Source organism: Rhizobium sp. KNZ2-6A (genome assembly GCF_056755475.1).
The window spans coordinates 1-57,671 of record NZ_JBNDIC010000002.1 but is presented as its reverse complement, the minus strand read 5'-3'; the positions used below and the strand labels follow the sequence as shown (position 1 = coordinate 57,671).

At 59.9% G+C, this 57,671-nt stretch carries 50 protein-coding genes (1 of these 50 running past the window's edge); 23 read left to right on the top strand and 27 right to left on the bottom strand.

The features are described from left to right. From ACPYOP_RS01750 to ACPYOP_RS01735, 4 genes are all read left to right on the top strand, one after another. Positions 1–552 carry the 3' portion of a TfuA-like protein gene (locus ACPYOP_RS01750; RefSeq protein ID WP_481408668.1) on the top strand. 153 nt of this gene lie to the left of the window's left edge, so the window shows 552 of its 705 coding nt (coding positions 154–705); its start codon lies off the left edge, out of view; its stop codon occupies positions 550–552. 19 nt (positions 553–571) lie between these two features. Next, complete coding sequence (locus ACPYOP_RS01745; RefSeq protein WP_481408667.1) at positions 572–880, top strand: hypothetical protein; 309 nt, start codon at positions 572–574, stop codon at positions 878–880. Between the two features lie 557 nt (positions 881–1,437). Next, positions 1,438–1,743 (top strand): hypothetical protein, encoded by a 306-nt coding sequence (locus ACPYOP_RS01740; RefSeq protein ID WP_481408666.1) that lies wholly within the window; start codon positions 1,438–1,440, stop codon positions 1,741–1,743. Positions 1,744–1,907: 164 nt separating this feature from the next. Beyond that, positions 1,908–2,174, top strand: a complete 267-nt coding sequence (locus tag ACPYOP_RS01735; protein ID WP_481408665.1) for a type II toxin-antitoxin system prevent-host-death family antitoxin — start codon at positions 1,908–1,910, stop codon at positions 2,172–2,174. Positions 2,175–2,208: 34 nt separating this feature from the next. Here the strand turns inward: ACPYOP_RS01735 and ACPYOP_RS01730 are convergent, their stop codons facing one another. From ACPYOP_RS01730 to ACPYOP_RS01690, 9 genes are all read right to left on the bottom strand, one after another. Continuing rightward, entirely contained in the window at positions 2,209–2,514 is a 306-nt protein-coding gene (locus ACPYOP_RS01730) for a hypothetical protein (RefSeq protein ID WP_481408664.1), read from the bottom strand. 196 nt (positions 2,515–2,710) lie between these two features. Further along, positions 2,711–4,882: a bifunctional diguanylate cyclase/phosphodiesterase gene (locus ACPYOP_RS01725; RefSeq protein WP_481408663.1), complete on the bottom strand. Its 2,172-nt coding sequence runs from the start codon at positions 4,880–4,882 to the stop codon at positions 2,711–2,713. 243 nt (positions 4,883–5,125) lie between these two features. Further along, complete coding sequence (locus tag ACPYOP_RS01720) at positions 5,126–5,761, bottom strand: flavin reductase family protein (RefSeq protein WP_481408856.1); 636 nt, start codon at positions 5,759–5,761, stop codon at positions 5,126–5,128. A gap of 2 nt (positions 5,762–5,763) precedes the next feature. Continuing rightward, entirely contained in the window at positions 5,764–6,471 is a 708-nt protein-coding gene (locus tag ACPYOP_RS01715) for a GntR family transcriptional regulator (RefSeq protein ID WP_481408855.1), read from the bottom strand. 85 nt (positions 6,472–6,556) lie between these two features. Next, the gene (locus tag ACPYOP_RS01710; protein WP_481408662.1) at positions 6,557–7,054 is read right to left on the bottom strand and encodes a nucleoside deaminase; all 498 of its coding nucleotides are present in this window, start codon (positions 7,052–7,054) and stop codon (positions 6,557–6,559) included. Positions 7,055–7,075: 21 nt separating this feature from the next. Then, complete coding sequence (locus ACPYOP_RS01705) at positions 7,076–8,158, bottom strand: ABC transporter ATP-binding protein (RefSeq protein WP_481408661.1); 1,083 nt, start codon at positions 8,156–8,158, stop codon at positions 7,076–7,078. 4 nt (positions 8,159–8,162) lie between these two features. Continuing rightward, positions 8,163–8,978 carry an ABC transporter permease gene (locus ACPYOP_RS01700; protein WP_481408660.1) on the bottom strand — a complete coding sequence of 272 codons (816 nt, stop codon included), beginning with the start codon at positions 8,976–8,978 and terminating at the stop codon, positions 8,163–8,165. After that, positions 8,978–9,904 (bottom strand): ABC transporter permease, encoded by a 927-nt coding sequence (locus ACPYOP_RS01695; RefSeq protein ID WP_481408659.1) that lies wholly within the window; start codon positions 9,902–9,904, stop codon positions 8,978–8,980. The genes ACPYOP_RS01700 and ACPYOP_RS01695 overlap by 1 nt, the downstream gene beginning before the upstream one ends. Positions 9,905–9,926: 22 nt before the next feature. After that, positions 9,927–11,060: an ABC transporter substrate-binding protein gene (locus ACPYOP_RS01690; RefSeq protein WP_481408658.1), complete on the bottom strand. Its 1,134-nt coding sequence runs from the start codon at positions 11,058–11,060 to the stop codon at positions 9,927–9,929. Between the two features lie 414 nt (positions 11,061–11,474). Between ACPYOP_RS01690 and ACPYOP_RS01685 the strand changes: the two genes are divergently transcribed. Beyond that, on the top strand, positions 11,475–13,682 hold the full coding sequence (locus ACPYOP_RS01685; RefSeq protein ID WP_481408657.1) for an adenylate/guanylate cyclase domain-containing protein: 2,208 nt from the start codon (positions 11,475–11,477) through the stop codon (positions 13,680–13,682). Positions 13,683–13,684: 2 nt separating this feature from the next. Here the strand turns inward: ACPYOP_RS01685 and ACPYOP_RS01680 are convergent, their stop codons facing one another. Continuing rightward, a complete protein-coding gene (locus ACPYOP_RS01680; protein ID WP_481408656.1) occupies positions 13,685–14,194 on the bottom strand; it encodes a YHS domain-containing (seleno)protein in 510 nt (169 codons plus the stop codon). A gap of 36 nt (positions 14,195–14,230) precedes the next feature. Further along, complete coding sequence (locus ACPYOP_RS01675) at positions 14,231–14,821, bottom strand: ankyrin repeat domain-containing protein (RefSeq protein WP_481408655.1); 591 nt, start codon at positions 14,819–14,821, stop codon at positions 14,231–14,233. A 603-nt stretch (positions 14,822–15,424) separates the two neighbouring features. Here ACPYOP_RS01675 and ACPYOP_RS01670 point away from each other — a divergent pair. From ACPYOP_RS01670 to ACPYOP_RS01655, 4 genes are all read left to right on the top strand, one after another. Beyond that, on the top strand, positions 15,425–15,784 hold the full coding sequence (locus ACPYOP_RS01670) for a hypothetical protein (RefSeq protein WP_481408654.1): 360 nt from the start codon (positions 15,425–15,427) through the stop codon (positions 15,782–15,784). Between the two features lie 126 nt (positions 15,785–15,910). Then, positions 15,911–16,318 (top strand): FixH family protein, encoded by a 408-nt coding sequence (locus tag ACPYOP_RS01665; protein WP_481408653.1) that lies wholly within the window; start codon positions 15,911–15,913, stop codon positions 16,316–16,318. Continuing rightward, positions 16,315–17,769 carry an efflux RND transporter periplasmic adaptor subunit gene (locus ACPYOP_RS01660; RefSeq protein ID WP_481408652.1) on the top strand — a complete coding sequence of 485 codons (1,455 nt, stop codon included), beginning with the start codon at positions 16,315–16,317 and terminating at the stop codon, positions 17,767–17,769. Before ACPYOP_RS01665 ends, ACPYOP_RS01660 begins: the two co-directional genes overlap by 4 nt. Next, entirely contained in the window at positions 17,766–20,936 is a 3,171-nt protein-coding gene (locus ACPYOP_RS01655; RefSeq protein ID WP_481408651.1) for an efflux RND transporter permease subunit, read from the top strand. The genes ACPYOP_RS01660 and ACPYOP_RS01655 overlap by 4 nt, the downstream gene beginning before the upstream one ends. A 222-nt stretch (positions 20,937–21,158) precedes the next feature. On the opposite strand, the gene ACPYOP_RS01650 is transcribed toward ACPYOP_RS01655, so the two are convergent. The 7 genes from ACPYOP_RS01650 to melA (ACPYOP_RS01620) form a co-directional block, all read right to left on the bottom strand. Further along, positions 21,159–22,301: a fumarylacetoacetate hydrolase family protein gene (locus ACPYOP_RS01650; protein WP_481408650.1), complete on the bottom strand. Its 1,143-nt coding sequence runs from the start codon at positions 22,299–22,301 to the stop codon at positions 21,159–21,161. A 180-nt stretch (positions 22,302–22,481) separates the two neighbouring features. Further along, the gene (melA, locus tag ACPYOP_RS01645) at positions 22,482–23,852 is read right to left on the bottom strand and encodes an alpha-galactosidase (protein ID WP_481408649.1); all 1,371 of its coding nucleotides are present in this window, start codon (positions 23,850–23,852) and stop codon (positions 22,482–22,484) included. An 18-nt stretch (positions 23,853–23,870) separates the two neighbouring features. After that, positions 23,871–25,541 (bottom strand): ABC transporter ATP-binding protein, encoded by a 1,671-nt coding sequence (locus ACPYOP_RS01640; RefSeq protein WP_481408648.1) that lies wholly within the window; start codon positions 25,539–25,541, stop codon positions 23,871–23,873. Positions 25,542–25,554: 13 nt separating this feature from the next. Beyond that, the gene (locus ACPYOP_RS01635; protein WP_481408647.1) at positions 25,555–26,682 is read right to left on the bottom strand and encodes an ABC transporter permease; all 1,128 of its coding nucleotides are present in this window, start codon (positions 26,680–26,682) and stop codon (positions 25,555–25,557) included. Next, on the bottom strand, positions 26,682–27,692 hold the full coding sequence (locus tag ACPYOP_RS01630; RefSeq protein ID WP_481408646.1) for an ABC transporter permease: 1,011 nt from the start codon (positions 27,690–27,692) through the stop codon (positions 26,682–26,684). The genes ACPYOP_RS01635 and ACPYOP_RS01630 overlap by 1 nt, the downstream gene beginning before the upstream one ends. A gap of 158 nt (positions 27,693–27,850) precedes the next feature. Then, entirely contained in the window at positions 27,851–29,938 is a 2,088-nt protein-coding gene (locus tag ACPYOP_RS01625) for an ABC transporter substrate-binding protein (RefSeq protein ID WP_481408645.1), read from the bottom strand. A 133-nt stretch (positions 29,939–30,071) separates the two neighbouring features. Then, on the bottom strand, positions 30,072–31,538 hold the full coding sequence (melA, locus tag ACPYOP_RS01620; RefSeq protein WP_481408644.1) for an alpha-galactosidase: 1,467 nt from the start codon (positions 31,536–31,538) through the stop codon (positions 30,072–30,074). A gap of 244 nt (positions 31,539–31,782) precedes the next feature. On the opposite strand from melA (ACPYOP_RS01620), the gene ACPYOP_RS01615 reads away from it, so the two are divergent. Both ACPYOP_RS01615 and ACPYOP_RS01610 read left to right on the top strand, forming a co-directional pair. Further along, a complete protein-coding gene (locus ACPYOP_RS01615) occupies positions 31,783–32,652 on the top strand; it encodes an AraC family transcriptional regulator (protein WP_481408643.1) in 870 nt (289 codons plus the stop codon). 214 nt (positions 32,653–32,866) lie between these two features. Beyond that, positions 32,867–35,110, top strand: coding sequence for a glycoside hydrolase family 2 protein (locus ACPYOP_RS01610; protein WP_481408642.1), 2,244 nt, complete (start codon positions 32,867–32,869; stop codon positions 35,108–35,110). Between the two features lie 21 nt (positions 35,111–35,131). Here the strand turns inward: ACPYOP_RS01610 and ACPYOP_RS01605 are convergent, their stop codons facing one another. Beyond that, on the bottom strand, positions 35,132–36,043 hold the full coding sequence (locus tag ACPYOP_RS01605) for a GntR family transcriptional regulator (RefSeq protein WP_481408641.1): 912 nt from the start codon (positions 36,041–36,043) through the stop codon (positions 35,132–35,134). Between the two features lie 246 nt (positions 36,044–36,289). Here ACPYOP_RS01605 and ACPYOP_RS01600 point away from each other — a divergent pair, with 246 nt between their 5' ends. The 4 genes from ACPYOP_RS01600 to ACPYOP_RS01585 all read left to right on the top strand — a co-directional run bounded on the left by ACPYOP_RS01600 (position 36,290) and on the right by ACPYOP_RS01585 (position 41,125). Continuing rightward, entirely contained in the window at positions 36,290–37,309 is a 1,020-nt protein-coding gene (locus tag ACPYOP_RS01600) for an aldo/keto reductase (protein WP_481408640.1), read from the top strand. Between the two features lie 175 nt (positions 37,310–37,484). Then, the gene (locus ACPYOP_RS01595; RefSeq protein WP_481408639.1) at positions 37,485–38,474 is read left to right on the top strand and encodes a substrate-binding domain-containing protein; all 990 of its coding nucleotides are present in this window, start codon (positions 37,485–37,487) and stop codon (positions 38,472–38,474) included. Between the two features lie 94 nt (positions 38,475–38,568). Next, the gene (locus ACPYOP_RS01590) at positions 38,569–40,119 is read left to right on the top strand and encodes a sugar ABC transporter ATP-binding protein (protein WP_481408638.1); all 1,551 of its coding nucleotides are present in this window, start codon (positions 38,569–38,571) and stop codon (positions 40,117–40,119) included. Between the two features lie 34 nt (positions 40,120–40,153). Further along, the gene (locus ACPYOP_RS01585) at positions 40,154–41,125 is read left to right on the top strand and encodes an ABC transporter permease (RefSeq protein ID WP_481408637.1); all 972 of its coding nucleotides are present in this window, start codon (positions 40,154–40,156) and stop codon (positions 41,123–41,125) included. Positions 41,126–41,307: 182 nt separating this feature from the next. On the opposite strand, the gene ACPYOP_RS01580 is transcribed toward ACPYOP_RS01585, so the two are convergent. From ACPYOP_RS01580 to ACPYOP_RS01555, 6 genes are all read right to left on the bottom strand, one after another. Then, complete coding sequence (locus tag ACPYOP_RS01580; protein WP_481408636.1) at positions 41,308–41,652, bottom strand: BP74-related protein; 345 nt, start codon at positions 41,650–41,652, stop codon at positions 41,308–41,310. Between the two features lie 156 nt (positions 41,653–41,808). After that, positions 41,809–41,979, bottom strand: coding sequence for a hypothetical protein (locus ACPYOP_RS01575; protein ID WP_481408635.1), 171 nt, complete (start codon positions 41,977–41,979; stop codon positions 41,809–41,811). Positions 41,980–42,222: 243 nt separating this feature from the next. Continuing rightward, positions 42,223–43,233, bottom strand: coding sequence for an acyltransferase family protein (locus ACPYOP_RS01570; RefSeq protein ID WP_481408634.1), 1,011 nt, complete (start codon positions 43,231–43,233; stop codon positions 42,223–42,225). Beyond that, positions 43,230–44,519, bottom strand: a complete 1,290-nt coding sequence (locus ACPYOP_RS01565; RefSeq protein ID WP_481408633.1) for an O-antigen ligase family protein — start codon at positions 44,517–44,519, stop codon at positions 43,230–43,232. The genes ACPYOP_RS01570 and ACPYOP_RS01565 overlap by 4 nt, the downstream gene beginning before the upstream one ends. Before the next feature lie 9 nt (positions 44,520–44,528). Further along, positions 44,529–45,803: a polysaccharide biosynthesis/export family protein gene (locus ACPYOP_RS01560; protein WP_481408632.1), complete on the bottom strand. Its 1,275-nt coding sequence runs from the start codon at positions 45,801–45,803 to the stop codon at positions 44,529–44,531. Between the two features lie 87 nt (positions 45,804–45,890). Beyond that, complete coding sequence (locus ACPYOP_RS01555; protein WP_481408631.1) at positions 45,891–46,571, bottom strand: sugar transferase; 681 nt, start codon at positions 46,569–46,571, stop codon at positions 45,891–45,893. Between the two features lie 741 nt (positions 46,572–47,312). On the opposite strand from ACPYOP_RS01555, the gene ACPYOP_RS01550 reads away from it, so the two are divergent. Together ACPYOP_RS01550 and ACPYOP_RS01545 are read left to right on the top strand one after the other, a co-directional pair. Continuing rightward, positions 47,313–47,603: an exopolysaccharide production repressor protein gene (locus ACPYOP_RS01550; protein WP_481408630.1), complete on the top strand. Its 291-nt coding sequence runs from the start codon at positions 47,313–47,315 to the stop codon at positions 47,601–47,603. Positions 47,604–47,704: 101 nt separating this feature from the next. Further along, positions 47,705–48,715 carry a glycosyltransferase family 2 protein gene (locus ACPYOP_RS01545; RefSeq protein ID WP_481408629.1) on the top strand — a complete coding sequence of 337 codons (1,011 nt, stop codon included), beginning with the start codon at positions 47,705–47,707 and terminating at the stop codon, positions 48,713–48,715. Positions 48,716–48,785: 70 nt separating this feature from the next. On the opposite strand, the gene ACPYOP_RS01540 is transcribed toward ACPYOP_RS01545, so the two are convergent. Then, on the bottom strand, positions 48,786–49,730 hold the full coding sequence (locus ACPYOP_RS01540) for a polysaccharide pyruvyl transferase family protein (protein WP_481408628.1): 945 nt from the start codon (positions 49,728–49,730) through the stop codon (positions 48,786–48,788). A gap of 86 nt (positions 49,731–49,816) precedes the next feature. Further along, entirely contained in the window at positions 49,817–50,776 is a 960-nt protein-coding gene (locus ACPYOP_RS01535) for a glycosyltransferase family 2 protein (protein WP_481408627.1), read from the bottom strand. A gap of 721 nt (positions 50,777–51,497) precedes the next feature. Here ACPYOP_RS01535 and ACPYOP_RS01530 point away from each other — a divergent pair. The 6 genes from ACPYOP_RS01530 to ACPYOP_RS01505 all read left to right on the top strand — a co-directional run. Further along, entirely contained in the window at positions 51,498–52,583 is a 1,086-nt protein-coding gene (locus ACPYOP_RS01530) for an acyltransferase family protein (RefSeq protein ID WP_481408626.1), read from the top strand. A 4-nt stretch (positions 52,584–52,587) separates the two neighbouring features. Next, on the top strand, positions 52,588–53,391 hold the full coding sequence (gene exoK / locus ACPYOP_RS01525; protein WP_481408625.1) for an endo-1,3-1,4-beta-glycanase ExoK: 804 nt from the start codon (positions 52,588–52,590) through the stop codon (positions 53,389–53,391). 106 nt (positions 53,392–53,497) lie between these two features. Continuing rightward, positions 53,498–54,706 (top strand): glycosyl transferase family 1, encoded by a 1,209-nt coding sequence (locus tag ACPYOP_RS01520; RefSeq protein ID WP_481408624.1) that lies wholly within the window; start codon positions 53,498–53,500, stop codon positions 54,704–54,706. Beyond that, entirely contained in the window at positions 54,703–55,701 is a 999-nt protein-coding gene (locus ACPYOP_RS01515; protein WP_481408623.1) for a glycosyltransferase family 2 protein, read from the top strand. The genes ACPYOP_RS01520 and ACPYOP_RS01515 overlap by 4 nt, the downstream gene beginning before the upstream one ends. Then, positions 55,698–56,636: a glycosyltransferase family 2 protein gene (locus ACPYOP_RS01510; protein ID WP_481408622.1), complete on the top strand. Its 939-nt coding sequence runs from the start codon at positions 55,698–55,700 to the stop codon at positions 56,634–56,636. The genes ACPYOP_RS01515 and ACPYOP_RS01510 overlap by 4 nt, the downstream gene beginning before the upstream one ends. Next, positions 56,633–57,671, top strand: a 1,039-nt coding sequence (locus ACPYOP_RS01505) for a glycosyltransferase family 2 protein (RefSeq protein ID WP_481408621.1), incomplete at its 3' end; no start/stop codon positions are given. The genes ACPYOP_RS01510 and ACPYOP_RS01505, both read left to right, overlap by 4 nt.

Sequence of the window (57,671 nt, the reverse complement as noted above, 5' to 3'; positions counted from 1 at the left end):
TTCGTCGCGCCGGTCTGGCACAAGGAGTTGCTCTTCGCCCTATCGCGAGGTGTTCCGGTGTTTGGGGCAGCCAGCATGGGAGCGCTTCGCGCGGTGGAGTGCCAGGCTTACGGCATGGTCGGTGTTGGCCGGATTTTCGAAGACTATGCTTCCGGGCGCCGTGAGGAGGATGCGGACGTTGCTCTCCTCCATGGCCCAGCGGAATTGGGCTATCCCGCCTTGTCGGTGCCATTGGTCAATGTCGATGCGACAATCGAGACCGCAATTGACCAAGCTATTATCGGCAGACAAGAGGCTCTGCAGCTCTCCCAGGCTGCCCAAAGTGTATTTTTCAAGGATCGGACCTGGAAGCGCGTTGCCGAAGCCGCCGATATGGACACAGAACAGGTAAGGGCACTTGCCGCAAAAGCGTGGACCGACCAGAAACGTCAGGATGCGATCGAGCTTATGCGCGCGCTTGCCGAAGCGCCGTTGCAGGCACACACGGGGGATTGGTCTTTCAACGCGACACCGCTGTGGCGCGAGCTCTTCCCACAATTTTACCGCATGTAGTTTCTTGTAGATACAGTCTTTGCGTGTGCAACGCTTTTGCAACGCCCCTCGTCAATCGAAATATGCCAATCTCGCTCCATCAGATCATTTTGGCGGGGCTTTGACAGTGAGTGATTTTGGGGAACAGGAACGTCCGGGCGAGATCTTGGCGCTTGTAAAAATGATGCAGTATGCCAGCGGGGTCGCGAGTGATCTCAATGCGCCGCAGGCCGTGTTCCTTATAAAGGCAGCGCAAGCCTCCCTTCTTTCGATTTTAGAGGCCGAGTTCCCGATGCTCGCCAGCGCGCATCTGAACGGGCTTGTCGGCGATACGCATGGTCATTGCTAGACAACAAAGAGATAGAGCGGTTCGGGGACTCCGTGAAAAACGGAATTGCTCCAGCAAGCTCTCGTCTTTCCAATGTCTTTGATTGATACCGCGCTGACACACGAAAACGTCAAGAGAGCCGGCTTGCTTAGAAGAATACTGACCAGGGTGGGATGGCCCGCGAGAAAAATAAGCTCTGCCGACCTGGGGGGCATCGCTGCGGATTTCAAGGAACCTCAGGGGAATATGAGGGTCGCGTTTATGATGTTTGGAGCAATTATTGTTGCATGGCTCGCGATTGCCTGCGGTATCTGCCGTTCGTTGAACTGGCTCTGATTTTGGCTGTGAACAGGCATCGTGAAATGACCCCGATCATGCCTGCAAAGACAATCATCTATCGGGCCTGTCGGCGCAGAAACCCAACTGCTTCACACCGCCGAGTGCGCTGGCCCATTCCGTAAATTCTGGGGGCACGCTCAACGGCGGAGAAAACTTAGGAGAACTCAGCCGGCATTTAGCAGTCTCTGCTCATGCCAAGCTTACGTGAGGTTGCCAGCAGTCTCGCGGTGGAGAGGATCATGGAAAGCTTGAAACGTCTCGCACAAGGCGATTTGTCGCAAAGCGAGCTTGAAGTCATAAAGCGAGTATTTGACTTGGTGACGCGGCAGAGCTGGTTCGACGACACTCAATACAGCCGCGAGGGTTTTGCCGCCGCGCTGGTCAGCTTGTTTCGATGCGGAATGATTAACCCGACGCAGCTGGAACGGATCGCTATGTTTTGGGCATTGAGCGATTTTTCCCAGAGCATGTCGAATGCCCAACGGACCAAACTGAGGTCACTCTACGGCCGATGCGAGGCAGAGCGGCAAGTTTGTATTAGTTAGATCTGAATTTCGACGCTTGTTTTGCAAGCTGTAGGTAGAGATCGACAACCGTTCGGCGATGCGGCGTCTTTTTACAGCAATTACAGCATTGCTGTAATTGCTGGATTTCCTCCTCACGAGAGATCATATTTGCGGTCACCCAACACGATCGCGGAGAACATCCCTTGGCACGTCAAATCAGTTCTTATACGACGAGCGATCTGTCGCGCAAATCCGGCGACATCATCGCCGAGGCGCTTCGTCATCCCGTCACGATCACACAGCGCAATAAGCCTCGGCTCGTGCTGCTCAACATCAAGGATTATGAACGCCTCATGCGCCAGTCCGATGCCCGGGCAGTCGGCACGATCGAGACCATGTCCGACGCTTTGCTTGCCGAATTCGAGTCCGCCGTCGAAGCTTATGCGGATAGCGACGAGGCGAGCCGGTGAGCGGTTACAACGCATGACTTGCTGTAGCGAGTTCCTAAATCCCTGACCCGTCGAGCTGCTGGGCGTCATCACCTTCCCAGGGTGAGGGCATCGAGGTGCGGTTGAGATTGGCCGAGGGCATCGGCATCCAGCACTTCAATTCCGGCTCGGCATATTCGACGATGCGGCCGGGCGAGGAATCAGAGGCGCGCCAGCCTTCCGCACCGAACTGATCGCCGTTCGACCAATATGCGAGGTCAACTTCTGCCGGCCCCTGTTCGGACGAGCGGATCGTGACAAGAATCCGACTGCCGTCTTTCGGCGCGCTTGCCATATGGCGCCAGCGGTCTGGCTCGTCCATCGCTTTTCCTCCTGCCTTGCCGTGGGTTGCAAGTGTCGCCTCGCCATCAAAGATGGTCAACTCAAACTTTGCGCAACCAGGGACCTCAATCGATTGCTTTGATTGCTTCGCTTTCGAATGGAGAGCCTTGTGTCCCTCTGGCGATGGAAGGAGATGGCTCGGTTGTCTGGGCGTCCGCGCGTTGGAACTCTTATCATCACCCGCGCGCGACAGATCGGTTAGGTTCGACGCTCGCATGTTCCCATGACTGATCCTTGCGAAACAGTCTTCGTGAGATTTCATCTGCTGGGACTGGCTTGCCGACCATATATCCTTGAAGCTGATCGCAGCCGGCGGCGCGTAGTATCGCTGCTTGATTGGCGGTTTCGATACCTTCCGCAGTCACCGGAATCCCGAGCGCCGTTGCAAGGGAGATTGTTGCACGAAGAACGTCAACGCCATTTCCCCCGTCTTCCACGCTGGATACCAGCGAGCGGTCAATCTTCATGCGGTCGAACCCAAATTGCCGCAATGCGCCGATGCTGGCATAACCACATCCGAAGTCGTCAAGCGCAAAGCGGATGCCGATGCTCTTGAGCTGATTGATCGAGCGCCGCGCCTGATCCGGATTGGTAATGAGGACACTCTCCGTGATCTCCAAGGTGAGACGGGCCGGGTCGAAAGCAAAGTCCTGCAGGACAGCGATCACCTGGGTACCGAAATCCGGATTACATAGCTGAATTGGCGATACGTTGACCGAAAGCGTCAGGCCGCTCCAGTTTTTGGCGCAAGCGATGGAGGTTCGGAGCATATGGATGCCAAGGGCATCGATCAGGCCGGATTTTTCCGCAAGCGGGATGAATATTTCGGGGCTGACGCTTCCAGCCGGACTACGCCAGCGCGCGAGAGCTTCGAGACCGGTGGTCATGCCTGTTGCCGCCGAGACCAAAGGCTGGAAGACGGGTTCGATTGCGCCGCTGTCGATGGCCTGCCTCAACATGCCTTCCATTTCGGCGATCCGCTGACGATCCTGATCGAGCCCGAGATTGTATTCGACCGCATGACCCTTGCCGTTTTCCTTGGCGCGATAAAGTGCCATGTCGGCTCTGCGCAGAAGCTCAAGGGATGCTACGTTTCCCGCACGGATCGCCGCTCCGATACTGGCGTCCGCCTCGATTGTCCGCCCATCGATCTTGAAGGGTTCCGCAAACAGCGCGAGGATGGCTTTTTCCACCTCGCCGCACGTTGCATGCCCAACCTGCACCAGCGCGAATTCATCGCCACCAAGCCTTGCGGCGGCGAGAATTTCGGGATGGCAGGTCGGTAGCGCCTGCGCGATCATGCGGATCAAATCGTCCCCGACGGCATGCCCCCAGGCATCGTTGACCGCTTTGAAGCCATCGAGATCGATCAGATAGAGCGACAGCGGCGCTGCGACCGATGCGTTCATGCTATCCAGCGCGTTAAGAAGCCCGTGTCTGTTAAGCAAGCCGCTCAGACTATCATGGCTGGCTTCGAAGTGGGCAGTTTGCGCGAGCTGACGCAGGCGCCGGGCTTCAGACGTGCCGGCCAAAAGAACGCCGCCGAGGAAAAGGACAAGAATGATGAGTGCCATCACGATGTAAGGAGAAACCTTGGACAGCGCCGCAGTTCCCGGCGCCTTGCCGGGCCAAACGAGATAAGCGATCGCCGCGCCATTGATATCCTTGATCGCCCAGTTGAGGAGGCCTTGTTCGGGCGCGAACGCAAGGCGCAATCCTTCGAGCTCGTGTTCGTCCGATAGCGTGTCCAGGACGTCAGACGTCAGGTCCTTGGTGAAGCTCAGCACGCTTAGCTTCGGAAGCACGGCGCCGGGCGTGTACGGTTGGATGGCCTGTGATGCCACGAGCGTAATGCCGTTTTCCGTCTTCACGAAATTGACGATCGGATCCTGGCCCGGGCCGGCGGCGATTTCGATTTGACGGTCGAACGCGTGGCCGAAAAGATCTCCGGGCTGGATCGGCTTGCCTTTGATATAGGCGGAAAGCGACGCGCCGTCCGGGCCGATTACGATCGCGCCATCATACAGCGGATAGTTCGCGCTGACCTTACCCCAGTTTGCATAAGCCCAGTCAGCAGCAGTCTCGGCGCCGATGGCCTTGTAGGCATCGTCCCATACGGCGTTATCTCTGATGGTCGCGCTCAGACGCGACACCAACGCTGAAATGCCGGCTTCGGCCGCGCGGCCGGCCCGGGCATCATCGATATCATTCATCGAGCGCGTCATGGTGGCAACAACATGCGCCACCAGGCTTGTCAGCAAGAGGGCAACGGCAAGAAAGCAGGCAGTTACCGCAAATACGGAAGAGGTCTGAGCGCGCACATGCCCAGCCGCGAGATGGAGCGACATGAGAGGTCCGAGATGTGAATGTGAAAGACCATGTCGGAGGGGACTGCAGGAGACATCATGTCCGCAAGGCGCTGCATCACATGAATTATCACGTGATCGTGTAAGCGCGATTAAGGGGCGTGGTTAAAAACCTCCTGCCGTCCCCGCCGACATGGTCTTTCCCAATTTGCAGCCAAGACCTCACCTCTTCCCGGGCGCAACAGGTCTACCGAGTCCGGGAACTCGGTAGAATGTTCAACATCGTCAGAGCTTCGGGGTCAGCATCTCGAAGCGATCGCGAATGGTAGAGCAGGTATCGCCTCCGAGCCTGGCGATTGCGTCAATCCCGGCCGGATCGATATGCAGCCTCTCATCCACAATGCCTTCGGCATAATGCGCGAACAAGATTTCACCCAGGATGATCTGCCGGGATTTTCCCAGTTCCAGCGTCACGTGCCGCCGGCACTCGAAGGCGGCCGGAGCCTCCAGAATGTAAGGGGAGGCAACTTTGCTGCCTGGCATCGCTGTCAGGCCCGCTTCCTTCAATTCGTCCACCCCCCGCGGAAATTTCGCGCCGCAGACATGCATCGCCTCGGCGATTGCAACGGAGACGATGTTGACGGTGAAGACCTCGGTCATGCGGATGTTGTGACCGGTGTCTTTGAACGACATGTCGGGATTGTTTTCGACGCCGATCGCAAGAATTGGCGGGTCGGCCGACAGGCAGTTGAAGAAGCTGAAGGGCGCGGCGTTGAACCGGCCCTCTTCGTCGACCGTCGTCACGAGCGCGATCGGACGCGGGATGATCGAGCCGATCATCAGCTTGTACCGCTCGCGCGCGGACAGCATGGTGAAGTCGAAGCTTGTGCGGGCCGCGTCGTCCGGCGCCCGTGCATTCATATTCATTCCGTCATTCCTTTGACGCGCGCGGCGTAGGGTGCCAGGAGCTCGCGGATATCGTGCTCCGCCCGAGCTTCGAGCATGGCACGGCCCGCGACAGATTCGAGATGATGGTCCATCAGCTGCGATGCTTTCGGCGCATCGCCACACTCCAGCGCCGCGATGATCTCGGCGTGTTCGTCAACGCCGCAATCGGCCGAATGCGGCCGTCCATACATGGCTAGGATGAGCGAACAACGCGAGACGACCTCGGTGACGTAGCGGATCAGAAGCTGATTGCCGGTCATCCGTGCCAGCAGGAGGTGGAATTCGCCCGCGAGACGGATCGACTCCCTCTCGTCTACGCCTGAAACGCTGCGCTCCTTCTCGTTGAAGGCTTTCAGCTGCGTGATCTGCTCGGCTTTCAGTCTGCCGGCCAGAAGGCCGGTGACCGTTTGCTCCAGCCCTCGGCGGACCATAAATATATCCCGCCCTTCCTCGAGCGTCGGGTTGGCGACGAATGCGCCCTTATTCGGTTTCAAATCGACCAGTCCTTCCACCGCGAGGCGGCCGAGCGCCTCCCTTGCAATGGTGCGGCTGGTGCCGAAGGTTTCCCCGAGCGCGTCTTCCGGAAGTCTTGCGCCGGGCCTCAGCTTCTGCTCGATGATCGCCTGCCTGAGCGCCTCCTGAACGGCTTCCGTCCGTGACGCGGGCGCGGGCTTCATCGTCATGTCCTCAATGGTCGGCGGGCCTTTGCCTTTTGCGGTCGGGTCGTTGACCGACCGCGACGTTGCACCGCTCTGCGCATGCTTCATTTCACTGACCCTTCTTCATTCTTGCCCAGGCTTGGAGGATGCCTGTGGCTTCTTCCTCGAGATGCTGTTCGGACGGCATGTCGCGATCGTCGATCAGGGCACCCGAGGCGGCACGTACCTTGTCGACGTCGATCGGATGGCGCTCGGTCTTCGTGAGCTTCTCGAATGCCTTTCCGGCCTGCGCCATGGACGATGCGTAGAACAACCGCGAAATGCCTGCAACTTCCATCGTTGCTACGCACATTGCGCACGGCTCGCAGGAGGTGTACATGTCCGCGCCGGTCAGATCGACGGATTTCAGCGTCCGGCATGCATCCTTGATCGCTTCGATCTCGCCATGGGAGGTCGGGTCGAAATGAGCGAGCGAGTGGTTGAGACCTTCGCCGACGATTTTGCCATCTTTGACGACAACTGCGCCGAAGGGTTCGGTTCCCGGTTCACTCAGGGCGCGGCGCGATATGTCCACCGCCCGTTTCATGAATTCCTCGCGATAACTCATCAGGCATTTCCTCCTTGCTGTTCATGCATGCTGCGGCAAAACCCAGGCATGGCCGGGTTGCCAGGTAAGAAAAACTTCGCGACCGGGAGCGAGGTCGAGGGCATCGAGTTCGTGCTGCTGTTTCTGCACGCGGAATTCCGAGCCCTCCGCTTCGACGAAGACGGTCTGGGTGGAGCCGAAGAACTCGATGCCGATGACATTGCCCCTAATCTGATTGACGATGTCCGGGAGCGCCTTGTTTTGCAGCGCGATCCGGTCTGCTGCGATAACAAAACTTGCCGGGCCGGCGGCGGGCAGCGCCACGGCGGGCACTTCGAAACACCCCGCGCCCGTCTCGATTGCGCCGCGATCGCCGCTGCGGCTCGCGACGGTCCCGGTTAGAATATTGTTCATTCCCATGAACTCGGCAACGAAGGCATTGGCCGGCTCACGATAGACGTCCTGCGGCCGGCCCGACTGCTGGATCAGGCCGTCGCTCATCAGCACGATGCGGTCGGCGAGCGCAAAAGCCTCCGATTGCGCGTGCGTGACGTAGATGAAGGTGATGCCGAGTTCTTTGTGCAGCCGCGAAAGTTCCGTCTGCATTCTGACCCTGAGATGTGCATCGAGCGCCGAGAGCGGCTCGTCGAGCAGAAGGACCGGCGGCTGGGTTACCAGTGCACGAGCGATCGCCACGCGCTGGCGCTGGCCACCGGAAAGCTGACTGATATCGCGCTCGGCCATGGCCGAAAGCCCCATGCGATCCAGCCATTCCATAGCGCGCTTGCGCCGCTCGATCGGGCCGAGCTTCTTCATGCGCAGCGGAAACTCGACATTCTCGACGACGTTCAGGAACGGAAAAAGCGCGAGGCTCTGCCAGACCATCGGTGTCTCGCGCTGGAAGGCCGGAACCCCGTTCATCGGCCTGCCGCCGATGGAGATTTCGCCTGAGGTCGGCTCTTCGAGGCCGGCGATCAGCCGCAGTGTCGTGGACTTGCCGCAGCCGGAGGGTCCCATCAGGGCGATGAACTCGCCAGACCGGATATCGAGGTCGATGCCCCGCACGGCATGATGGCCGGGATACCGCATGTCGAGCTTTTTCAGGGATACGAAGGCATCCGTCATGGCATCATCCTTCATTATTGGCGCGGCGACCCGGACGGACACCGACGAAGCGTTGGGCGATCAGCACCAGCGTGATGCTGATGAGGAGAACGATCGTGCCGATGGCATTGATCTTGGGATTAACTTGACCCTGCAGGAGATTGAGGATGCGCACGGGCAAGGTCTCGACCGTCCCACCCACGAACCAGGCGATCAGGAATTCGTCGAACGAAACGGCGGCCGTCAGAAAGAAAGATGCGATCAGCGCCGGCTTGCAGAACGGCACGACGACGCGAAACAGCGTTACAAAGGGCGAGGCGCCGAGGTTCCAGGCCGCGGGCTCCAGATCGCGTGGAAAGTCCTGAAGCTTCAGCCGCACGATCGCCATCGAGAACGACGTGGCAATCGCCACATGGCACGCGACGATCGCCGTCGTGCTGCCGAACAGGCCGAGGCGCGACAGAAAAGCAAGCATGGCCATGCCGAGGATGCTGGCCGGCACGGCCGGCGGTATTGCGACCAGCAGGCCGAACAACGCCTTGCCGCGAAAGACGTAGCGATAATCGAGATAGGCGGCTGCGAAGCCGAGAAGCGTGGACAGCATGGCGGTCGATACGGCAACCGTCAGGCTGTTGAAAAAGGCCGACCGGATCATTCCGTCTTCTAAAGCCGCGCGATGCCATTCGAGGCTGAAGCCACCCCAGGGAATGGTCGGGAAACGGTTGTGGTCGAACGAGAAGATGATGATCACCAGCATCGGCGTGGCGATGAAAGCGAAGAACACAGCCAGGAAAACATACTGCGCGCCGCGCGATAGCAGGGTCGTGGATCTGGCCGGCATCAGCGGGCTCCTTTCCGGTTGCGCCGTTCTCGTCCGAACCAGTTGAGGGTAAGGAGAACGACAACGAGGATCGCCAGCATGCTGACGCCGATCACCGAGGCGCGCGGCCATTGCGATCCGGATTTGACGGTATCGACGATCAGGATCGAAAGGGTCGGTGGCTTGCTGCCTGTCAGAAAGACCGGGCTGATGTAATCGCCAAAGGACATGAGAAAGGCTGTCGAGGCCGCCATGAGCACGGCATTGCGGATCGCTGGCAGCAGGACATGCCAGATGACCCGGACACGGCGACATCCAAGATTGGCGGCCGCCTCGATCAGGGTCCGGTCGACACCGGAAAAGGCGAGGACGAGGATGAGAACCGCAACCGGCAGGGTCGCGGTGAGGAGGCCGATCTGCAGCGAGAACTGTCCGCCGAGCAGAGGCAGCTCGATGCCGAAAACAAGCCGAGTCAGGCTGTTGACGATGCCTCCGGGGCTGAGCACGATCTGCCAGGCATAGATGCGCAGCAGATAGCTCGAGAAAACCGGGACGACGAGCGCCGCGACCGCAAGGTCCCTGAGCCGGCGGGACAAGCGATAGGCGATCGTATAGGCGACGGGCAGCGCGACCACCAGCGTCAGCACGGCGCAAAGCGCCGATACCTCGGCCGTATAGACCAGAGCTCTCTGGAAGGGTGTGGACGAAAGCACCTTCTGCCAGTTGTCGAAGGAAAAGGCCGGCTGCAGCTTGAACGATCGCACCGTCCAGAAGGTGACGACTACAAGGAAAGCGAGCGGGGCCGCGAAGAACACGGCCTGCCAGGCGATGACGGGAACGCCCAGGATGACGGGCACCGCCGCAGGCGAACCGGCCGTGCGCCGGGCAAGGCTTGCATCCCCGCCTGACACCGCGACCACCTTCGCTTGGGTTGGATTTGAATGCATCTTGAAGCGTTCCCTTCTCCGATCAGGCGGATTTGAACTCGCTCCAGACATCGTTCCAGTCCTCAATGGACTGCTGTGTCGGAAGCTGGCGAAGGGCGATCTTCTTGGCCTTGTACTCGTCCATGACGTTCGGCCTGTTCAGTTCAAGGCGCAGAATTTCTGCTTCCTTTGGCATGGTCTTGGCGAGCAGTTCCCAGCCTTTGATCGAGGGGATCGATTTCTTGTTGTCGACCTTCGTCGCCATCTTGACCTGGCCTTCCGGCGAGGTCGTGTACTGGATGAACTTGCGCGCCAGATCCTTCTTCGGCGTGCCCTTGACGATCGACAGCGATTCCGTCCACTGCAGTCCGCCTTCGTCCGGAATGATCGTGTCGACCGGTACGCCGTTCTGACGGAGACCGAGCGTGATCCATTCGCCGATACCGGGGATGAGCTGAGCGCGGCCATTGGTGAGCGAGGAGAATATGTCGGCGATCGTGTAGAAGCCGGATGCCTGTGGCTTCAGCGAGAACAGCTTTTCCTTGAGCTTGCCGAAATGGTCCTCGGCAATGTCGAAAGGCGGGCGGTTGCCGTTCGAAAGGCTGATCGCGCCCATCGAGGTCAGGTACCAGTCGAAGAAGCCGACTTTGCCCTTTGCCTTTTCCGTCCACATCGCCGCGTAGGACTTGACCTCGTCGGCGGTAAATTCCTTGGTGTTGTAGGAAAGGCCGAGATAGCCGAAGTCGGTCATCACGCCGTAGAGCTTGCCGTCGAACCAGTGCAGCGGGAACTTCTGGAATTCCGGCCAATAGTCCTTGAACGGATAATCGTCCGGGTCCATTTCCTCGATGAAATCCGCCTCATGCAAAAGGTGCATGTATTCCGCGTCGGCCAGCACGACGTCGAACGAGCCGGGCGGCGACTGGTTGATGACGGCGAGCATCTGGTCGCCGCCGACATATTCCTTGATCTGGACTTTGACGTTGTTCTCCTTCTCGAAGTCGGCGATCAGATAGGGATCGGCATTGCCGGGCCAGGACAGGTAATTCAGGACCTGCGGATCGCTCGCACGCGCCGGCGACCAGGAGCCGCTAGCTGCGAAAGCAGCACCTGCGGCACCAGCCTTGAGGAAACCGCGGCGGCTGATGTCGCGGGACATAAATGAAAAATTGCGCATTTCTGTCTCTCCTTATTGCATGCGATAATCGCATGCAATAACAGAAGCAAGTGCCATGCCAAAATATCAAAGTGAAAAATATGCAGCGATTGGAATGGTATAAGGCTGTTAGCAGGCTGAGCGAAGATTCGGAACTTCCTAGCTCGCCTGATTATGCGGCATACTGCAATCAAAATATGCATACAATAACTGCATGCAATAAGCGTAATCCAGCTGGCAGTGTAGCGATCGGCGGTGAATGGAAGCTCGAGGCGCTAAATCAGCGGGTGAGAATAGCGGTGTCGGCGGTCCAGATCCCTCCAAGAGCAAAACCATGGAATGTCTCTCATGCGGGATAGTCCTCGACCAATGGCTTCGCCTGTCGACCTGCGGTAAGATGCGGCGGAGGGGCCATCGCTGTCAGCGGGGAGGGGCATGGAGCGCCGTCTTGCAGCAATTCTGATCGCTGACGTCGCAGGCTACAGCCGCCTGAGCCAGATCGACGAGGAAGCGACGCGCCGTAGCTTTAAGGCCGACCTGGATGATCTCATCGAGCCCAGGATCGCCGAACATCACGGCCGGCTGGTCAAGACGATGGGCGACGGCCTGCTCGTAGAGTTTCATAGCGTCGTCGACGCCTTGCAATGCGCGATCGCGATCCAGCGGGAGAAAGCCAGGCAGAACCCGGCCTCCGGCGACGCCATGACGCTGCGGTTCCGCATCGGGGTTAATCTCGGCGACATCATCGTCGAGGACGAGGATATTCACGGCGATGGGGTAAACATTGCCGATCGCATGCAGACGCTGGCCGAACCCGGCGGCATCGCCATCTCCGGCACGACCTATGATCAGGTGAAGACGAAGATCGATGCCGGTTTCGTTTCGCTTGGGCGGCAGAAAGTCAAGAGCATTGCCGAGCCGATCCGGGTCTACAGAGTCGCTTTCGATCCGGTTGCGGCCCGCCGGCTGCCGCGATTATCCAAGCGTGCACACCGCGGCGCGGTCCTGGTCATCGCACTATCTCTGCTCGCCGGCGGCGGTGTTTATCTCTGGCACCGACTGGACATCGCTGAGGCGCCGGCGTTCGTCCGCCGCTTCGCCTATCCTCTGCCAGATAAGCCTTCGGTCGCCGTCCTTCCTTTCATCAACGTCAGCGGCGATTCAGAACAGGATCATCTGGCCGAAGGGCTGACGGACGATCTGATTACCGAACTTTCCAAAGTGTCGGGGCTTTTTGTCATTGCCAGGCATTCGGTCTTTGCGTTGAAGGGCGATACGGGCAAGACTGAGGATGTGGCGGCGGAACTCGGTGTGCACTATCTGCTCGAAGGCACGCTGCAGCGGGCGGGGCTGCAGTTGCGGATCAATGTGAAACTGATCGACGCGCTGACAGGGCTCTCCATGTGGGGGGAACGCTATGACCGGCAGTATGCTGATCTCTTTGCAATTCAAGACGACGTGACCGGCAAGATCATTTCGGCGCTGAAGGTGGAGCTCAACGAAGGCGAACGCACGCAGATCGAGAAGATCCCGAGCGATAACCTCGAGGCCTACGACTATTACATGCGCGCGGAGCATGAAGGGCTGCTCTACAGCGACGTGGAGACCTATCGCCGGACGCTTTCCTATTACCAGAAGGCGATCGACCTCGATCCGAATTTTGCCGACGCGCATGCCGGGATCGCACGGGTCGCAGTCGATGTTTGGCGCAACGATTACAATTTTCTCTGGTCGGCGGCGGTGGCGCGCAAGATCGCCTATGACGCGGCGGGGCAGGCGCTGAAGCTTGACCCGAACAATGCGCGCGCTCATACCGTGCTCGCCTTGCTGCAACTGGTCGATGGGAGGGAGGCGGAAGCCCGAGAGTCGGCGAACCGGGCCGTGGCGGCTCAGCCGAACAGCGCTGAAGCCGCAGGTAACCTGGCGCTGATCCTGTCCCAAACGGGAAACTATCACGAGGCCATTGCCGAAATCGACCGGGCACTCAGGCTCGATCCGTCGCCATCGCCGAGCTTCCAGCTACTGGCGGGCATCGTTCTCTACACGGTGCGAGACAATAAGCGTGCCGTCCCCCTTATAGAAGCGGCGCGCGACGCATTGCCGAACGCCGAACCGGCGCGTGAATATCTGACGGCGGCTTATGGCTTTGATGGCGACCGGGTGCGAAGCGCGGCGGAGAAGACCAAGCTTCTGGAACTCTTTCCGGAAAGCAATCTCGCCTATTATGGGTATCTCTACGACTACTGGCGTCCAGCCGAACTGGAACATCACCTGACCGGGCTGAAGGCTGCGGGCATTCCGGCCTGGCCTTTCGGATTTGTCGGGAACGACGCCGATCAGCTCGACGAGAAGGCGCTGCGCGATCTAATCGACGGAAAGACCTGGGCCGGAAAACACAAGAATGGAACGACCTTCGTCCAATATTTTGATAAGGCAGGCAACACCGCCTACAGGAGCGCCAATACCAATATTACCGGTACGGTTGACGTGAAGGGAAACAGGCTGTGCGAGAGGTTCAGCGGCTATTTCCTGGACCGCATGGTCTGCGGGCAGGTCTATAGGAACAGGGACGCCGGACAGCTCGACGCCCAATATGTCCATGTGACCCCTCAGGCATTGATGTTCTTTTCGCCGGCGCCATAAGGTCAGTCTGCCGGCGTGTGCTGCCAGTCCTTTTGCATTTTTTCCGAAATTAACGTGTTCTGGACTTCCGACCAGTGTTTCTTGGAGTCGACGATCTTTGTCGGCTTTTTCTCGAAGCCGTCGGCGGCGCCCGGATCGTAGCTCAGGTAGAGTTTGCCATCGATGATGCGCCAGGCATTCGGATCGATATTGGTGGTCACCGTGCCGAAGGAAACGCCGTCTGCGCAATAGCCGCCATATTGCGGCGCGTATTTGCCGGGATCGGCGATGAACAGGTCACGATTCTCGGCGCTGGCGAAATGCCACTCGGCACCCAGCCAGCGATACGAATAAGCCGCGGATCCCTTTGCTGCCCTATTTTCGGTGAAATATGCCACCGGATCGTATCCCTTGATCGCGACATCACCGAAATAGCCGGTGTTGACCGGCTCCTCGGCGCAGACCGGCGCGGCAAAGGCGATTGCCAGGCCTGCAAGGATCAGTGCGACGGGTCCTGTCTGTTTGCGAGACATGTATCGGTCCTCCCTTTTCGGGTAGTGAAAGTGGTGCTATCGGCGCTTGGTGCATTCGGTAAAGAGCCAGTCGCCAACGAGATCAGCCTTCTGGCAGACCGCTCCAGCTTTCAGCAGCAGTGTGACGGTATCCCAATGGGATCGCCATCCGGCCTGGCTCAACGGCGTGTAGCCGTTACGCTCCTTAGCTTCCAGGTCGGCCTTGTGCGCCACCAGGAAGGCTACCACATCGGCTTGTCCTTCCTCTGCGGCAGCATGCAGCGGCGACATGTGATAGAAGTTCTTATCGTCATTGACTTTCGCACCTTTCGATACGAGCAGCTCGACCACGTCGAGATGTCCGCCGTAGGCGGCGGCGTGCAGCGCGGTAAGGCCGCCTTTGTTGCGGCATTCGATATCGGCGCCGTTTGCCAGCAGCAGTTCGACTATATCCTTCTGCCCGGCGAGCGCAGCAATGAGCAGGGGCGGTTCACCGGATTCGTTCGGGGCGCCGATATCGATGCCGGTCGCGATCAATTGGGCGACCCGCTCCCGATCGCCGGTCCGGGCGGCGTCATGCAGCGGCCCTGCATAGACGAGCGGCGTCCAGAGTAGAAGGCATGCTATAAATCCGCTGACGACCCTCATCGCATACCTCGTCCAACAGGACGACCTCACCGGTGCGAAAGAATAGTCAACGTATCACGAATACGTCACCATAATCAAGAAATCGCGCTAAATCGAGTTTAGGCAGTCGCAATGTAAAGATGTCGCGAGCATCTATACTCAACGTATGGTAAGAATAACTGAAATGGAGACACGCTCAAGCGCGGGCTCATTTCTGAACTACAATGGCGCTGGTCGATATTACAATGCTGAAACGGCCGCACGGAAAAATGCTGGATGTTTAGACTGATTTTGATCAACTTTCTCCGGCTCTCCGGCTCTCCGGCTCTCCGGCTCTCCGGCTCTCCGGCTCTCCGGCTCTCCGGCTCTTGGGTCCGATAAACCTGTTATCTTGGGAAATCGAGAGGACGGGCCGTCGGTTCGGTCCCGTCAAGAGCGGCCGTTCCCGTTCCCATGAAAACGCGCTCTCTTACTTCGTCTCGTGCATGCCATGTCGCTGGTCTTTCGACAGCGGCAGACGAGGAGGATGGACTAAAGTCCGCCGTCCTTTGTTGCGGCATTTTGCCGAAAACGTGAACTGGGCCGCCTTTCCCTGCGCCGCACAATGTGCGATGCCTTGATACTATGAGACTCTGGTCCCTCATCGCCCGTCTGCTCTCGATCCTTGCGATCCTGGGTTTTCTGACCGCTCCGATGGCTGTGCCGTCGGCGGCGGCGATGGCGGCTGGGGCGATGATGCAGACAATGGACATGGGGGCGATGCCGGACGACATGCCCTGTTGCCCGGATCAGAAACAGTCTCTGCCCGACTGCCAGAAGTCCTGTCCGCTCGCGACTCTCTGCATGGCCAAATGCGTGCCGGGACTTGCGCATGGGGAGTTTGCCTTGTTGCGTCTTGATCGTGGCGCCACTGTCGATCCGTACCGGGACCGGATGCGCGATCCGACGATCGGCGCGCCGCCGGACCGACCTCCAAGAGCCTGAATTCATCGTGTCCCTTTGGGACTTTGATGCCGTTTAGCTGAAAGCCGAACGGTGGATACGTGGCTTTGCGCCATAGCCATTTCGTGCATCCGCACGAAGCAACGATGAATTTTGGGAAAATCAACAATGACGCTTTTCACTTTGAAGCCCGCAGTCGCCGCGGCGCTGATCGGCCTGACTTTCGTGGGCCTTTCCCCCAACGCCTGGGCTCAAATCCGGGACTATGAATTCCAGCTCGTCAAAAACGAGATCAAGCCAGGCAATGCGGCCGAGATCGCCGTGCGCCTCGTCGATAAACGCACAGGCAAGGTGGTGCCAGACGCGGTGATCTTCACACAACGCGTCGACATGGCGCCCGACGGCATGGAGATGATGGCCGAGCCGATCGAGGCGCTGCCATCGGTCGAGCCCGGCATCTACCGTTTCAAGGCGCAGATCCCGATGGCCGGCGGCTGGCGCCTGTCGCTCGGCGCCAAGGTCCAGGGCGAGACGGACACGCTCGAAAACAAGCTCGAGTTCAAGGCTATCCCATGAGAACCGCCGGTCGCACCGGCCTCACCCTCGTCGCCATCGTGGCGGCGGGGGCTGGGGGCCTTTGGGTCGGCCAGCGTGGTATCGCGCTGCCTAACCTTGCATGGCTTCGCTCGATCGTCGGTGTTGAAAGCGTCGCGGCTGCCGCGACGGCAACGGCGGCGGGATCGGGGCCGATCATCTATTACCGCGATCCGGATGGTCGCCCCGCTTATTCGGCGGTGCCGAAGCAAACGCAGGATGGCCGGGATTTCCTGCCCGTGCACGCCAGCGAGGATCTGTCCTTTGAGGCAAATCCGGCTGTCACGCCTGCCGCTGTTGTGGCGGACGACAAGCCGGTGGCCGTGCCGGCAAAAGGCAAGATCCTCTACTACCGCAATCCGATGGGCCTGCCGGACACCTCGAAGGTGCCGAAGAAGGACTCGATGGGGATGGACTATATCCCTGTCTACGAGGGCGAGCAGCCGGACGCCTCCACCGTCAAGGTTTCGCTCGGCAAACTGCAGCGCACAGGCGTGAAGACAGCCACCGCCGAGATGGCCAGCATTAGCCGCAAGGTGGAGGTCCCAGGTACCGTCGCGCTGGACGAACGGCTCGTCAGCGTCATCTCGATGCGCACCGATTCCTTCGTCGATGACGTCGCGAACGTCACGACGGGAGACCATATCGCCAAGGGCGAGACGCTCTTCCGCTTCTATTCCAGGGAGATCGCCACCGCCGCTTCCGAATATGCCGCAGGCCTGAACGGCTCGCGTAGCAACGACGAAACCGGCTCGGCGCTGCGCTTGAAGAACCTCGGCGTTCCGCAGGAGGTGATCGACAATATTGCGCAGAAAAGACAGGTGCCGACGAGCATGGCCTATACGGCCCCGCGCGATGGTATCGTCCTCGAGCGTGCGGCTGTTGCCGGCATGATGGCAAAGTCGGGGGACACCCTGTTTCGTATCGCTGACACCTCGGACATGTGGGTGACAGCCGACGTTCCCGAATACGATCTGGCTTCCGTCAGCATAGGCGCGAAGGCCGAGGTTACCATCCGCAGCCTGCCCGGCCGGACTTTCCACGGCACTGTAGACCTCGTCTATCCCGAGGTAGACACGCAGACGCGCACGACCAAGATCCGCATCGAGCTTCCCAATCCGGACGGTGTCCTGCTTTCCAATATGTATGCGGATGTCGAGATCGAAGCAGGCGCTCCAAGCCCCGTCGTCTCGGTTCCAAACAGCGCCGTCATCGACACCGGCGACCGCCAGGTCGTGTTCCTCGACAAGGGAGACGGACGGTTCGAACCGAAGGACGTCAGGCTCGGCGTCCGCGGCGACGACAGCACGGAGATCCGGCAGGGTGTTGCCGCCGGCGACAAGGTGGTCGTCTCGGCCAACTTCCTGCTCGACGCCGAAAGCAATCTGAACTCGGCGCTCAGCGCCATGACTCCTAAGGAGGCCAAGCCATGATCTCGCGCGTCATCTCCTGGTCCGCCCACAATCTCGTCCTGATCTTCGTTGGCGCGGCACTTGCCGTGGCCGGCGGCATCTACGCGCTGCGCTCCCTGCCGCTCGATGCCATTCCCGACCTCTCCGACGTTCAGGTGATCGTCTACACGGAATATCCTGGTCAGGCCCCGCAGGTGGTCGAGGACCAGGTCACCTATCCGTTAACGACGTCGATGCTGACCGTTCCCAAGTCGAAGGTCGTGCGTGGCTTCTCCTTCTTCGGCGTCTCCTTCGTCTATGTGATCTTCGACGATGGCACCGATCCCTACTGGGCACGCAGCCGTGTACTGGAATATCTAAACGCGGCTTCGAGCCGCCTACCGCAGGGCGTCACGCCGACCCTCGGCCCCGACGCGACGGGGGTCGGCTGGGTCTACGAATATGCGCTCGTCGCCAAGGAACTTTCGCTCGCCGAGCTGCGCTCCCTGCAGGATTGGGTCGTGCGTTTCGGCGTGTCGAAGTCCGAAGGCGTCGCCGAGGTCGCCAGCGTCGGCGGCTTCGTCAAGCAGTATTCGATCGTCGTCGATCCGGCCCGGCTGAAGGCACAGGGCGTTACGCTAAACGATGTCGCCAGCGCCGTGCGTGCCAGCAACACCGACATCGGCGGACGAACGATCGAGCTGTCCGAGTTCGAGTTCGCGGTGCGCGGCCGTGGTTATCTCAAGGGTATCCCCGACATCGAGAACATCGTGCTGAAGAGCCAGAACGGTGTGCCGCTACGGCTTGCCGACGTCGCCAGGGTCGAGCTCGTGCCAGACGAACGGCGCGGCGTCACCGAACTCAATGGCGAGGGCGAAGTAGCGGGCGGTATCGTGCTCCAACGGTTCGGCGCAAACGCGCTCACCGTGATCGACAATGCCAAGACGAGTATGGAGAACGTCAAGGGCAGCCTGCCGCCAGGCACCGAGATTGTGCCGGTCTACGACCGCTCGACCCTGATCGAGGCGGCCATCGAGACCCTCAAGGGCACGCTGATGGAGGAATCCATCGTCGTCGCCCTGGTGACGATCGCCTTCCTCCTGCATGTCCGAAGTGCGCTCGTCGCTATCGTCATGCTGCCGGTCGGCATCCTGATCGCCTTCATCGCTATGCGGATGCTCGGTCTCGGCGCCAACATCATGAGCCTCGGCGGCATCGCGATTGCCATCGGTGCAATGATCGACGCGGCGATCGTCATGATCGAGAACGCCCACAAGCATCTGGAGCGCGCGCCGCCGGACAAGCCGCGCGTCGAGATCCTCGTCGAGGCGGCAAGCGAGGTCGGACCGGCGCTGTTCTTCAGCCTGCTGATCATCACCGTGTCGTTCCTGCCGATCTTCACGCTGGAATCGCAGGAGGGCCGCCTGTTTGGGCCGCTCGCCTTCACCAAGACGTTCTCGATGGCCGCCGCCGCACTGCTGTCGGTTACACTGGTACCGGCTTTGATGGTGGTCTTCGTGCGCGGGCATATCGTGCCCGAACAGAAGAATCCGGTGAACCGCATCTTGATCTGGCTCTACCGTCCGGTCATTTCCGGCGTGCTGAAGGTGAAGACGTTGACGATCGCCATCGCGGTCCTGATCCTAGCCGCGACCGTCTGGCCTGCGCAGCATATCGGCAGCGAGTTCATGCCCAATCTGGACGAGGGCACGCTGATGTACATGCCGACGACGCTACCCGGCATCTCCGTCACCAAGGCGGCGGAGCTGATGCAGACGCAGGACCGCATCATCAAGTCCTTCCCCGAGGTGCAGAGCGTCTTCGGCAAGGCCGGCCGCGCGCTGACCGCGACCGACCCTGCTCCTACCGAGATGTTCGAGACGATCATCACGCTAAAGCCGAAATCGCAATGGCGGCCAGGCGTGACCGTCGACAGCCTCAAGCAGGAGATGGATGCAGCCCTGCAATTCCCCGGCGTCTCCAACGCCTGGACGATGCCGATCCGCGCCCGCATCGACATGCTATCGACCGGGATCAGGACGCCTGTCGGGGTCAAGGTCTACGGCACCGATCTCGGCGAGATGGAGAAGATCGCCCGCCAGATCGAGACCGTGCTGAAGACGATCCCCGGAACCTCGAGTGCCTATGCCGAGCGCGTGATCGGCGGCTACTATCTCGACATCGTTCCCGATCGAACGGCGCTTGGTCGCTACGGGCTGACGATCAAGGATGTCCAGGATGTGATCGGCATGGCGCTTGGCTCCGAGGTCGTGACCTCGACGGTCGAAGGCCGGGAACGCTATGGGGTTGCGGTCCGCTATCCGAGAGCCTCCCGCAGCGATCCGCAGGCCATCGCCCGCGATGTGCAGATATCGCTTCCCGGCGGCGGAACGGTGCCTCTCGGCGAAGTGGCCGATGTCAAGCTCACGCGCGGAGCGACGACCATCCGTACCGAGAACGGCCAGCTCGCCGTCTACATCTATGTCGACATCGCCAATCGCGATCTCGGCGGCTACGTCGCCGAAGCCCAGCAGGCGGTCGCCAAAAGCGTGCAGATGCCGCCCGGCTATTCCGTCGCCTGGAGCGGCCAGTTCGAATATCTGCAACGGGCCGAGGCGCGGCTTGCCGTCGTCGTTCCCCTGACGCTGGCGCTGATCTTCCTGCTGCTCTACCTGAACTTCAAGTCGCTGACGGAAACGATGATCGTCATGCTGTCGCTGCCCTTCGCGCTGGTCGGCGGGATCTGGCTGATGTGGTGGATGGGCTTCAACGCCTCGGTCGCGGTCGCCGTCGGCTTCATCGCCCTTGCCGGCGTTGCGGCTGAAACCGGGGTGATCATGCTGATCTATCTCGACCACGCGATGAAAGAACAACGCGAGGCCTGCAGGAAGGAAGGCCGTTCCTTCTCGAAGTTCGATCTCAACCGGGCCATCATGGTCGGCGCGGTCGAGCGCGTCCGGCCGAAGATGATGACTGTCGTTGCCATCATGGCCGGTCTGGTGCCGATCCTGTGGCGGACCGGGACCGGCTCGGAGATCATGCAGCGCATCGCCGTGCCGATGATCGGCGGCATGATATCCTCGACGCTGCTGACGCTGATCGTCATCCCGGCCGTCTACGGCCTCGTCAAGGGATGGAGGCTGCCGGCGGCATCCGCGGAGAGCGGGTTCATCGAGGACGACGAGCGCAGCCTCGAGGCGGCCGAATGAAAGGAGGATACGATCATGAATGATATGATGGGCAGCGGCATGATGTGGGGCATGGGCCTCGCGGGCCTGCTCGGCATCGTCGTCGTCGTTTTGGCGATAGCGGCGCTGATCAAGTATCTGTTCTACCGCTGAAGTCTTTGCCCATGCCGTGGGCTGATCCACGGCATGGGCCGGATTTGCGAGAAGAGCCGAACCGCTGCAAATCCGGATTTATTCGAGGCCTCAGATAAATCCTCGCTTGGCGAGGTTGCGCATCAGATGCGAGGTTCCGAACGTCCATGGCGCGCATTCGGTCGACAGCAGCACGCGGTTGCTAAGCGATCCGAGCTTGTTGTTGGAGATGGTGACGATGTCGCCGACCTTGTGGGTGAAGCCTTGCCCGGGCGTATCGCGGTCTTCGACGGGGGCAAAAAGCGTTCCCATGAACAGCACGAAGCCGTCCGGATATTGATGATGGCGGCCGATGGTCTGGGAGACGAGGTCGAGGGGATCGCGGCTGATTTCCTTCATCGATGAGCGCCCATGCAGCACGTAGCCGTCTTCGCCTTCGACCTTCAGGTCGAGATCGGCGCTGCGCACGTCGTCCAGGCCGTAGGTCTCGTCGAACAGGCGGATGAAGGGGCCGATCGAGCAGGAAGCATTGTTGTCCTTCGCCTTGCCGAGCAATAGCGCAGACCGGCCCTCGACATCGCGCAGATTGACGTCGTTGCCGAGGGTGGCGCCCTTCACACGGCCCCGGCTGTCGACGGCAAGCACGATTTCCGGCTCGGGATTGTTCCATTTGGAGATCGGATGCAGGCCGACATCCGCGCCTTGCCCGACCGAGGACATGACCTGCGATTTCGAAAAGACCTCCGCGTCCGGCCCGATACCGACTTCGAGATATTGCGACCACACACCTTCCTCGATCAGCGCCGCCTTGACCTTGGCCGCCTCGGGAGATCCGGCTTTCAGGTTGCGCAGGCTGTCGCCGATCAGCGCGGTCACCTTGCCGCGGATCGATTCGGCAAGGTCTGGATTGCCGGCCGCGCGCTCCTCGATGACGCGCTCCAGCATCGAGCGGGCAAAGGTGACGCCGCAGGCCTTGATCGCCTGCAGATCGATGGGCGCGAGAAGATGGACGGACGAAAGATCGGCCTTGACGGCCAGCAAGTCGCTGAGCTCGGCGATGGCTTCGCCTTTCTGCGCGCGAACGAAGGCAACCGGATCGTCCCTTTCCAGTAGGTCGCGCATGGTCGGTGCATCCTTCGACGTGATGTCGTAGAGCGTGCCGTTCCGAACGGTGACGAGGGCAGGGCCTTGCACATCCGGGCGCCAGATGCGGCCGACGAATGTTCCGGTTGTGAATGTATCTGAGCTCGTCATATCGTTCGTCTCCTCCAAACTGCGAGTGTTTTCTAACCCAGGCGAATTTGCTTTGCCATCGGTTATCGATGCGACATTCGCCAGCGTTTTGGATTTTCATTTTCTCCGGCGCGGTAAAAATGCAAGGCCCCACGGCAGTGCCGCGGGGCCTTTTGGGCCGCAAGCCGGGAGAGAAAGGCTTTAGGCGGCCTGAACCTTGCGATTGCCGCGCGCCCATTCGGGCAGCCAATCGCCATGAGCGACGAGCAGTTCGTCAACCAGCGACCAGATCTGGTCGAGATCGAGCTCGGCTGCCGTGTGCGGGTCCATCATCGCGGCGTGATAGATGTGCTCGCGGTTCTCGGTCATCAGCGCTTTGACAGTCAACTCCTGCACGTTGATGTTCGTGCGGATGAGGGCCGTCAGCTGCGGCGGCAGGTCGCCGACATAGGTCGGCTGGATGCCGGAGGCGTCGACGAGGCAGGCGACTTCCGCCGCGCAATTGAACGGCAGCGATGTGATGCAGCCATTGTTGCGGACGTTGCCGTAAATGACGGAAGGTTCGCCGGTCCAGACCGAATTGATGATCGAGGAAGCATATTCCTTCGATTGCTTGACCTCGATCTTCTCGGCCGTGCGATATTCCTCCGCCTGGCTTTTCCAGCGCGCTACCTGCTCGATGCAGCGCTTCGGATATTCGTCGAGCGGAATACCGAATTTCTCGATCAGGTCCTCACGGCCTTCCTTGATGAAGTAGGGTGTGTATTCGGCGAAGTGCTCGGAGCTTTCGGTGACGAAATAGCCGAGCCGGGTCAGCATCTCATAGCGCACCTTGTTCGGGCAGCGCGCATTCCAGCCGGGCTTCGGCGCACGCCCCTCGCGATAGGCACGGACGAGATCTGGATAGAGATTGCGGTAGGAACCATCTGGCTGGCGGTGCTCGAATTCGAGATAGAAGGCCATGTGGTTGATGCCGGCCGAGCGATAGCGGATTTCCTCATAGGGAATATCGAGATCGTGCGCCAGTTCCATCGCCGTGCCCTGCACGGAGTGGCAAAGGCCGACCTGCTTGATCGTGGGGTATTTCTCGCCGATCGCCCAGGTATTGATCGCCATCGGGTTTACATATTGCAGCATGATCGCGTTCGGGCAGACGGCGAGCATGTCCTCGCAGATCTTCCACAGATGCGGAACCGTGCGCAGGCCGCGCATGATGCCGCCCACGCCGAGCGTGTCGGCGATCGTCTGGCGCAGACCATATTTCTTCGGCACTTCGAAATCGGTGACGGTGCAAGGCTCGTAGCCGCCGATCTGGAAGGCGACGACGACGAAGTGTGCGCCGTCAAGCGCCTTGCGCTGGTCCGTAAAGGTTTCGACCGTGGCCGGAGCGCCAAGCGTCGAGGCGAGCTTGCGGGCAACGATGGCGCTCTCGTCCAGCCGTTGCGGATTGATGTCCATCAGCGCGATCCTGGCGCCGGCAAGTGCCGGACGCTGCAAGACGTCGCCGATGATATTCTTCATGAAGACGGTCGAACCGGCTCCGATGAATGTGATCTTGGGAGTGCCTGTCATTTCAAAATCTCCTGGATGCTATGAAGCCACCTCGAACGCCGCTCTGACAAGGCGTTCGGTGTAAGCGGTCTTGGGATGCGACAGAACCTCTTCGACCGGCCCTTCCTCCATGATCTTGCCGTGCTGCATGACGATGACGCGATGGCAAAGGGCGCGGACGACCTTGAGGTCGTGGGAAATGAATAGGTAGCTCAGACCTTTCTCGTCCTGCAGTTTGCGCAGGAGGTCGATGATCTGGGCCTGAACAGAAAGATCGAGCGCGGAGGTCGGCTCGTCGAGAAGGATGAATTCCGGTTCGAGCGCGATGGCGCGGGCAATCGCAATGCGCTGGCGCTGGCCGCCGGAAAACTCATGCGGGAAGCGCGAGAGAATGTTGGCCGGCATGCCGGCGCTGACGAGCGCCTCCTTGACGCGCTCCAGCCGCTCGGCCCTGTTTGCGCCGAGATTGTTGACCACCAGCCCCTCGGAAATGATCTGGCCGATGGTCATGCGCGGATTGAGCGACGAGAACGGGTCCTGAAAGACGATCTGCATGCGCGAGCGCAATGGCCGCATTTCAGCGCGCGAGCACCCATGGATCGGCTGCCCGTCGAAGAAAATCTCGCCGCCATCGGCATCGATCAGGCGCAGCAGCGCCTGCCCGAAAGTGGTCTTGCCGGAGCCGGATTCACCGACCAGACCGAGCGTTTCGTGTCGGCGCAGCTCGATATTGAGGCTGTCGACGGCGACGAGCTCGCGCATGTCGGGCTTAAAGAAGCTGCCGTGGCGCAGCATGAACGCCACCTTGACGGATTTGCCTTCGAGGACGGTATCGCAGTTCGGCGGCAGCGGCTTTGCCTGCCCGCGCGGCTCCGATGTCAACAGATGCTGCGTGTAGGGATGCTGCGGATTTGCGAAGAGCGCTTCGGTCGTGTTGTGCTCGCGCATTTCGCCATTCTGCATCACATAGACATAGTCGGAGAACTGGCGCACGACCGTCAGGTCATGGGTGATCAGGATCACCGCCATGCCGAGCTGTTTCTGCAGGTTGCGAATGAGGTTCAGGATCTGCGCCTGCACGGTGACGTCCAGCGCGGTCGTCGGTTCGTCGGCGATCAGCACGTCCGGATCGTTGGCAAGCGCCATGGCGATCATGACGCGCTGGCGCTGACCACCGGAGAGCTGATGCGGATATTGCTTCAGCCGCGCTTCGGGATCGGGAATCTGCACCTGCTTCAACAGGTCGAGAGCTCGCTTCTCGGCATCGCGGCGGCTCACCCTGCGATGGACACGGATCGCTTCGACGATCTGGCTGCCGATGGTGTAGATCGGATTGAGCGAGCTCATCGGCTCCTGGAAGATCATCGAGATGCGGTCACCGCGCAGCTGCCGGCGCGCGCGCTCGGAGAATTTCAGCACGTTCTTGCCGTCGTAATGGACGGCGGACTTGTCGGAGACGACGGCGCGTTTGGTCAGCAGGCCCATAACGGTGCGGGCCGTTACCGATTTTCCCGAGCCGGATTCGCCGACGATGGCAATGGTCTCCCCGCGATAAAGCTGGAAGGTGATGTCCTTGACGGCATCGACCATGCCGTCCTCGACCTTGAACTTGACGGCAATGTTGCGGGCGTCGATGACGGGCGAAGCTGTCTTGTTCGCGGCATCGAGCCGCGTGTCGGGAGCGAAGGAATTGACGAGTGCAAGAGCCATATCCGTTCTCCTCTCAATAGGGATCGATCGCGTCGCGCAGGCCGTCACCAAGGGCATTGAAGGCGAAGACGGTGACGAGAACGAAGGCGACGGGGGTGAGTATCCAGGGGTAGGAGCCGATGACCGAATAGGTCGACGTATCCTGCAGCATCAGGCCCCAGGAGATCAGCGGCGGTTTGACGGCAAAGCCTAAGAAGCCGAGGAAAGATTCCAGCAGCACCACGCTCGGGATCGCAAGCGTCACGGTCACGATCACATGGCTCATGACGTTCGGGAAAATATGCTGCAGGATGATGCGCCAGTCACTCGCGCCGACCGCCATGGCCGCACGGACGTAATCGATCCGTGCCAGCGCCAGCGTCTTGCCGCGAACCTCCCGCGACATCTGCGCCCAGCCGAGCGCCGACATGACGATGATGACGAAGGCGAGGAATACGTTGGTCGGTGCCGTCACGGGGATCAGCGAGGTCAGCGCCAGGTAGAGCGGCAGCTGCGGAAAGGCCAGTACCACTTCGACGAAACGCTGGATCCAGGCATCGAGCGTGCCGCCGAAATAGCCCGATATCATGCCGACCGCCGTACCGACGACGGTGACGATGGCAACGACCGTCAACGCGATCATCAAAGAGATGCGCGAGCCGTAAATGGCGCGCGAGAGCACATCCCGGCCGAATTTATCCGTGCCGAGGAAATGGACGAGGCCGCCGTCGGTGGCGCCGAAGAGATGCCGGTTGCCGGGTATCAGCCCGAAAAGACGGTAGGGGTCGCCCTTGACAAAAAAGCCGAGCAGGCGGGGATGGTCGTAATCCGGGCCGACGATCGGCTGGAAGGTTACGGGATCGAGGTCGCTGGTCTCGGCGAGGGCGTAGACCCGAGGCTGGAAGACGAAATTGCCGTCCTTGTCGTGAAAGCTGATGATCTGCGGCGGCGCGAAGCCGGTATCGGTCGCCTTCGGATCGAGCGGTGCGACGAATTCGGCAAAGACCGCCATCAACAGGAGCAGAACAACGAGGGTGAGGCCGCCCATACCCGTCCAGGAACGCTTCAGGCGACGCCAGACCAGCGCGATGTAGCTCTCGTTGCCGCTCTTCTGCTTGATCTTTTCTTCGGGCAGGGGCGGGGAGTTGCTGAAGGCCAGCATCAGTGGATCCCTCCTTGTTGACGCACGCGCGGATCGAGCAGGGCAAGCAACATATCGGCGATGATGTTGCCGATGATGAGGGTTGCCGAAAGCACCATCATGAAGGTTGCGGTCACATAGACGTCGCCGACCGCCATCGAGCCGACGATCGCCGGTCCAACGGTCGGCAGCGTGAAGATGATCGCGGTCTCGATTTCGCCGGTCAGCATATAGGGCAGGACCACGCCCTGATACATGATCAAGGGATGCAGCGCATTCGGCACGGCATGGCGCATGACGACGGCGCCGCCGGAAAGGCCCTTGGCGCGCGCCGTTTCCACATATTGGGCATTCAGCGTGTCGAGCAGGTTGCCGCGCATGATGCGCATATTGTAGGCGAGGCCGCCAAACGTGGCGATCGCGACGACCGGCCAGACATGCTTGACCAGATCGGCGAATTTGGCCCAGGACCAGGGCGCACCGCCATATTGCGGCGAGAAGAAGCTGCCGATCTCCGAAACGTTGAGCTGGAAGACGAGAAGATAGACGATGATCAGCGCCATCAGGAAGCGCGGCACGGTCATGCCGAGGAAGGAGATGCCGGCGAGCAGATTGTCGATCCAGCTATATTGCCGCGTTGCGGCCCAGATGCCGAAACCGATGCCGAGAATGGATGCCAGGATGTGGCACACCAGCGCCAATGCGAGGGTGCGCGGCAGGCGCTCGCCGACGACGTCGGCCACCGGCTTGTTGTAGACCATGCTGTAGCCGAAATCGCCCTTGGTGACGATGCCGCCGATCCAGTTGAAATACTGGACGACCATCGGCTTATCCAAGCCATGTTCGCGGCGGTAGGCCTGCGCCTGCGCATCGGCCTGTTCGAAAGACGCGCCGCCTTGGTTTATCAGCTGCGAGCGGATGTAATCGGCATAGTCGCCCGGCGGTGCCTGTATGATGGCGAAAGTCACCACGCTCAGGATCAGGAGCACGGGAATAGCGGACGCTATGCGAACGAGCAGGAATCGTAACATCGGACGGTTCGCTTCTCTTGATGCTGTCGACAATCTCGATCCGGTGAGGACGATATGCGCCAGCGGTTCATGTTTGCCCGGCGATGCTGATCGCTGGAATGCTTCAGGTTTCCATGGCAGCCGGCGTCATGCCGGCTGCCATGGGGTCGGTTGGAACCTTATTTGATCGGGCCGGCGCTGCCCGGGGCGCCCGGCAGTTCCTGGGGGAACAGCTCGTATTTGCCCTGCTTGTCCGCCGCCACCCAAAGCCGTTCGCGGATGATGGAATCTTCGGCCCAGTTGAACAGGAAGATCGGCGTACCCGGAGGAACGTTGGAAAAGCGCTTGTTGATGATGAGCGCGCCCGGATACTCGGTCAGGCCGATATTGTAGAGATGCCCGGTCGAGATCTTCTGGAACTGCTTCATCAGAGCCACGCGCTCGTCATTGTCCTTCGAGGTGATGAACTTGCCGATGATATCGACCATATCCTTTTCGAAGGGCATCAGATCCAGTTGGCCGCTTTCCGGGGCACGGTGGTTCCAGCTCGTGCGCGGGCCGACCGGCGCGAGCTGCTCGGTGTTCTGCACGACCGAGGCAAGCTCGGTGGTGTTGCGTCGCACCATCCAGTCGAAGCGGCCGCTGTAGTTAGCATCGTCGCGCTTGGGACCGACCAGCGCGTTGATGATGACCCGCAGTCCGAGCTTTTCCATCTGGCTGACGACGCCCTCGGCAAGGCTCTTGTCGGTGGTATAGTCGCTGCTGACGAGAAGGGTGATTTCCACATCCTTGCCGCCGTTGACGCCGGCCGGGAAGTTGACGATGCCGTCGCCGTCGGTGTCCTTCAGCCCAGCCTTTGCGAGTTCGGCCTTCGCAGCAGTCAAATCGAACGGGTAATAGACGGTGGAGTTGCGATCATAAAAGCTGCTGCCGGAAGACAGGCCGCCCGGATAGATCGCCGTGAACGGTCCCTTGACCAGCGATTCCCCGAGCGCCTTGCGATCGAGCGCCATGGTCACGGCCTTGCGGAAATCCTCGTTGCGGTTCAGGTCGCGCACTGCCTGCGCACGGTCGTCCGGATTGCCCCAGCCATTGCCGGAGAAGTTCATCTGCAGGTTATAGCCGATGAGGCGGGGACCGAAGGCGAGGCGAGCCGGGGCATCCGGCTGTGCGGCGCGCTTCAGCGAGGCAACGAAGTTTTCCGGCTGCTCGAGGTTCGACAGGTCGCCCGAGCCGGCAACCGCCTGCACATCGCGGTCTGCCCAGGTCGAGAGTTTGTAATGCAGCTCATTGAGGTAAGGCAGCTGATTGCCCTTCTCGTCGACCTTCCAGTAATAGGGATTGCGGCGCATGACGATGATATCGTCGGAACGATATTCGACCGGCACCCAGCCACCCATAACCGGCATGTTCATATATTCCGGCGGGAAGGCGTTCTTGAACTGATCGTAGGTATTCTTGGAATATTTCGGGTGCTGCGGCTTCAGGATATGCGACGGCCCCGGGCAGAAGCTGGGATAGGCCATCGTGTAGAGATATTGCTTCGGGAATGCGTCCTTGAAGGTCCATTCGACCGTGTAATCGTCGATCTTCTTCAGCGTCGTTCCCTCGCCGAACGCCTCCGGCGATGCACCGCCGCCAAGCGGCGAGACATTCGGGTCGATGACCTCGTCATCCCAGTAGAACATGATGTCGTCGGCGTTGAAGGGCACGCCATCGGACCATTTCGCGCCTTCGATCAGGTGCATGGTAAGCTTGTGGCCGTCCGGCGACCATTCCCAGCTCTTGGCGAGGTTCGGCAGCGGTTCGGTATCCTTGGCTTCCACCTGGAAGAGAGGAGCCGTGCGCGTCAGGCATTCCGAAAGGGCGATATCAATGCCGCCCCAGCCCTGGGTCTGACCGGCGCCATAGTTCCAGCCCTCAGGGCGGCCGCCGATGACATGACGCAGCGTGTCGCCATAGACGCCGATGCCGTCAGGCATATTGCCGGTCTTGAAAACAAGCGGCTCCTTCGGCAGGCGATCCTTGACATCAGGCAGCTTGCCGGTCTTGACGAACTTCTCCGTCACCCAGGCGGGCTCGTGATATTCCGGCAGCGCCTTGAATTCCAGAATGGAGTTGCGCTCGACATATTTGATCTTTCCTTCCGCCGGGAAGACCGGTGGAACGGGCGGCACTGTCGGTTCGGCCGCGTAGGCGCTTATGGCGATCGCGGATGTGGCAATCGTCAATGCGGCCAGAAGGCCGATCGGTCGAAAATGTCTCATCTTGTTCTCTCTCCCAAATCGCGAGTGTTCCGTTTGAGGCCTCGCGTTCCTCCATTGAAACGGAAGAGGGTTGCCATGGCGGGATCTCCCCTGAAATCTCGCCATGGTCCTTATCTTCCGATCTGCGTGTTCGTCAGCCGGCCTGCTTCAGCGCGGCTTTCTCTACCCGCAACTCCTCGATCGAACGGACATTGCGGCTTGCCGCACCCTTCCAATCGCGCGTCTTGACCTTTCCGCGCGACAGGCGCTCCTTCGCCTCATCCACGGCATGTGCGTATTGCGGCAGCCAGCGTGCCTCGGCGACGACCATTTCGTCGACCATCTGCCAGACCTCCTCCGGTGTGGCGATCGCACCGACCAGCGGGTCGTGCAGAACGGCAAGCTTCAAGAGGTCGATATCGCCGCTGATGGCGGCATGGACCGACATGCGCTGGACGTTGATGGAGGAAATGCAGGTGGCCGCACACGCCTCCGGCAGCGTGATGCCCGCCACCATGTTGATGCCGAAGCGATCGACGAAGCCTGGCGACTCGATGATGGCGTCGCTTGGCAGGTTGGTGATGACGCCATTGTTCTTGACGTTGAAATGGCCGCGATAGACGCGGTTGGTTTCCAGCGCTTCGAGAATATGACTGGCGTGTTCGTTGGAGCGACGGGCAGGGTCGATGGGCTGCGAGGCGCCGTCGAGGATCTGTTGGAATTCGGTCTCGAACCAGTTGCGCGTCTCGGTGGAGTGGCGCAGGTAGCCGCCGGTCTCGCCATGGATCCAGTCCGACATATCGATCCACTTGTTGATCTCGTCGGGACGCTTGCGATACCAGGGCAGATATTCGGACAGGTGACCGTTGCTCTCGGTCGAATAGACGCCGAAACGCTTCAGCACGTCGATGCGCAGCTTTTCCTGCTGCGAATAGACCGGATGTGCCTCGAAGGCCGCGATCAGCTCGTCCTTGCCGATCTTGCGGCCGTTGAGACGCAGGTCGACGAACCATGTCTGGTGGTTGATGCCCGAGCAGATATAGTCGAGTTCGCGCTTGTCCTTGGCGCCGAGCACTTCGGCGATCTGTTCGGCGCCGTGCTGGACACCGTGGCAGAGCCCGATCGTGTCGACCTTGCCGTATTCGATGGCCGCCCAAGTGTTCATCGCCATCGGGTTGGCATAGTTCAGGAACTTGGCACCGCTCTCGGCGACCTCGCGGATATCCTTGCAGAAATCGAGAATGACCGGGATGTTGCGCTGGCCATAGAGAATGCCGCCGGCACAGATGGTATCGCCGACGCACTGGTCGATGCCGTATTTCAGCGGAATGCGGATATCCTCGGCATAGGCCTCCAGTCCGCCGACGCGCACACAGCTGATGACGTAGCGCGCGCCTTCCAGCGCCTTGCGGCGATCCGTTGTGGCGGTGACGCGCGTCGGCAGCTTGTTGGCCTCGACGATCCGGTCGAGGATCGCCTTGATCATCGTCAGATTGTGCTCACTCAGATCCGTCAGCGCGAACTCGACGTCGCGGAATTCCGGCACGCAGAGAATGTCGGTAAACAGCTTTTTCGTGAAGCCGACGCTGCCGGCGCCGATAATAGCGATTTTGAAACTCATGATCCTCACCTTCAAGTCGGTAGAACGAGCAGCCGCAGGGAAGAAAACGACATTTCGCCCTATGATCGCAACAGTTGCGAAACAGGCCGAAATTGTGGCTTTTTCTCCAATCGCCGATCCTCAACGGCGGTCAAGCGCTGTTTTCTGAGCGGGATTATGCCTATAATCACCCAGCCGAACAGAGAACTATTATGCTTTCAAGGGTAATTTTGTGCTGCACAAATTGATCGATAACGGACAGGTTATGCGGACGGTTTCGCTGCCGCGCGGCCGCCACCGGCTGCATGCCATGCCGACCAGCGCCGGATACGAAATCCGACACGACGAACCCTATGATTGGGACGGCCGCCGGCGCGGCCAGACGCCGTTCACCGTACTTCAGCACACGATCAGCGGCACCGGTCGATTGCGCTATGAAAACCGCAACTATCGTGTGAATGCAGGCGATACGCTGCTGGTGCTCGTGCCGCACAATCATCGCTACTGGCTGGAGAAGGGGGAACGCTGGGAATATTTCTGGATCTCGATGAATGGCGAGGAGGCATTGCGCATCCATCGGCTGATCTTGGCCGCCGCCGGCCCCGTGTTGAAGCTGCAGCAGGCGACCATCGATCAACTGGCCGATTGCGGCCTGCGGCTCGTCAATGGCGCCACGACGCCCGCCTCGGCTTCCGCCATCGCCTATGAGGCGGCCATGGTGCTTTATGACGACGTCTTCGGCTCGCACGCCTTTGCCGCCGACCGCTCCGTCATGCAGATCGTCATCGACCATATCGATGCCAATCTCGACAAGCCGCTTCCCGTCGATGAGTTGGCGAAGGTGAGCGGCCTCAGCCGCGCGCATTTCTCGCGGGTCTTTGCCGAAAGCGAAGGCCTGCCGCCGGCGGAATTCGTGCTGCAGCAGCGCATGCAGCGGGCGGCGAAACTGCTGACGAAGGCCGCGTTCATTCCCGTCAAGGAGGTGGCGATCATGACGGGCTTCGATGATGCCAATTATTTTTCCAAGGTGTTTCGCCGCATCTACGGCATCAATCCAACGGAGTTCCGCACTACCGGCATGTATGCCGCGGTGCGCAGCCCGGTCGAGGAGGCGAAGAACGGGCGAAACCGATAGGTCATTGCGAGGCGGCTGACGCCGCCTTCGTTTGCCTGCCGGGGAATATCGACCTCAGGAAAATCGAAATCCGCCAACCGGTCGCATTGCGCCTCGGTGGCGAGCCTGTATACATATCGCCCCGCGGCGCTTGTGCCTTCCTCGCCGCGCGCCTGATTTCCAAGCAATATCTGTTCGTCCCCCGATGCGACGGGCTTAATCGATAGGATTGAATATGCGTTCTGTTGTCGCCTTCAACGAATCCTGGACGTTTCATGAGGGATTTTCGCCCGCAGATGTCGGCCGCCCGCAGGAAGGGGAAAGCGTCACGCTGCCGCATACGGCTGTCGAACTGCCCTTCAACTATTTCGACGAGAAATCCTATCAGCGCGCCTTCACCTATCAGAAGATAGTGAATTGGGAGGAGGCATTCGCCGGGCGCGAGGTATCGCTGATCTTCGATGCGGCCATGGCCGATGCCGTCGTTTATCTGAACGGTGAGGAGATTATTGCCCACAAGGATGGCTATACGCCCTTCGCGGCGCGCCTGACCGGCCGCCTGCGTCAGGGCGAGAACCTGATCACGGTCAAGATCGACGGCAGCGAGAACCCGCAGATCCCGCCTTTCGGCGGCCGGATCGATTACCTGACCTATGCCGGCATCTATCGCGATGTCTGGTTGAAGCTGACCGATCCCGTCTCGGTTTCCAACATCAAGGTCGAGACTGGCAATGCCCTTTCCGATCTCAAATCCGCGACCGTACGCTGCGATATCTCCAATCCGCAAAATCTCGTTTTAAAGGGCACGGTGACCGTTACCCTGCGGTCCGCCGATGGCGCGGCCATCGCTTCGGGGCAGGCTGGCACCTCCGGCGAGAGCGTGATGCTCAGCTTTGATGGCCTTGCAGGAATCTCGCTTTGGGATCTCGATAATCCCGCTCTCTATTCCGCCGAGGTGGAGCTTGTAAGTGATCACGGGACGGATCGTCACGCCACGGCGTTCGGCTTCCGCACAGCGAGCTTTACCGCCGAAGGTTTTCTGCTGAACGGCAGGAAGTTGAAGCTGCGCGGCCTCAACCGTCATCAGGCCTTTCCCTATGTCGGTTACGCGATGGGCCGTTCAGCCCAGGAGCGTGACGCCGAAATCATGAAGCGCACGCTGAAATGCAACATCGTGCGCACCTCGCATTATCCCCAGTCGAAGTGGTTCCTCGACCATTGCGACCGCATCGGCCTTCTGGTCTTCGAAGAAATTCCCGGCTGGCAGCATATCGGCGATGAGGAATGGCAGCAGGAATCGATCCGCAACGTGCGCCGCATGATCGAGCGCGATTGGAACCATCCCTCGATCGTCATCTGGGGCGTGCGCATCAACGAATCCCAGGATTCGCATGATTTCTACGCCGAAACGAACCGGTTGGCGCGCGAACTCGATCCGACCCGCCAGACCGGCGGCGTTCGCTATATTACCGAGAGCGAGCTGCTCGAGGACGTCTACACGATGAATGATTTCATCCTCGGCAACGAGGAGCTGCCGGGCGCCAACCGGCCGCGCACGCCGCTGAGGCCGCAGCAGGAAAACACCGGTCTTTCCAAGGACGTGCCTTATCTGATCACCGAATTCGGCGGCCATATGTATCCGACGAAAATCTACGATCAGGAGCAGCGCCAGGCTGAGCATGTGCGCCGGCATCTGGAGGTCCTGAATGCCGCCTACGGCGATCCGTCGATATCCGGCGCCATCGGATGGTGCATGTTCGATTACAATACGCACAGCGATTTCGGCTCGGGCGACCGGATCTGCTACCATGGCGTCATGGACATGTTCCGCGAGCCGAAATTCGCCGCTTACGTCTATGCCAGCCAGTGCGAACCGTCCGAAGAGATCGTCGTGAAGCCGGTGACGATCTGGGCACGCGGCGAGCGCAATATCGGCGGTGCCCTGCCGCTGATCGTGCTTACCAATTGCGACGAGGTCGAGCTGCGTTACGGCTCGCTGACCAAGCGCCTCGGCCCGGACCGTGAGACATTCCCGCACCTGCCGCATCCTCCCGTCGTCTTCGATCACCGTTCCTTCACGCCGGACGAGCTCGGCGTATGGGGGATGGAATGGGAAGACGTGTATTTCACCGGCTATATCGGCGGCAGAAAGGTCGTCGAGCAGCATATGGTCGCCAATCCGCTTCCGACGTCGCTTCAGGTGGAGGCCGATGCCGATACCTTGCGCGCAGGCGAGCGCGACACGGTGCGTGTCATCGTGCGTGCGCTCGATCAGGCCGGCTCGCGTCTGTCTTTCCTCAATGAGGCCATCACGATCAAGGTCGAAGGCCCGGCGAGGGTTATCGGGCCGGAAACGGTGGCATTCCAAGGGGGATCCACGGGCTTTTGGCTGCAGGCGACGGGCAAGGCAGGCGCTATCAAGCTCGAGGTTGCCTCACCGCGCTTTGCCAGCCAAAGCCTGAGCTTTACCGCGAAATAAGCGACCGGCCGGCTCCTGTCATCACGCGGCGGAGCCGGCGATTTCTCCCGGGATTTGCGGGATAGACTGCAGCAGCGTCTGCCGTGCCGAGGCGAGATGCTGGCGGCAGGCGGCATCGATCCTTTGCTGGTCGCGCGATTGCAGCGCTTCGATATAGTCGAGATGCTCCGCTACGGCGCGGGCGTTGCGGTCGCGCGCGAAAGCCTTGTTCCACTGATAGTGATAATGAAAAATGATGGCGATGACATCGTAGAACTCGGTGATGAAGCGGTTCTTCGAGGCGCGATGGATGAGAAGGTGAAATTTTTCGTCCAGGCGCGAGAAATCGCGGTAATGCGCATCGAAATCCTTGAGCAGCTCGTGGTGTTCTTGCTCGATTTCCTTGAGATCCTCCCAGGCGCGATGATTGGCAGGCAGGCGGCCGAATTCGGCCGCGGAATGCAGCTCGAACATTTCCCGCACATCGGCAAGCTCGAGCGCGAATTCGCTGGTGAAGCCCTTGAGAATCCAATGGCTGTTCGGCCGCTTCTCAATCAGGCCGAAGCGACTGAAACGGATAAGAAATTCACGGACAACAGAGGTGCCGGTGCCGATTTCGCGCGCCAGTTCCAGCTCGTTGATCTGCATGCCGGGTTGCGCGTCGTCGGACATGATGCGCACCATGAAGCTGCGCTCGATGATGTCGTGCAGTGAATCGGTTTCTTCCTTGGGGAAGAAATCGGCCTCGGTCGGCAGGCGCAGCACCGTCTTCTGCCGCTTGTTCCACAGAATGATGCCGGCGTCGTTTAGACGCATGAGGATCGCCCGCGCCGTGCTGCGGCTGACGCCGAGTTCGGCTGCGATTTCAGGCTCGCTCGGTAGCTCGGTATCGAGCTTCAGGCGGGCCGCATAGCGATTATAGGCCTCTTTGAAGAGCGTGTTTTGCCTTGCCATTTCCCCCTCGCGTCTCGTCGCCGCTCTTTGCCGGCGGCGCTGTCTGGACCATGTCCCGATGGCAGTCAATTGCAGGAGTTATGTCGAAACCACTGTTTCCGCCATCTCCCGTGACGGTCACCATGATTTCCTCGTTGACACCAAAATGTTTATTGTAGATAAAAAACAAAATCAATGGCGATGGATGTCGAGAGCTTCCGTTAACGCCACCGAAATTGAAATGACCGTCATCACAAGGGAGAGGTGATGCAGAAAAGAACAATCGGCAGGACGGGCCTTGAGGTCACGGAGATCAGCTTCGGCGCCGCGGCGCTGGGCGGCCTCTATCGTGCCTGCCCTCGCGATCAGGCGATGAAGACCTTGCAGGCGGCCTGGGATAGCGGCATCCGCTATTTCGATGCGGCACCCTGGTATGGCTTCGGCCTTGGCGAGCGCTATGTCGGCGACTTTCTGCGCGGTCAGCCGGAAGACAGTTATGTGCTGTCGACCAAGGTCGGCCGCCTCATGCGGCCAGTGCCGAGCGACAAGGTGCCGAATTACGGCTATGTCGACCCGCTGCCCTTCGATGCCGACTATGATTATTCCTATGACGGCATCATGCGCTCGGTCGAGTTCAGCTATGCTCGCCTCGGCCTCAATCGCATCGATATTCTCTATGTCCACGATATCGGCGGCTATACCCATGGCAAGGCGCTCAACGAGCGCTACCTCGGGCAGCTCCTGGGATCCGGGTTGAAGGCTCTAGAGGAGCTGAAATCATCCGGCGTGATCAAGGCTTATGGTCTTGGTGTCAACGAAGTGCCGGTCTGCCTGGATGTGATGCATGCGGCCGATATCGACTGCATTCTGCTTGCCGGTCGCTATACGCTGCTGGACCGCTCCGCCGTTGCCGAGCTGTTGCCGCTTTGCGAGAAAAAAGGAACATCGCTGGTCGTCGGCGGTGTCTTCAACTCCGGCATTCTGGCGACAGGTCCCGTGCCCGACGCGCATTTCGACTATCTGCCGGCAACGTCGGATATCCTGGCCAAGGTTGGGGCTATGGAAGAGATCGCCCGCAAGCATGGTGTCCCGCTTGCCCAGCCGGCGCTTCAGTTCCCGCTGCGCAGTCCCTGCGTGGCTTCGGTGCTGATCGGCACGGCGAGGCCGGAAAGTCTTGTCCGCAATATGCAGCTCGTGGAGCCTCGGCTTCCCGACAGTTTCTATGCAGAGTTCGAAGGATTGACGCTCGTGGCATCGCCGTTGGGAGACGAGGCGGTCCGAGTCTAGCAGATTGGTAGCTTCGAGCCGTCGAGAGAGGCGGCTTCGTAGAGGAGGAAAGCCTGTTTTCGCGTCGGTGGCTTTTCCGCCGCGCGATGCGTGACGCCGCAAGGCGTCGCGATACCAGCCGTAAGCGTTCAGCGGCAGGTGTGCAGGAGAGAGAGCGCGTTGAGAGGAGAAGCAGATGAAAATTGCCAAGTCACTTTTGTCCCGCCGCAGCTTTGCCGGCCTTGCCGGTGCTGCCGTCATCGCCATGGCGATGCCCATGCAGTCCTTCGCGGCCGACGTGACCATCCCGATCATCGTCAAGGATACGACATCCTTCTACTGGCAGATCGTTCTTGCCGGCGCTCGCCAGGCAGGCAAGGATCTCGGCGTGAAGGTGCCGGAGCTCGGCGCTCAATCGGAATCCGACATTAACGGTCAGATCAGCATTCTCGAAAACGCCGTTGCCGGCAAGCCGGCCGCTGTGGTCATCTCGCCGACCGAGTTCAAGGCTCTCGGCAAGCCCGTGGATCAAGCCGCCAAGTCCGTGCCGGTCGTCGGCATCGACTCCGGAGCCGATTCCAAGTCCTTCGTCTCGTTCCTGACCACCGACAACACCCAGGGCGGCCGCATTGCCGCCGATGGTCTCGCCGCCGCAATCAAGGGCATGACCGGCAAGGAAGAAGGTGAGATCGCCATCATCACCAGCCTGCCGGGCGTCGGTTCTCTCGATCAGCGTCGTCAGGGCTTCCTGGAGGAGGTCAAGAGCAAATATCCGGGTCTCAAGGTCGTTGCTGACAAGTATGCCGATGGTCAGGCGACCACCGGCCTCAACATCATGACCGACCTGATCACGGCCAATCCGAAGCTCGTCGGCGTCTTTGCCTCCAACCTGATCATGGCCCAGGGCGTCGGCCAGGCCATCGCCGAAAATAAGCTCGGCGACAAGATCAAGGTCATCGGCTTTGACAATGACGACAAGACCGTCGGCTTCCTGAAGTCCGGCGTTCTTGCCGGTCTCGTGGTGCAGGACCCCTATCGCATGGGCTATGACGGCATCAAGACGGCGCTTGCCGCGTCCAAGAAGGAAAAGGTTGCGGCCAATGTCGATACCGGCGCCAACCTCGTCACCAAGGCGAACATGAGCGATCCGAAGATCGACGCCCTGTTGAATCCGAAGGTCAAGTAAGCTCGAGGCCGCGCTCGAGGGATCGGGCGCGGCCTTTTCGTCTGGCCGCTTCCCCCGAGGCGGTCGCGCGGGAATGTAAGAGGGAGGAGACGTCATGACGAGCCTTGAAGAAATCAGTCATCGGCACGATGATACCGTCAAAACGGAAGCAAACCGCATTCCGGCGGGCTCGCCCATCCTTGAACTTAAAGGGCTGCAGAAGCGCTATGGCTTTGTCGAGGCGCTGAAGCCCGCGACCGTTACGTTTCTGGCCGGAGAGATTCATGCGATCGTCGGCGAAAACGGTGCCGGCAAATCGACGCTCATCAAGCTCCTGACCGGTGTGATCACGAGGACGTCTGGCGAAATCTTCTGGTGCGGCCACCCCGTTGCGCTCGCAACGCCCAATGAGGCGATCGCTCGCGGTATCAATGCCGTGCATCAGGAAGTGGTGCTCTGCCCGCATCTGACTGTTGCCGCCAATCTTTTCCTCGGCGACGAGGTCAATCGTTTCGGCCTGATGCGCAAGAGGCAGATGGTGGCCCTGGCGCAGACCGTGCTCGACGATCTCGGTTTCGGACTGCCGGCCGGCGAACTGTTGGGCTCGCTCACGATTGGCCAGCAGCAGCTGGTCGCGACCGCGAGAGCCGCGATGCGCGGCACGCAGTTCCTGATTTTCGACGAGCCGACCGCCTATCTCACCCGCCAGGAATCGGCGCAGTTGTTCAAGCTGATCCGCCGGCTGCAGGGTGATGGCGTGACGATCGTCTATATCAGCCATCGCATGGAAGAGGTGTTCGAACTCGCCGATCGGGTCTCCGTGCTGCGCGACGGCACGCATGTCGGCACCCGCGCGATTGCCGAAACCAATGAGGACGAGTTGATCAAGCTGATGATCAATCGTTCCATCGAGCAGATCTACCACAAGGAAGAGATTCCGATCGGCGATACCATCCTCGAGACGCGCGGCCTTTCCGGCCCCGGTTTCGAGAATGTTTCGCTGAGCGTTCGTGCCGGCGAGATCGTCGGTCTTTACGGGCTGATCGGTGCCGGCCGCAGCGAATTCGCTCTCGGTCTTTACGGGCGTCAGCCGCTCTCTGCCGGGGAAATCCATTGGCAGGGCCGCAAGGTCGAAATCCGCAACGAACGTGATGCGATGGACCTCGGCATCGCGCTTGCGCCGGAAAGCCGGCGCGATCAGGGGCTCTGCCTCAACCTGCCGATCGGGCTCAATATCAATCTGCCGGTGTTCAGGCGGCTGAGCCGTGGTCCGATCATCAACAACAAGAGCGAGGCCGCGAACGCCGATAAGCAGATCCGCGATCTCAGCATCAAGACGCCGAGCCGGCGGGTTCTGGTCTCGGCCATGTCGGGCGGCAATCAGCAGAAGGTGGTCATCGGCAAATGGCTGAGCCATGGCGCCAAGCTCTTTATTTTCGATGAGCCGACGGTCGGCGTCGATGTCGGGACCAAGGCCGAGATCTATCGGTTGTTCGCCAAGCTGCTTCGCGATGGTGCCGGCATCATCGTCATCTCATCCTATCTGCCCGAGGTCTACGAGCTCGCCGATCGCCTGCACGTTTTCCGCCAGGGCCAGCTGGTCGCCAGCCATGATTTCCATGCGGCAACGCATGAGGAAGTCCTCGGCGAGGCGATCGGCGTCTGAACAACAAACAACTCGAAAGAGGGAGAACAAAAAAATGGCCGCGAATACAACAGAAGGCCCGACGGTCGCGCCTCGGCGCAAGATGAACATCCTCTTCAGCTTGACGCTGATCCTGCTCCTGCTGGCGCTCTGGGTCCTCCTGGGCTTCTGGACCGACAAGTTCTGGACGCCGCTCAACATCACCAATCTGATGCGTCAGGGCTCGATGACGGCCATTCTTGCTCTCGGCCAGACCTTCGTCATTATCACGGCGGGCATCGACCTTTCGGTCGGCGCGATCGTCGGCTTTTGCACCGTCATCATCGCCTGGCTGCTCCAGGCCGGGTTTCCGGTGTGGGCCGCGATCCTTATTACCCTGATGTTCGGCGTCCTGATCGGGGCGTTCCACGGCTTCGGCATCGTGCGCATGGGCTTGCCGCCCTTCATCATTACACTGGCGACACTGACGTCGCTGCGCGGCATTGGCCTGCTGATCACCAATGGTTCGACGATCAATATCGTCAATGACGATTTCTCCAATTTCGCCGTTTCAGACTTCTTAGGGATTCCAAGCCTGTTCTGGATGGTGATCCTGGTGGCGATTCCAGCCGTCATTTTCCTGCATCTGAGCCGCTGGGGCCGTTACCTTTTCGCCGTCGGCTCCAATCGTGAAGCGGCCCGGCTTTCCGGCGTCAACGTCAACTGGATGATCTATCTCGCCTATATACTGTCGGGAACCTGCGCCGCCTTTGTCGGTGTTCTGCTTGCCTCGCGCATCGCCATCGGTAATGCCACCCAGGCAGATGGCTGGGAGCTGCAGGCGATCGCCTCGTCTGTCATCGGCGGAACCAGCCTGTTCGGCGCGGTCGGCTCCGTCTATGGCCCGCTGATCGGCGCATTCATCCTGGCGACCATCAACAACGGTGCCAATCTCTTGAACCTGAATTCCTTCTGGCAGCGCATCATCACCGGCGCCCTGATCATCGTCATCGTCTACTTCGATCAGCTGCGGCGCCGTCGCCTCTAGAGCCGGATGATTTTAGGTCCATTCGACCTAAAATCTGAATCCGCTCTAGAATCAAAGAAATAGAGCGTGATGTCGTCCGAAAACCGCCTACACTTTTCGGCATCACGCTCTAGGGGCATGGCCAGGCATGAAGCGACAATCGAGCGGAAAGCAACCGCCCGATTGTCGCCCCGTCCCTATGGTTAAGGTAGGACTTCGCGGGCGACTTTCGAAGTCCACGGGCACCAATGTGCTCCGGGCAGGAATGCGCCACCGGCTTCATCGAGATGGTCCTCGACATAGTTCATATCCGCATCGCAGACCTCTATTGCTACTTCGAAGAAGTCGATCGTCTGCGGGTCCAGATAGAAATTGAAGCGCGGGTTGTAGGGCTGCTTTCGCTTGATGATCCGGCCATGAACGTGAATCTGGTTCTTTTCCTCGCCGGAAAGGATCTTCCGGGCCTGTGCGATCCGCTCGTCATCCGTCAGTTCGAAAATAAATTCCACGCCTGGGGACGACGGCTGGGTCAAGGCGAAAAACGGCATGAATTTCCTCCATGTTGAAAATTGAAATAAGGCAGGATCTGATTGATGAGCTTCCATTTGCGGAAGCCTTGTGAAAATTAGTTTTCTCTAAATTTATTTCAACCCATGGATTTTATTGGGTTTTATTCGATCTTTCTGGCCGATGCGCAGCCATGGTTATACTTCGCCGATGTTATCGGTTCTGACCGGAGGACGGGCGCTTGTGGGGGCGTGCATGGCCTTGTCGCGAGCGGCCGGCGCGCCATGGTCTTTCGTCGAAAGAAGCGTGGAATAAAGGCGCACGACCCAGCGATCGGGCAGCATGATTGCCCAGAAGGTGGCACCCACCAGAGCCCACAGCAACCCGATGAAAAGGGCACGGAGGGGCGATGGATTGTGGTTTCCGCCAGATTGCTGGAACAACTCCAGCAAAATTGCATGGGAGACAATACGCCGTTTCTTTCGGGACGGTCGCTCGGACGCTTCGCTAATGCATGTCGCGCAAAAGTGTGTAGCGGTTTTGCGGCAACGACATGCGTAAAATCAAAGACCTAAAGCGTGAAAAGCGAATCTGGAAGATCGCGACGCGCTTTAGGCGCGCGAGGGCGAGGGGCGCGATCTCTGCCAGCTCAAGGTCTTCAGAAGATTGCGCAGCGGCTTTTCGACCAGTTCATAGGCAAATATTCCAAGCACGGTGCCTGCAATAACGCCGAGGAAGGCGACCACATCGGAAGGGATCGGTGTCGATGTCGCAAGCTTCACCACGACCGAGATTGCCAGCGTGTGCCAAAGATAGATGGAGTAGGAGCCGTTGCCGAGATAAGTGAGCGGCGCAATCTGCGGCAGCTTGCCGCTGCGCTCGACCGAAACCATGCCCAGTACCAGCGCTATGGCTAGGGGACCGCAGGTTATCTCGTTGAATTCGAGGCCCAGAATTTCAATGGCCGCAAAGCCGCCGATCGCCGCGACCATGAGCGCAAGGCCAAGGCCTATTCCCGGAATATTTCCTTTCAGCCAGAGCTGCCCGAGAACCGCACCCGCCACGAATTCGAGAATGATCGGCCGCGTATAGGTGACAAGCAACGGCGATTGCGGATGGATGATCGCGCCGGCGATGACGAAGGCGACAAAGACGCCGATCAGACTGCCGAGACGCAAGCGTCGCGGCAGGAACAGGCAGACCGCGAAGATGACATAGAAGAACATCTCGAAGTTCAGCGTCCATCCCTGAACCAGGACTGGCCAGATCTCGTTGCTATCGTTTGGCGAGCGGGCTGGAATGAACAGCAGCGAACCGAAAATATGGCTTGCCGTCAGCTTCAGGTTCGGAAACAGGCCGACGGCTGCCCCGCCGATCATGATGGCCGTGACGATCCAGTAGGACGGCGCGATACGCTGGAGGCGATCCAGCACGAAGCGTAGCGGCGTGACCGGACGGCGTTCGCTCATGGTCCACATGATGAAGCCGCTGATGACGAAGAAGACGTCGACGCCGGCAGCCCCAATGCGAAAATGGCCGCCGCTGCGCTCGGCGGCGTGAAAGAACACCACGGCAAGCGCGGCAAAGGCACGGAGATACTGGATACCGAAGAGTGTCTTCATCGGCCCGTCTGCGGCTCCCAGTTTACAGGCGTCGCGAATGGCATCCGGTCATCGCTGGCGGGCAGTGGCGCGTTTACGCGCGCTCGCATGGAGAGCTTTCCTGCCGTGAAATAGAACAGGAAGGAGCCGACATGGTACGGATTCAGAATATCGATCTCCACGAAAGAACGGATCAGCAACAGGGTCGCGACACCCAGAAGGATGTAGGATTCATCGTTCCTAATATCGCTCAGGAAGCGGTTGATATGGCCGATAAAGGCCGTCAGCAGGATCGAGGCGAGCAGGAATACGCCGACGAGCCCGGTTTCCACCGCGGTTTCGATATAGGTATTGTGGAAATGGAAGCCGGCCCGCGAAGCGATGAAAAACTCATCCCACAGTCGTTCGGGTTCGGAGAAGCCCTGGACCCAATATGCCTGATAGCCGATCCCGAAGAACGGGTTCTGCTGGGCTGCGGCGATGCCCTGCTGCCAAAGGTAGGTACGCCCGGTGAGCGTGGAATCCTTGCCGAAGGCGCCGAGCACAAGATCGACCGCGCCGAGATAGACCCCGGCCACCGCGAGGACGACGCCGGAGACGGCGACAGTCACGAACAGCCTTTTGCGCTGTCTGGGTGACAGGTAGAGGATGCCGCGCAGGCTAATGCACAAAAACACCACCAGCCCGGTCGTCAGCACCGAGGTTGCCGATTGCGAGGCAAGCAGGCAATAGGCGGATAGCAGGCCGGCAATTCCCGCGCCCAGCATCCAGATTCGCCGTTCGCCGAGAACGAAAACGGCGGTAAAGGCGAAATAGATGCCGATCGAGGCATAAAAGCCGAGCTGGTTCTTGGAGTCGAAGGCGCCGACGAAGCTGTAGGTTCCGTCGATCGGATCATAGGCATAATAGCCGAACAATATCGAATAGACGAGCACGATGCCGGTGCCGGCGATCGCGCCGCGCGCCAGCGTGCGGATATCGAGCGTGCGCATGGCGACCAACGCGCAGAAAATATGCGTCATATACTGGACAGCCGCGCGCGCCGTCACGGAGGGTACGACCGACCAGAAGATCGACAGGCAGGTCAAGACGCCGAAGGCGAAAAGCCAGAGCTGCTTCTGGTAGCTGCCGAGCACATTGCGATAGTCGATCATGACCAGCGGGAACCAGAGCGCGTAATAGAGCAGGATCGAAGCCTGGCCGAAGCGCGAGGAATAGGCAAAGGCGAAGAAGGAGAGAGCAATCGCCACCATGCCATAGGTGGCGTTGCTGCCGGGACGGACAAAGATCGATTTGGCTATCCGCATCGACTTTCCTTAGCGCATGGCAAGACCGGTGCTGACCTTGATCAGATCACCGGGCAATACCTGCGTATTCTCCTGGGCCTGGATTTCCTTCGATTGGCCGTTCTCGTCGCGAATGATCGTGTAGGTGACGCTCACGCTCTGGCCGCTGGGATCGAGGTTGCTTGCATCCGAGGACTGGGCAAGCGCTTCCTGCATCAGCGACTGGCTGGTCGAGAGCTTCAGCTGCAGGGTTTCCAGCTGTGTATCGGTATCCTGCATGTCTTTGGCCAGTGAGCTCTGCCAGTCGTTATGCACCGTATTCTCGTCCTGGGTGGCCTTGTTGATGTCCTGCTTGGCCTTCAGCGACGCCGTTTCCGTATCGAGAAGGGTCGCTTCCAGATCGGAGGCGCGCTGTTCGGCCGAAATCCGGCGGGAGGCAAGCTCAAGCCCGCGTTCGGCCAGGCTTTCGACCTTGTCGCGGTCGGCCTTTGCCAAGTCAAGCTGACGGCTCTGCGTATCGTTCTTTTTCGAAAGCGCTTCGACTTCGTTCTGCAGAAGGGTTTTCAGATCTTCCAGGGTCTTCAGCTGGTTCTTCATGCGCTCGCTGCGGGTCTGCATCAGCGCCCGCTCGCTTGCAAGCACACTTTCCGCTTGCGGCGTCTGCTTGAGTTCCGGTGGAACCTCGATTTCGTCCTTGCCGGCCAGTTCGGCCAGCAGGCGCGCCTTGCGCATCAGAAGACGACCGCGCTCGGCCATGTAGACGACGGCGTCGCCCTTGGCGTTGATGAAATCCCGCGCGAAACGCTGGCCGGCATCGGCGCGACGCATGCCGCCCCCAAGGCTGACGGCCTTGAGCACGGTGAGATTGGGCGCGAAGGGATATTCGCCGGGATTCTGCACCTCGCCTGAAAGATAGATCGGGCGGAACTGGGAGAGTTCGACCGAGGCCGAGGGGCGATCACGCAGGCCGAACTGCTTCTGCAGCCCGAGGCCGATGGCTTCGGCGATCTGATCCGTGGTCTTGCCGACCGCAGGCATGTCGCCGATGAAAGGAACGGAGATCGAGCCCGAGGGGCCTACTGCGTAGTCGCCTGAAATCGAGGACCAGTCGCGAACGGTGCCTTCTGCGGTCTGCCATTCGGCAACGCGCACATGCAGCTTGTCCATGACGCCCAGATGATATCCGGGAAGATTGTCGGCTGAAGCCGGGACGGACGCTGCGCCAAGGCTGAGAGCGACGAAAGCAGCGCATCGAAGAGATGTATTCATGCGAACAAGCCTCTTGAAAGGCCGAAATTCAATCATGCAGGATCTTCCCTGTTAGTGGTTGGCAGCCCCGCCGAGCGCGGGAAAACCGCAGGAAACGAACCCCGCGGTATCTGCCGGTCATCATCAATAGCTGCCGCGCGAGAGGCAGACCGCAGGAATGGTTTTGGCGATGATCATCATGTCGCTGCTGAGCGACCAGTTCTTCACATAATGCGTGTCGAAGGCGACACGGCTGGCATAGGAGACGTCGTTGCGGCCGCTGACCTGCCATAGACCGGTCAGGCCGGGGCGGGACTGCAGATAATAGATCGCCGCGGTCTCATAGAGCTCGAGCTCGTCCTCCACGACCGGCCGCGGGCCGACGATGCTCATCTCGCCGCGGATGATGTTGATCAGCTGCGGCAGTTCGTCGAGGCTGAGCTTGCGCAGCACCGCGCCGACGACGGTGACGCGAGGGTCGTCCTGCAGCTTGCGCGTTGCGCGCCACTCTTCCATCGCCTTCGGATTAGCTTGGAGGTGGGCCTGCAGAACCTTGTCGCCGTTGACGACCATGGTGCGGAACTTCAGGCAGCGGAAGCTCTTGCCATTATGCCCGATACGGCGATGGCCGTAGAAGGCGGGACCCTGGTCCGTAAGTTTCACCAGCAGCATCAGCATCAGGAAGAGCGGGCTGATGAGAACCAGAGCGGTCATTGCGATGGAGACGTCGAAAACGCGTTTCAATACCCCACCAGTTGGCGGAAAGACGTCGCTTTCCACGGCGCTGAAAAAAGCCGATGTGGCCGATCTCGTCGCAGACTTCATAGAGAAAACTCCATTCATGTTGACGATTGGTCGGAAATTCTCGGACGCGTAACTAGAGCCGCGATGAACGGAGTGTAGGTTGGGAATTGGACTTTTTAAGCCAAACTTTTGTAGCGATATGGCATGGCGGTATATATTTACCGCATTGATGGTGACTTGGTTTAAATCTGTGATCGGCAATGGATGGGTTGTACTGTATCAAACCTCGTATAATGGCAGGGTTGATAGCTCTCCAGCCCCATAGTCGACAGTTTCTAAGGATATTGTAGGTGGTGAACAGTAAGTTGTTCATTATCATTGGTTTCGAAAGCTTCTGATCGTTCTCCCTTCAGCTATATGCTATCTTGATGCCATCTTGACGTCTTCACAGGATATATTGCAGTGCAGCAATATTTTGCGGCGCACATACTGATGGCGGCTTTTCCAGGACTTTGTAATAAAAGTTGATTGAATTGATGAGGAAGCGAGGGGCATTTGGCCGACCGCGTCTGTCGCTATGATTGTACGTTAAGGCCAGGCATCCGTATAATTGCAAAGAGAAAGATGAACAAATTCAATTGTAATTATAATCGAGGTGTAGTTTTAACAGGCGCGGCTTTAGGATCGTCTCAATTCGCAACGGATCACTGTGACTTGGTTGAATCTCAATGAATCATAAAATATATTTGACTTTCAGGTCTGATAAGGGAGGAAAGACCTTGATCGCTTTTCACATGATAGTTTCGCGGGCGAGGTAAGATTATGTACGCACCGCGCGTTTTCATCAGCATGTTGGGTACGCTGATCGTATTTGCTGTCGCAACATACTTTTTGACCAACTCTCTTTGGACCACGTTGATCGAGACGATCATCTGTGCCGTCCTCCTGCAGATCGGCTATTTTCTGGGCGTGCTCTATCTCGTCTGGAAAGAGCGCAGGTCGCGCCATGCCTTCCTGACCGAAGACAAGGGGCTCGCGCCGGGCCAGGAGGATACGAAGATCGGCGGCCTCTCCACATCCAATTTCAAGCGCTCCGAGCCGTTCAATCCTTAAAGCGGCCTTAAGTCGAGTTACCAGGCAGATCTTTTGCCGGTCCGGCGGTTGCCGGATCGGAGCCATGTCCTAAGTCTCCGGCAGAACCATTGGAGGCTGACGTGACCGACAGTGCAGAAAAAGGCGTCTGCGTAATCATCGCCGCAAAAAATGCCAGCGACACCATCGGCCTGGCTGTTGCCTCGGCTCTCCGGGAGCCGGAAGTGGCGGAAGTCGTCGTCATCGACGACGGCTCGACGGACGGAACCGCCGCAGCCGCCGCCAGCGCCGACGATAACAGCGGCAGGCTGACGATCCGGGAATTCGAGAAGAACCGCGGCCCCGCAGCCGCACGCAATCACGCGATCGAGATATCCAAGGCTCCGTTGATCGGCATTCTCGATGCGGATGATTTCTTCTTCCCAGGGCGTTTCGCCGCGTTGCTTGCCGCCGACGATTGGGATTTCGTCGCCGACAATATCGCCTTCGTCAATGCCGATACGGTTCCGGATGCCCATGCAAGGCTCGATCACTTCGACGCGAAGCCGCGCTTTCTCGATCTCGTTGCCTTCGTCGAGGGCAATATTTCCAAGCGGGGCGTGCGCCGTGGCGAGATCGGCTTTCTCAAACCCTTGATGCGGCGTTCTTTTCTGGACGCGCATGGCCTGCGCTATGACGAATCCTTGCGCCTCGGCGAGGACTACGATCTCTATGTGCGTGCGCTGGCCAAAGCTGCGCGCTACAAGATCATCCATAGCTGCGGCTATGGTGCGGTCGTGCGCAGCGATTCCCTGAGCGGCCGGCACAGGACCGAGGATCTACGGCGGCTCTATGAAGCCGACCGGGCCATCCTTGCAAAGGGCGGCCTTTCTTCGGGGGATGCAGCCGTGATCCGCCGCCACGAGCAGCATATTCGCGACCGCTACGAGTTGCGGCATTTCCTCGATGTCAAATCGCAGTCCGGCCTGCTGTCGGCTGCGGCCTATGCGCTCTCGCATCCCTTCGCCGTTCCGGCGATCGCCGGCGGCATCCTGGCGGACAAGACGGAGCGTTTCCGCAAGCGTGGCGGCGCGCCCATCGCACATTCCGGCGCGAACGGTCTGCGCTATCTCCTGCAGGCCGCTCCGGAATAGGGATCTCTCGAAAATTTGGAGCGGTTCGGCGTTTCACGGAACCGCCAAACCGCTCAGCGCCGGAATTGCTTTAGAGATAATCGCGCCGCACACCTTCGATCGCGCCGAGCAGGCGTTCCTTGCAGGCTGCGAGTGTTATGTCCTTGCTCAGCTGCGGCTTTGCCTTGCTGGCCTGCCAGAGAGCGAGCGCTGAAGGCACGGCAAGCGCCTGCTTTGCCATGACCCGGAACGTGGTCTGCTCGGGATCGGCAAGCATGACATTTTCCCCGTATCGCTGCTTTTCGAGTTCGGCGGCAGCTTGCTTGCTGCGTTCGAAGCCGACGCCCCAGAACCTGGCGCCCTTGGCGATCGCTTCGGCGCGGGTGGAAACGGGGATGTGCTTCGGCGCATAGGTCACGCCGAGTGAGCGCGCCCAGTCGTTCCATTTGAAGCTGTTGATGGACCGCGAAGAGCTGACCGCGATCCACGGGACGCGGAAGGCATCGGCAAGGATGGCGCCATGCATGGATTCCGCGACGATCAGCTCGGAGGCCGCGATTTCGCGGATCACGGCCTTCGCCTCGCCACGGGGGTCGAGATAGGAAAGGCCGACGGTCTTGCAGATCTCGGGCCAGAGGCCGGCGGCAGCCGATTCCCAATGCGGTATGAAAGTGCGCCGGCCGTTCTTGGAAATGTTCCGGAATTCCGGCATTTCCGTCACCAACACGGCGGGATCGACAATGCCCATTTCGGCCGGCAAACCGATCTTCTCCGCTGTCAGGGGGCCGCGAACGCTGCGGATGTCCCATTGCGACCTGTCGCGCATGTCGGGAAGGGAACCGTAGCCGAAGCCGCTGCCGATGACGAGCTTGCGTCCGTCGGCTGGCAGGATTTCCGTGTTGAGAACGGTTCCGACGCCGACCAGCAACGTTTCTTCATGAACGCTGCGAAGGCCGGGAAGCAGGAAATCCCAGAGCCAGAGATTGAGATCGTCACCGAAATTGCCATGGGTGGATTCCCAGTGGAACGGCTTCATGCAGGACTCCTTGCTGACCAAACGATAACGGGGCATGCCGATGGCTCTTGGGTGCGGCATGCACAGCTTATGCTGCGGCGCACAATCTAGGGCGCGAGTTTGCCCACGGCAAGCCGCATCGCGCTTTGCAAAATTGCGGGGTCGCGCAAGGCCCATTTTGCCAGCAATCCAAATTGCGGCAGGCGTCGCTGCCGCAGCTGCCGCGCCTGGCTCCAAAGCGCCTGGCGACGGGCGCGATTCTTGTAGAGACGGATGGCGGCGACATCCTGCGGTCGGCGCGAGAATCTCTCTTCCAGCGTGTTGAGCGCCGTCCAGGTATTGAATTGCTGACGCAGGAATTGCGGGGAATCATTGTCGATGCTGTGAAAGATGTTCACGCCCTCGCCACGCAACGCGCCGGCGTTTTCGCACAACAGCACGCGCTTGGCCGCCAGGATACAGTCGCAGAAATAAAGGACATCCTCCGCCGCCAGCCGCAATGTCGGTTCGAAGCGCACCTTTTCGAAGAGAGGCCTGCCGATCACCATGCAGGACATGTGCAGGAAGCTCCAGTCCTGCAGCATGACGCTGGCGACATTGGGGATTTCGATGATGGCCGGCTTGTCCGAGAGCCGTACGATATCGGCTGATTTCGCGAGCTCCGCGATGCTGAAATGATAGTAGAACTCTTCGCCTCCGTCGATGGAATCCCAATAGCAATCGGCGTCATGACGCGTCAGCGCCTCGAACGCATTGCTCAGATGCTCGGGCGCCCATTCGTCGTCGGAATCGAGGAATGCGACAAAGCGGCTGGCGGCGGGCACGTTGTCGAGACCGGTGTTGCGTGCCCCACCCGGTCCGGCATTGGTCTGACGGATGACGCGGATGCGCGCGCGCTCATCGGCGCCCAGCGATTGCAGTTCTTTTTCCGCCGGAAACGGCGATGCGTCATCGACGATGAGGATATCGAAATCCTGAAAGGTTTGCCGGGATATCGATCTCAAGGCGCGCTGCAGAACGCCCGGTTGCTTCTGATAGAACGGAATAACAATCGTGAGAGACGCCATTTTCCCGCCTTTACGGTTTTCAATCCAAGAGTTTGCGGCCTTATCCCCGGGGACGTAACCATCGGCTTCTCGGCTGCATCCACCGCCAATCCTTGGCTGTTTGCCCGGTGATGGATGCCGCCGCGACGCCAACAGGTAGCGTCCATTCGGTAGGGAGCAATGTCGAAGGCGGAGATTTCTCAAACTTTATCCCCGCCGGATGCGCGATGTCGAATTGTTTCCTCGGCGATCTGTTGTGACACATCGGTTCTCAGGATTGGACGGCATTGCACTCATGAGAAGAGCGGTGCGGGCCGATATTCCCATATCGATTGCAATAGTGTCGCATTTTGGTCATGCTTCGCACTGCGAAGTCTGCTGCGCTGCAAAAAATCTTCACCCTCCGGTAAAAATCCGACTGCGCTGAAAATCTTGCGTGAAGTCGGCGTCAAAAATGCCCTGCTTTTCCTTAAGCCTTTTTTTTCACACGGTTTTTCTCGGGCGCAAGACAATTGTTCAGGCTTTCGGGCCGTCCGAAAGGATCGCTCCAACACGGTGTAGAGTATCATTTTTCACCCATTTTTGCTGCGCCGCCATATTCCCTTTCCAAAGATCGCCCTAGGTTAGTTCTGCGAGCTCTGCTCTGCTCTGAACGAAATAGCTGCAAGGGGGGATGCAGCACGAAGAAGGGGTGACAGACATCGTGAATGTGACTGCCAACGTGTCTTCGCGGATAAACCTCATGCGTATCGTACTCATCTCGGGCATCATCTTTGTCCATATACCGTTCGATACGCGTACCAGCCCGTTCAACGGCGCATATGGCCTTTTCGACTGGCTTCGGGTGTTCCTTCGTGACAGCCTGTTCCGCGTCGGCGTCCCCTGCCTGAGCGCGATTTCAGGTTACCTGTTGTTTCGCCAAGGCACGACATCGCTGGACTATGGGAAGATTATTCGCCGAAAGACAAAGACAGTCATTCTGCCTTTCATGCTGTGGAACAGCGCGTTCTTTGTATTCGTGCTGATCCTCCAATACTACGGAATTGGTGACGGATATCTGCCGGATTTGTCGGAATCTACTCCGCACAAACTATCGACTCTTCTGTTCGCGATCGACGGCGCTCCGATCAATCTGCCGCTTTACTTCCTGCGTGATCTTTTCGTCTGCATCCTGCTGTCGCCAATCCTTGCCTTTCTCATCAGCCGTGCGCCATTGCTGACGCTGATTTCCCTGCTTCTCCTCGCGGCCTGGCCGGTATCGATCGGCATCGTGCTGCGCAATTCGATCCTCTTCAGCTTCAGCTTCGGGATCTATCTCAGCCTCTACCGCGTCGACGTGACGGCCTTGGATCGATATGTCGCCCTGATCGCTCCCGGCTTCATTGCGCTTGCAGCACTTCTGGCAACCGCCGCCTATCTCGCGGGACCCGGTTTGCCCTTGTGGCTCGAGGTTTGCCGCAATCTGATGGTGATCGTCGGCATTCCAGGATTCTGGGCGCTGTCGTCGATCTTCATCCGCAGCCGCATCGGGCGGAAGCTGGCGGGAACCGGCAGCCTCAGCTTCTGGATTTTCTGTGCCCATTATCCGCTGCTTTTCTGCCTCTGGGTTCTTTGGAAGCGCGGCGGCAGCGAGCTCTATCCGATTTTCTATCTTCTGGCGCCGGCGCTTGCCTTGCTGCTGCTGCCCCTGACGAATGGCATGGCGCGTTCCGCCCTGCCGAGCCTCTACAACCTGCTGACCGGCAGCCGGACGCGCCCACTGGCCGAAGCCAATGCCGTTCAGATCCGCGCCGCCGAAGATCGGCGTGCGCGTTCCGAGCAAAGGTGATGCCATGACGACATCGAAGAACCGCATGCAAAGACTTGGTCTTGTCTCCATCGCCCTTATGGGTGCCTGCTTCATGCCGCAGGCCGTGTCCGCGCAGGATGATCAGCCGACGGCGGCATCCTTCGTCGACAATTTCGAGCGACTGGACACCAGTCGCTGGTACATCTCGGACGGCTGGAACAACGGGGCGTTTCAGAATTGTACCTGGTCGCGCAAGCAGGTGAGCATCACCGACGGAATGCTGCAGCTGCAGTTCATCCAGTCCAAGACCGGTCAGCGGAACTACGCCTGCGGCGAGATCCAGACCACCAAGCGCTACGGCTACGGCACCTACGAGGCGCGCTATCGTACCGCTACCGGATCCGGCCTCAACTCGGCATTCTTCACCTATATCGGTCCGACCGACAAGAAGCCGCATGACGAGATCGATTTCGAAGTGCTCGGCAAGAATCCCGGTCAAGTCCAGGTCAACCAATATATCTCGGCCAAGGGCGGCAACGAGAAGCTGGTGCCGGTTGCCGGCGGCGCCGATCAGGGGTTCAACGATTATGCCTTCGTCTGGGAAAAGGATCGCCTGCGTTACTATGTGAACGGCAAGCTGGTTCAGGAGGTCACCGATCCTTCGAAGATCCCGACCAACGCCCAGAAGATTTTCTTCAGCCTGTGGGGCACGGACACGCTGAGCGCCTGGATGGGCAAGTTTGCCTATGCCGGCCAGCCGGCAGCCATGCAGATCAAGCGCGTTGCCTTTACCGCAGCGGGCGAGAAGTGCCTCTTTCCGGAATCGATCACCTGCAAGATCGACTGAACCTGACTGGTCGCGCAGTGCCTTGCGCGGTCGGTTGCGATGCCCGGATGCAACACCAACCACACCAGGCGCTCGGTCTCGGCCGGGCGCAAAAGCGGAAACTTTGATGCTGCATATTCTTTATTTCGTTCACGATCTTGCCGATCCGGCTGTGCGCAGGCGGGTGCTGATGCTGCAGGCCGGCGGGGCACTCGTGACGCTGGCGGGCTTCCGGCGCGACGACAACGCGCTTGCCGCTATCCATGGCATCGAACCGATCGAGCTTGGCAAGACACAGGACGCCCAGTTTGCGCAACGTGTTGCCGCAGTGGCCAGATCGGCGGCGAAATTGCGCAGCGCCTTGCGCTCCGTTGTAAGACCGGATGTCATCATCGGCCGCAATCTCGAGATGCTGACGCTGGCCAATCGCGCCAAATCCGTGTTCGGCGGCGATATGCCGATCGTCTATGAATGCCTCGATATCCATCGGCTGCTGCTGCGCAACGATGTGGTCGGTGGCGCGCTTCGCAGCGCCGAGCGCCACTTCGGTTCGCAGGCGGCGTTGCTCATCACCAGTTCTCCCGCCTTTGTCGAGCGCTACTTCCGCCCGCGTTCCGGCCTGCGTCTGCCGGTCATGCTGCTCGAAAACAAGGTGCTGGCACTCGAGCCAGCGGTCAGCGCCGTCGCGCCGGTTGCCCGCCCGCCGGCCGCAGGCAAGCCATGGAAGATCGGCTGGTTCGGCGCGCTTCGCTGCCGGAAGTCGCTGACCTTGCTCGATGAATTTTCCCGCCGGATGGAGGGGCGGTTCGAGGTCGCGCTGCGGGGCCGGCCCGCCTATTCGGAATTCGACGATTTCGATGGCTTCGTGCGCGACGCGCCGTTCATGCACTTTGCCGGCGCCTACAAGAATCCCGAGGACCTCCAGGCAATCTACAACGATGTCCAGTTTTCCTGGGCGATCGACTTCTTCGAAGAGGGCCTGAATTCGAGCTGGCTGCTGCCGAACCGCCTTTACGAAGGCGGCCTGTATGGTGCGGTGCCCATCGCCATGGAGGGCACCGAGACGGCGCGCTTTCTGGCAAGCCGGAAGATCGGGCTCACGCTCGATACGGCCGGCGCCGCGCAGCTGGCGGCGCTTTTGGGCGACATGGACGAGCAGCGTTACGTTGTCGCCTTCGACGCCGTGGCGTCGCAGGATCGCAAGCAATGGATGATGGATCGCGCCGACTGTCATGGTCTGGTGCAGCGGCTGGCGTCGCTGACGCGCGCCAACGAACAGATCGCCGAAATAAAGACTCTCCCACAACTGCATCGCAATAGAGGTGGATTGCAATGACGAACGGAAGTTCAGGGGACATGCGTTGCATAATCGTTATTCCCTGCCTCAACGAGGAAAAGCACATCGAGCCGCTGATCGGCACGCTCGGGCAGGCTCTGGACGAACTCGATGCCAGAATCGTGGTGACTGATGGCGGCAGCACCGATCGCACGCGCGAAATCGTCCGGGAGATTGCCGCCGGAGATCCGCGCATCCTGCTGCTTGACAATCCCAAGCGGCTGCAGAGTGCGGCCATCAATCTCGCCATGGACACTTTCGGCGACGACTATGATTATTTCATCCGTATCGACGCTCATGGCGACTATCCGGCCGATTACTGCCAGACGCTGGTTAAGGAAGCCCACGCCACGGGCGCGGATTCCGTTGTCGTCGCCATGCGCACCAAGGGCTTCAGCGCCTTCCAGAAGGCAACGGCCGTGGCGCAGAATTCCAAGCTGGGCAATGGCGGCTCCAAGCATCGCGAAGGTGCCAAGGGCCACTGGGCCGAGCATGGGCACCATGCGCTGATGCGGGTCACCGCCTTCCGCGCCGTCGGCGGCTATGACGAGACCTTCAGCCACAACGAGGATGCCGAACTGGATTACCGGCTGCACAAGGCAGGGTTCCGGATCTGGCTCACGGACAAGACGGCCATGACCTATTATCCGCGCGCCAGCGTCCCGACGCTCTTCAAGCAGTATCTCGGCTACGGCCGTGGCCGCGCGCGCAATATCCTCAAGCATCGCAGCCTGCCGAGCCTGCGCCAGATGCTGCCGCTTGCAGTGGTGCCGATCTTCATCGGCGCTTTCCTCGCCGTACTCAACTGGATTGCCGTCATTCCCGTCGGCCTCTGGGCTGTGGCCTGCATCGCCTACGGCTTCTGGATCGCTCTCGGCCAGAAGAACCCTTACGGCCCGCTCGCCGCCATCTCGGCCATGGTCATGCATTTCGCCTGGTCGATGGGTTTCTGGATGGAAGTCTTCAGCTTCCGCAACCGCAGGATCGTGTCATGACACAGGTCTATCGAAGTCCGATAAGGATCGATATCGCGGTCTGCACGTACCGCCGGGCAGAGCTTGACCAGACGCTGCTGTCGCTTGCTGTGCTTGCCGTTCCCGCCGGCGCGATTGTCCGTGTCATCGTCGCCGACAATGATGTCACGCCGAGCGCGCGTGGACGTGTCGACGCCATGCGTTCGGCCGTGCCCTTTGAGATCGTCTATGTCCATTGCCCGGCATCGAACATCTCGATTGCCCGCAATGCCTGCCTGGATCACGCAAGCGGCGATTTCATCGCTTTCATCGATGACGACGAGACCGCGTCGGAAGATTGGCTGGCGGAATTGCTCATCATGGCCGATACGACCGGCGCCGATGCCGTTCTCGGCCCCGTCCAGGCCGTCTATACGAATGTCGCGCCCGCCTGGATGCAGCGTGGCGATTTCCATTCGACATTGCCTGTCTGGGTCGCGGGAGAGATCCTCACCGGTTACACCTGCAATGTGCTGCTGCGCCGAGGTGCGCCCTCGCTTACCGGCCGGCGTTTCAACATCGCGCTTGGGCGCAGCGGCGGCGAGGATACCGAGTTTTTCATCCACATGCACAAGGCCGGCGGCAGGATCGCCTATGCCGAGGATGCGCTGGTCTATGAGCCCGTTCCCGACAAGCGCGCCACGGTTTCCTGGCTGTCGAAGCGCCGGTATCGCATGGGCCAGACGCATGGGCGGATGCTGCTGGAGGCCGCGAGCGGCTTCGGACGCTGGCGCGCGATCGCGCTCGCCGGCGCGAAATCCGGCTTTTGCTTTGCCGCAGCGGCGCTGTTTGCAGCCTCTCCCATCAAGCGGCATCGCTATGGCCTGCGCGGCATCCTGCATGCCGGCGTCGTCAGCGGCCTCTTCGGAGTTCGCGAAATCGAACAATATGGAAGTCTGGAGAAGGCGCCGCAATGACGGATTTCATCCCCGATGTCAGCTTCGTCATCGCTGCCTACAATGCCGAGGAAACGCTTGAGCGCGCCATCGACAGCGCGCTGGCGCAAGGTGCCGTCAGTATGGAAGTCATCGTCGTCGACGATTGCTCGACGGATGGAACGCGCGAGATCGCCGGCAATCATCCCGATCCGCGTGTTCGTCTCGTTGCCATGGCCCGCAATGGCGGGCCGGGCGCTGCCCGCAATGCCGGTCTTGATGCGGCCCGTGGCCGCTGGGTGGCCGTGCTCGATTCAGATGACGCCCTGCGGCCGGATCGCATGGCGCGTCTGATCGCCCGGGCGGAACGGGCTGAGGCGCAGATCGCGGTCGACAATCTCGACGTCATCCGCGAGGACGTCGGGACAATGCTGCCCATGTTTCCGGAGCCCATGCTGGCGCGCATGCCGACGTTGACGCTGGCAAAATTCATCGCCTCGAACATGATTTTCAAGTCGGAGCACAATTTCGGCTATATGAAGCCGGTCTTCGAGCGCGCCTTCATCGAGAAGCATCGTCTGCGCTTCGATGAGACCCTGCGGATCGGCGAGGATTACATTTTCCTCGCTTCCGCTCTTGCTCGTGGAGGCGTCTGCGTCGTCGAGCCGGCCGTTGGCTACTTGTATTACATTCGCGACGGCTCGATCTCGCGTGTTCTTAGACAAGATCATGTAGAGGCCATGCTTGCCGCCGATACCAGGTTCTTCGCCGAACATCCCTTTGGGGCTGCCGCCCTTGCCGCACAGCGGCGACGGACGCGCAATCTGAAGGACGTCATCGCATTCCTGAAGCTGGTCGACAGCATCAAGGAGCGCGAACTGCAGACCATGTTGAAGATCGCCTGCCTCAATCCGCGCGCCGTGCGTCATCTTAGCATGCCGATCTTCGCCCGTTTTCGTGGGGGGGGGGGCGGACTGAGGGGCGGCGGGCCGCCCCCCCCCCCCCCACAAAAAAAAAAACCCCAGCCCAAAAAATGTGCACGGCCCCACCAAAAAAAAAGATATAGCCAAAGTCCCC

What these genes read in the sequence shown, in the direction of transcription:
- ACPYOP_RS01615 (WP_481408643.1), top strand. Translation starts at nt 31,783, where the DNA reads ATGCGGACGGTTTCGCTGCCGCGCGGCCGCCACCGGCTGCATGCCATG.
- ACPYOP_RS01715 (WP_481408855.1), bottom strand. Translation starts at nt 6,471, where the DNA reads ATGACGATGAAGCCCGCGCCCGCGTCACGGACGGAAGCCGTTCAGGAG.
- ACPYOP_RS01605 (WP_481408641.1), bottom strand. Translation starts at nt 36,043, where the DNA reads ATGGCAAGGCAAAACACGCTCTTCAAAGAGGCCTATAATCGCTATGCG.
- ACPYOP_RS01510 (WP_481408622.1), top strand. Translation starts at nt 55,698, where the DNA reads ATGACACAGGTCTATCGAAGTCCGATAAGGATCGATATCGCGGTCTGC.
- ACPYOP_RS01635 (WP_481408647.1), bottom strand. Translation starts at nt 26,682, where the DNA reads ATGCTGGCCTTCAGCAACTCCCCGCCCCTGCCCGAAGAAAAGATCAAG.
- ACPYOP_RS01580 (WP_481408636.1), bottom strand. Translation starts at nt 41,652, where the DNA reads ATGCCGTTTTTCGCCTTGACCCAGCCGTCGTCCCCAGGCGTGGAATTT.
- ACPYOP_RS01600 (WP_481408640.1), top strand. Translation starts at nt 36,290, where the DNA reads ATGCAGAAAAGAACAATCGGCAGGACGGGCCTTGAGGTCACGGAGATC.
- ACPYOP_RS01540 (WP_481408628.1), bottom strand. Translation starts at nt 49,730, where the DNA reads ATGAAGCCGTTCCACTGGGAATCCACCCATGGCAATTTCGGTGACGAT.
- ACPYOP_RS01685 (WP_481408657.1), top strand. Translation starts at nt 11,475, where the DNA reads ATGGAGCGCCGTCTTGCAGCAATTCTGATCGCTGACGTCGCAGGCTAC.
- exoK (WP_481408625.1), top strand. Translation starts at nt 52,588, where the DNA reads ATGACGACATCGAAGAACCGCATGCAAAGACTTGGTCTTGTCTCCATC.
- ACPYOP_RS01535 (WP_481408627.1), bottom strand. Translation starts at nt 50,776, where the DNA reads ATGGCGTCTCTCACGATTGTTATTCCGTTCTATCAGAAGCAACCGGGC.
- ACPYOP_RS01515 (WP_481408623.1), top strand. Translation starts at nt 54,703, where the DNA reads ATGACGAACGGAAGTTCAGGGGACATGCGTTGCATAATCGTTATTCCC.
- ACPYOP_RS01665 (WP_481408653.1), top strand. Translation starts at nt 15,911, where the DNA reads ATGACGCTTTTCACTTTGAAGCCCGCAGTCGCCGCGGCGCTGATCGGC.
- ACPYOP_RS01590 (WP_481408638.1), top strand. Translation starts at nt 38,569, where the DNA reads ATGACGAGCCTTGAAGAAATCAGTCATCGGCACGATGATACCGTCAAA.
- ACPYOP_RS01720 (WP_481408856.1), bottom strand. Translation starts at nt 5,761, where the DNA reads ATGAATGCACGGGCGCCGGACGACGCGGCCCGCACAAGCTTCGACTTC.
- ACPYOP_RS01695 (WP_481408659.1), bottom strand. Translation starts at nt 9,904, where the DNA reads ATGCATTCAAATCCAACCCAAGCGAAGGTGGTCGCGGTGTCAGGCGGG.
- ACPYOP_RS01660 (WP_481408652.1), top strand. Translation starts at nt 16,315, where the DNA reads ATGAGAACCGCCGGTCGCACCGGCCTCACCCTCGTCGCCATCGTGGCG.
- ACPYOP_RS01725 (WP_481408663.1), bottom strand. Translation starts at nt 4,882, where the DNA reads ATGTCGCTCCATCTCGCGGCTGGGCATGTGCGCGCTCAGACCTCTTCC.
- ACPYOP_RS01595 (WP_481408639.1), top strand. Translation starts at nt 37,485, where the DNA reads ATGAAAATTGCCAAGTCACTTTTGTCCCGCCGCAGCTTTGCCGGCCTT.
- ACPYOP_RS01550 (WP_481408630.1), top strand. Translation starts at nt 47,313, where the DNA reads ATGTACGCACCGCGCGTTTTCATCAGCATGTTGGGTACGCTGATCGTA.
- ACPYOP_RS01610 (WP_481408642.1), top strand. Translation starts at nt 32,867, where the DNA reads ATGCGTTCTGTTGTCGCCTTCAACGAATCCTGGACGTTTCATGAGGGA.
- melA (WP_481408649.1), bottom strand. Translation starts at nt 23,852, where the DNA reads ATGACAGGCACTCCCAAGATCACATTCATCGGAGCCGGTTCGACCGTC.
- ACPYOP_RS01585 (WP_481408637.1), top strand. Translation starts at nt 40,154, where the DNA reads ATGGCCGCGAATACAACAGAAGGCCCGACGGTCGCGCCTCGGCGCAAG.
- ACPYOP_RS01670 (WP_481408654.1), top strand. Translation starts at nt 15,425, where the DNA reads ATGAGACTCTGGTCCCTCATCGCCCGTCTGCTCTCGATCCTTGCGATC.
- ACPYOP_RS01640 (WP_481408648.1), bottom strand. Translation starts at nt 25,541, where the DNA reads ATGGCTCTTGCACTCGTCAATTCCTTCGCTCCCGACACGCGGCTCGAT.
- ACPYOP_RS01690 (WP_481408658.1), bottom strand. Translation starts at nt 11,060, where the DNA reads ATGCGCAATTTTTCATTTATGTCCCGCGACATCAGCCGCCGCGGTTTC.
- ACPYOP_RS01530 (WP_481408626.1), top strand. Translation starts at nt 51,498, where the DNA reads ATGCGTATCGTACTCATCTCGGGCATCATCTTTGTCCATATACCGTTC.
- ACPYOP_RS01565 (WP_481408633.1), bottom strand. Translation starts at nt 44,519, where the DNA reads ATGCGGATAGCCAAATCGATCTTTGTCCGTCCCGGCAGCAACGCCACC.
- ACPYOP_RS01570 (WP_481408634.1), bottom strand. Translation starts at nt 43,233, where the DNA reads ATGAAGACACTCTTCGGTATCCAGTATCTCCGTGCCTTTGCCGCGCTT.
- ACPYOP_RS01705 (WP_481408661.1), bottom strand. Translation starts at nt 8,158, where the DNA reads ATGACGGATGCCTTCGTATCCCTGAAAAAGCTCGACATGCGGTATCCC.
- ACPYOP_RS01740 (WP_481408666.1), top strand. Translation starts at nt 1,438, where the DNA reads ATGGAAAGCTTGAAACGTCTCGCACAAGGCGATTTGTCGCAAAGCGAG.
- ACPYOP_RS01520 (WP_481408624.1), top strand. Translation starts at nt 53,498, where the DNA reads ATGCTGCATATTCTTTATTTCGTTCACGATCTTGCCGATCCGGCTGTG.
- ACPYOP_RS01675 (WP_481408655.1), bottom strand. Translation starts at nt 14,821, where the DNA reads ATGAGGGTCGTCAGCGGATTTATAGCATGCCTTCTACTCTGGACGCCG.
- ACPYOP_RS01655 (WP_481408651.1), top strand. Translation starts at nt 17,766, where the DNA reads ATGATCTCGCGCGTCATCTCCTGGTCCGCCCACAATCTCGTCCTGATC.
- ACPYOP_RS01625 (WP_481408645.1), bottom strand. Translation starts at nt 29,938, where the DNA reads ATGAGACATTTTCGACCGATCGGCCTTCTGGCCGCATTGACGATTGCC.
- ACPYOP_RS01730 (WP_481408664.1), bottom strand. Translation starts at nt 2,514, where the DNA reads ATGGACGAGCCAGACCGCTGGCGCCATATGGCAAGCGCGCCGAAAGAC.
- ACPYOP_RS01700 (WP_481408660.1), bottom strand. Translation starts at nt 8,978, where the DNA reads ATGCCGGCCAGATCCACGACCCTGCTATCGCGCGGCGCGCAGTATGTT.
- melA (WP_481408644.1), bottom strand. Translation starts at nt 31,538, where the DNA reads ATGAGTTTCAAAATCGCTATTATCGGCGCCGGCAGCGTCGGCTTCACG.
- ACPYOP_RS01680 (WP_481408656.1), bottom strand. Translation starts at nt 14,194, where the DNA reads ATGTCTCGCAAACAGACAGGACCCGTCGCACTGATCCTTGCAGGCCTG.
- ACPYOP_RS01630 (WP_481408646.1), bottom strand. Translation starts at nt 27,692, where the DNA reads ATGTTACGATTCCTGCTCGTTCGCATAGCGTCCGCTATTCCCGTGCTC.
- ACPYOP_RS01560 (WP_481408632.1), bottom strand. Translation starts at nt 45,803, where the DNA reads ATGATTGAATTTCGGCCTTTCAAGAGGCTTGTTCGCATGAATACATCT.
- ACPYOP_RS01650 (WP_481408650.1), bottom strand. Translation starts at nt 22,301, where the DNA reads ATGACGAGCTCAGATACATTCACAACCGGAACATTCGTCGGCCGCATC.
- ACPYOP_RS01555 (WP_481408631.1), bottom strand. Translation starts at nt 46,571, where the DNA reads ATGAAGTCTGCGACGAGATCGGCCACATCGGCTTTTTTCAGCGCCGTG.
- ACPYOP_RS01710 (WP_481408662.1), bottom strand. Translation starts at nt 7,054, where the DNA reads ATGAGTTATCGCGAGGAATTCATGAAACGGGCGGTGGACATATCGCGC.